Source organism: Parabacteroides sp. D25, from assembly GCF_000307475.1.
Lineage (GTDB): Bacteria > Bacteroidota > Bacteroidia > Bacteroidales > Tannerellaceae > Parabacteroides > Parabacteroides distasonis.
This window is the reverse complement of sequence record NZ_JH976500.1, coordinates 115344-173014: the sequence shown is the minus strand read 5'-3', so window position 1 is coordinate 173014 and position 57671 is coordinate 115344. Positions and strand designations below refer to the sequence as shown.

Annotated in this window: 49 protein-coding genes and 4 pseudogenes (2 of these 53 cut by a window edge); 26 read left to right on the top strand and 27 right to left on the bottom strand. The window is 43.8% G+C overall.

Annotated features, from left to right (window positions below; all coding sequences use genetic code 11):
* Positions 1 to 2253 carry the 3' portion of a family 20 glycosylhydrolase gene (locus tag HMPREF0999_RS00670; protein WP_009274897.1) on the top strand. 60 nt of this gene lie to the left of the window's left edge, so only the last 2253 of its 2313 coding nucleotides appear in the window; its start codon lies off the left edge, out of view; its stop codon occupies positions 2251 to 2253.
* A 12-nt stretch (positions 2254 to 2265) separates the two neighbouring features.
* Positions 2266 to 2493, top strand: coding sequence for a hypothetical protein (locus HMPREF0999_RS00665; protein WP_008781188.1), 228 nt, complete (start codon positions 2266 to 2268; stop codon positions 2491 to 2493).
* Between the two features lie 205 nt (positions 2494 to 2698).
* On the opposite strand, the gene HMPREF0999_RS00660 is transcribed toward HMPREF0999_RS00665, so the two are convergent.
* From HMPREF0999_RS00660 to HMPREF0999_RS00645, 4 genes are all read right to left on the bottom strand, one after another.
* Positions 2699 to 3157 (bottom strand): lipocalin family protein, encoded by a 459-nt coding sequence (locus tag HMPREF0999_RS00660; RefSeq protein ID WP_009274896.1) that lies wholly within the window; start codon positions 3155 to 3157, stop codon positions 2699 to 2701.
* A 43-nt stretch (positions 3158 to 3200) separates the two neighbouring features.
* Complete coding sequence (locus HMPREF0999_RS00655) at positions 3201 to 3653, bottom strand: outer membrane beta-barrel protein (protein WP_009274895.1); 453 nt, start codon at positions 3651 to 3653, stop codon at positions 3201 to 3203.
* A gap of 237 nt (positions 3654 to 3890) precedes the next feature.
* Complete coding sequence (locus tag HMPREF0999_RS00650) at positions 3891 to 4658, bottom strand: helix-turn-helix domain-containing protein (RefSeq protein WP_009274894.1); 768 nt, start codon at positions 4656 to 4658, stop codon at positions 3891 to 3893.
* Between the two features lie 84 nt (positions 4659 to 4742).
* Positions 4743 to 5051, bottom strand: a complete 309-nt coding sequence (locus HMPREF0999_RS00645; protein ID WP_010184983.1) for a hypothetical protein — start codon at positions 5049 to 5051, stop codon at positions 4743 to 4745.
* A 236-nt stretch (positions 5052 to 5287) separates the two neighbouring features.
* Between HMPREF0999_RS00645 and HMPREF0999_RS00640 the strand changes: the two genes are divergently transcribed.
* The 7 genes from HMPREF0999_RS00640 to HMPREF0999_RS00610 all read left to right on the top strand — a co-directional run bounded on the left by HMPREF0999_RS00640 (position 5288) and on the right by HMPREF0999_RS00610 (position 12633).
* A complete protein-coding gene (locus HMPREF0999_RS00640) occupies positions 5288 to 6163 on the top strand; it encodes a helix-turn-helix transcriptional regulator (protein WP_009274893.1) in 876 nt (291 codons plus the stop codon).
* A gap of 118 nt (positions 6164 to 6281) precedes the next feature.
* Positions 6282 to 7397, top strand: a complete 1116-nt coding sequence (locus HMPREF0999_RS00635) for a tyrosine-type recombinase/integrase (RefSeq protein WP_009274892.1) — start codon at positions 6282 to 6284, stop codon at positions 7395 to 7397.
* 168 nt (positions 7398 to 7565) lie between these two features.
* Positions 7566 to 8357, top strand: a complete 792-nt coding sequence (locus tag HMPREF0999_RS00630) for a transposase (RefSeq protein WP_009274891.1) — start codon at positions 7566 to 7568, stop codon at positions 8355 to 8357.
* Between the two features lie 72 nt (positions 8358 to 8429).
* The gene (locus HMPREF0999_RS00625; RefSeq protein WP_009274890.1) at positions 8430 to 8804 is read left to right on the top strand and encodes a helix-turn-helix domain-containing protein; all 375 of its coding nucleotides are present in this window, start codon (positions 8430 to 8432) and stop codon (positions 8802 to 8804) included.
* Positions 8805 to 8808: 4 nt separating this feature from the next.
* Positions 8809 to 9879, top strand: coding sequence for an AAA family ATPase (locus HMPREF0999_RS00620; RefSeq protein WP_009274889.1), 1071 nt, complete (start codon positions 8809 to 8811; stop codon positions 9877 to 9879).
* Between the two features lie 444 nt (positions 9880 to 10323).
* Positions 10324 to 11841, top strand: coding sequence for a phage integrase SAM-like domain-containing protein (locus tag HMPREF0999_RS00615; RefSeq protein ID WP_009274888.1), 1518 nt, complete (start codon positions 10324 to 10326; stop codon positions 11839 to 11841).
* A 21-nt stretch (positions 11842 to 11862) separates the two neighbouring features.
* A complete protein-coding gene (locus HMPREF0999_RS00610) occupies positions 11863 to 12633 on the top strand; it encodes a hypothetical protein (protein ID WP_009274887.1) in 771 nt (256 codons plus the stop codon).
* 59 nt (positions 12634 to 12692) lie between these two features.
* Here HMPREF0999_RS00610 and HMPREF0999_RS00605 read toward each other — a convergent pair whose 3' ends face one another.
* On the bottom strand, positions 12693 to 12971 hold the full coding sequence (locus tag HMPREF0999_RS00605; RefSeq protein WP_009274886.1) for a Txe/YoeB family addiction module toxin: 279 nt from the start codon (positions 12969 to 12971) through the stop codon (positions 12693 to 12695).
* Positions 12968 to 13228: a hypothetical protein gene (locus tag HMPREF0999_RS00600; RefSeq protein WP_009274885.1), complete on the bottom strand. Its 261-nt coding sequence runs from the start codon at positions 13226 to 13228 to the stop codon at positions 12968 to 12970. The genes HMPREF0999_RS00605 and HMPREF0999_RS00600 overlap by 4 nt, the downstream gene beginning before the upstream one ends.
* Before the next feature lie 314 nt (positions 13229 to 13542).
* Here HMPREF0999_RS00600 and HMPREF0999_RS00595 point away from each other — a divergent pair, with 314 nt between their 5' ends.
* The 4 genes from HMPREF0999_RS00595 to HMPREF0999_RS00580 all read left to right on the top strand — a co-directional run bounded on the left by HMPREF0999_RS00595 (position 13543) and on the right by HMPREF0999_RS00580 (position 16811).
* Positions 13543 to 13836: a hypothetical protein gene (locus tag HMPREF0999_RS00595; RefSeq protein WP_009274884.1), complete on the top strand. Its 294-nt coding sequence runs from the start codon at positions 13543 to 13545 to the stop codon at positions 13834 to 13836.
* Entirely contained in the window at positions 13833 to 14180 is a 348-nt protein-coding gene (locus HMPREF0999_RS00590) for a hypothetical protein (protein ID WP_009274883.1), read from the top strand. The genes HMPREF0999_RS00595 and HMPREF0999_RS00590 overlap by 4 nt, the downstream gene beginning before the upstream one ends.
* Positions 14181 to 14213: 33 nt before the next feature.
* A complete protein-coding gene (locus HMPREF0999_RS00585; protein WP_009274882.1) occupies positions 14214 to 14939 on the top strand; it encodes a hypothetical protein in 726 nt (241 codons plus the stop codon).
* Positions 14940 to 15281: 342 nt separating this feature from the next.
* Positions 15282 to 16811 carry a hypothetical protein gene (locus tag HMPREF0999_RS00580; RefSeq protein ID WP_009274881.1) on the top strand — a complete coding sequence of 510 codons (1530 nt, stop codon included), beginning with the start codon at positions 15282 to 15284 and terminating at the stop codon, positions 16809 to 16811.
* On the opposite strand, the gene HMPREF0999_RS00575 is transcribed toward HMPREF0999_RS00580, so the two are convergent.
* The 12 genes from HMPREF0999_RS00575 to HMPREF0999_RS00520 form a co-directional block, all read right to left on the bottom strand.
* Positions 16800 to 17342 carry a methylated-DNA--[protein]-cysteine S-methyltransferase gene (locus HMPREF0999_RS00575; protein WP_009274880.1) on the bottom strand — a complete coding sequence of 181 codons (543 nt, stop codon included), beginning with the start codon at positions 17340 to 17342 and terminating at the stop codon, positions 16800 to 16802. The two genes, HMPREF0999_RS00580 and HMPREF0999_RS00575, sit on opposite strands and share 12 nt — an antisense overlap.
* Positions 17339 to 18007: a DNA-3-methyladenine glycosylase family protein gene (locus HMPREF0999_RS00570; RefSeq protein ID WP_009274879.1), complete on the bottom strand. Its 669-nt coding sequence runs from the start codon at positions 18005 to 18007 to the stop codon at positions 17339 to 17341. Before HMPREF0999_RS00570 ends, HMPREF0999_RS00575 begins: the two co-directional genes overlap by 4 nt.
* A 1-nt stretch (position 18008) precedes the next feature.
* Complete coding sequence (locus tag HMPREF0999_RS21630) at positions 18009 to 18821, bottom strand: cache domain-containing protein (protein WP_121956475.1); 813 nt, start codon at positions 18819 to 18821, stop codon at positions 18009 to 18011.
* Between the two features lie 82 nt (positions 18822 to 18903).
* Positions 18904 to 19581 (bottom strand): FadR/GntR family transcriptional regulator, encoded by a 678-nt coding sequence (locus HMPREF0999_RS00560; RefSeq protein ID WP_009274877.1) that lies wholly within the window; start codon positions 19579 to 19581, stop codon positions 18904 to 18906.
* Between the two features lie 942 nt (positions 19582 to 20523).
* Positions 20524 to 23232 (bottom strand): AAA domain-containing protein, encoded by a 2709-nt coding sequence (locus HMPREF0999_RS00555; RefSeq protein WP_009274875.1) that lies wholly within the window; start codon positions 23230 to 23232, stop codon positions 20524 to 20526.
* Between the two features lie 56 nt (positions 23233 to 23288).
* The gene (locus tag HMPREF0999_RS00550) at positions 23289 to 23993 is read right to left on the bottom strand and encodes a hypothetical protein (RefSeq protein ID WP_010184998.1); all 705 of its coding nucleotides are present in this window, start codon (positions 23991 to 23993) and stop codon (positions 23289 to 23291) included.
* On the bottom strand, positions 23990 to 24907 hold the full coding sequence (locus HMPREF0999_RS00545) for a toll/interleukin-1 receptor domain-containing protein (protein WP_009274873.1): 918 nt from the start codon (positions 24905 to 24907) through the stop codon (positions 23990 to 23992). The genes HMPREF0999_RS00550 and HMPREF0999_RS00545 overlap by 4 nt, the downstream gene beginning before the upstream one ends.
* 67 nt (positions 24908 to 24974) lie before the next feature.
* Positions 24975 to 25889, bottom strand: a complete 915-nt coding sequence (locus tag HMPREF0999_RS00540; RefSeq protein ID WP_009274872.1) for a hypothetical protein — start codon at positions 25887 to 25889, stop codon at positions 24975 to 24977.
* Between the two features lie 4 nt (positions 25890 to 25893).
* Complete coding sequence (locus HMPREF0999_RS00535; RefSeq protein ID WP_009274871.1) at positions 25894 to 29295, bottom strand: Eco57I restriction-modification methylase domain-containing protein; 3402 nt, start codon at positions 29293 to 29295, stop codon at positions 25894 to 25896.
* A 13-nt stretch (positions 29296 to 29308) separates the two neighbouring features.
* Positions 29309 to 32557: an SNF2-related protein gene (locus HMPREF0999_RS00530; RefSeq protein WP_009274870.1), complete on the bottom strand. Its 3249-nt coding sequence runs from the start codon at positions 32555 to 32557 to the stop codon at positions 29309 to 29311.
* A 17-nt stretch (positions 32558 to 32574) separates the two neighbouring features.
* Positions 32575 to 34119, bottom strand: coding sequence for an RNA-binding domain-containing protein (locus HMPREF0999_RS00525; RefSeq protein ID WP_009274869.1), 1545 nt, complete (start codon positions 34117 to 34119; stop codon positions 32575 to 32577).
* A 1-nt stretch (position 34120) separates the two neighbouring features.
* Complete coding sequence (locus HMPREF0999_RS00520; RefSeq protein ID WP_009274868.1) at positions 34121 to 34345, bottom strand: helix-turn-helix transcriptional regulator; 225 nt, start codon at positions 34343 to 34345, stop codon at positions 34121 to 34123.
* A gap of 688 nt (positions 34346 to 35033) precedes the next feature.
* Between HMPREF0999_RS00520 and HMPREF0999_RS00515 the strand changes: the two genes are divergently transcribed.
* Entirely contained in the window at positions 35034 to 35612 is a 579-nt protein-coding gene (locus tag HMPREF0999_RS00515; protein ID WP_009274867.1) for a metallophosphoesterase, read from the top strand.
* 1 nt (position 35613) lies between these two features.
* On the top strand, positions 35614 to 36381 hold the full coding sequence (locus HMPREF0999_RS00510; protein ID WP_010185003.1) for a metallophosphoesterase: 768 nt from the start codon (positions 35614 to 35616) through the stop codon (positions 36379 to 36381).
* 867 nt (positions 36382 to 37248) lie between these two features.
* Here HMPREF0999_RS00510 and HMPREF0999_RS00505 read toward each other — a convergent pair.
* Positions 37249 to 37641, bottom strand: coding sequence for a Fur family transcriptional regulator (locus HMPREF0999_RS00505; protein WP_009274865.1), 393 nt, complete (start codon positions 37639 to 37641; stop codon positions 37249 to 37251).
* 110 nt (positions 37642 to 37751) lie between these two features.
* Positions 37752 to 38036, bottom strand: coding sequence for a hypothetical protein (locus tag HMPREF0999_RS22825; RefSeq protein ID WP_154395895.1), 285 nt, complete (start codon positions 38034 to 38036; stop codon positions 37752 to 37754).
* A gap of 228 nt (positions 38037 to 38264) precedes the next feature.
* Here HMPREF0999_RS22825 and HMPREF0999_RS00495 point away from each other — a divergent pair, with 228 nt between their 5' ends.
* From HMPREF0999_RS00495 to HMPREF0999_RS00475, 5 genes and pseudogenes are all read left to right on the top strand, one after another.
* Positions 38265 to 40406: a TonB-dependent receptor gene (locus HMPREF0999_RS00495; RefSeq protein ID WP_009274863.1), complete on the top strand. Its 2142-nt coding sequence runs from the start codon at positions 38265 to 38267 to the stop codon at positions 40404 to 40406.
* 76 nt (positions 40407 to 40482) lie between these two features.
* Positions 40483 to 41598, top strand: coding sequence for a DUF4625 domain-containing protein (locus HMPREF0999_RS00490; protein WP_008779566.1), 1116 nt, complete (start codon positions 40483 to 40485; stop codon positions 41596 to 41598).
* Between the two features lie 22 nt (positions 41599 to 41620).
* The gene (locus HMPREF0999_RS00485; protein WP_009274861.1) at positions 41621 to 42103 is read left to right on the top strand and encodes a DUF4625 domain-containing protein; all 483 of its coding nucleotides are present in this window, start codon (positions 41621 to 41623) and stop codon (positions 42101 to 42103) included.
* 53 nt (positions 42104 to 42156) lie between these two features.
* Positions 42157 to 44475 (top strand): annotated as a pseudogene (locus HMPREF0999_RS00480) (TonB-dependent receptor).
* A 130-nt stretch (positions 44476 to 44605) separates the two neighbouring features.
* Positions 44606 to 45013, top strand: coding sequence for a hypothetical protein (locus tag HMPREF0999_RS00475; RefSeq protein ID WP_010185011.1), 408 nt, complete (start codon positions 44606 to 44608; stop codon positions 45011 to 45013).
* 564 nt (positions 45014 to 45577) lie between these two features.
* Here the strand turns inward: HMPREF0999_RS00475 and HMPREF0999_RS00470 are convergent.
* Complete coding sequence (locus HMPREF0999_RS00470) at positions 45578 to 46534, bottom strand: tyrosine-type recombinase/integrase (RefSeq protein ID WP_009274855.1); 957 nt, start codon at positions 46532 to 46534, stop codon at positions 45578 to 45580.
* Positions 46535 to 46936: 402 nt separating this feature from the next.
* On the opposite strand from HMPREF0999_RS00470, the pseudogene HMPREF0999_RS22575 reads away from it, so the two are divergent.
* A pseudogene (locus HMPREF0999_RS22575) lies at positions 46937 to 47510 on the top strand (SusC/RagA family protein); the annotation flags it as partial.
* Positions 47511 to 47921: 411 nt separating this feature from the next.
* On the opposite strand, the pseudogene HMPREF0999_RS23285 reads toward HMPREF0999_RS22575, so the two are convergent.
* Positions 47922 to 48947, bottom strand: a pseudogene (locus HMPREF0999_RS23285) (DUF4372 domain-containing protein).
* 132 nt (positions 48948 to 49079) lie between these two features.
* On the opposite strand from HMPREF0999_RS23285, the gene HMPREF0999_RS00455 reads away from it, so the two are divergent.
* The 4 genes from HMPREF0999_RS00455 to HMPREF0999_RS00440 all read left to right on the top strand — a co-directional run bounded on the left by HMPREF0999_RS00455 (position 49080) and on the right by HMPREF0999_RS00440 (position 53956).
* Positions 49080 to 49997: a DMT family transporter gene (locus tag HMPREF0999_RS00455; protein WP_029257237.1), complete on the top strand. Its 918-nt coding sequence runs from the start codon at positions 49080 to 49082 to the stop codon at positions 49995 to 49997.
* Positions 49998 to 50454: 457 nt separating this feature from the next.
* Positions 50455 to 51021 (top strand): 6-pyruvoyl trahydropterin synthase family protein, encoded by a 567-nt coding sequence (locus tag HMPREF0999_RS00450; RefSeq protein ID WP_009274851.1) that lies wholly within the window; start codon positions 50455 to 50457, stop codon positions 51019 to 51021.
* A gap of 238 nt (positions 51022 to 51259) precedes the next feature.
* Entirely contained in the window at positions 51260 to 51994 is a 735-nt protein-coding gene (locus HMPREF0999_RS00445; protein ID WP_226766746.1) for a YczE/YyaS/YitT family protein, read from the top strand.
* 558 nt (positions 51995 to 52552) lie between these two features.
* The gene (locus HMPREF0999_RS00440) at positions 52553 to 53956 is read left to right on the top strand and encodes an MFS transporter (protein WP_009274850.1); all 1404 of its coding nucleotides are present in this window, start codon (positions 52553 to 52555) and stop codon (positions 53954 to 53956) included.
* A gap of 117 nt (positions 53957 to 54073) precedes the next feature.
* On the opposite strand, the gene HMPREF0999_RS00435 is transcribed toward HMPREF0999_RS00440, so the two are convergent.
* The gene (locus HMPREF0999_RS00435) at positions 54074 to 54340 is read right to left on the bottom strand and encodes a hypothetical protein (protein ID WP_009274849.1); all 267 of its coding nucleotides are present in this window, start codon (positions 54338 to 54340) and stop codon (positions 54074 to 54076) included.
* A 135-nt stretch (positions 54341 to 54475) separates the two neighbouring features.
* Here HMPREF0999_RS00435 and HMPREF0999_RS23110 point away from each other — a divergent pair, with 135 nt between their 5' ends.
* Positions 54476 to 54607 carry a hypothetical protein gene (locus HMPREF0999_RS23110; RefSeq protein ID WP_010185023.1) on the top strand — a complete coding sequence of 44 codons (132 nt, stop codon included), beginning with the start codon at positions 54476 to 54478 and terminating at the stop codon, positions 54605 to 54607.
* Positions 54608 to 54784: 177 nt separating this feature from the next.
* Here HMPREF0999_RS23110 and HMPREF0999_RS21625 read toward each other — a convergent pair.
* The 4 genes and pseudogenes from HMPREF0999_RS21625 to HMPREF0999_RS00420 all read right to left on the bottom strand — a co-directional run.
* A pseudogene (locus HMPREF0999_RS21625) lies at positions 54785 to 54967 on the bottom strand (6-carboxytetrahydropterin synthase); the annotation flags it as partial.
* A gap of 295 nt (positions 54968 to 55262) precedes the next feature.
* Positions 55263 to 55934, bottom strand: a complete 672-nt coding sequence (locus HMPREF0999_RS00430; RefSeq protein ID WP_009274847.1) for a hypothetical protein — start codon at positions 55932 to 55934, stop codon at positions 55263 to 55265.
* Entirely contained in the window at positions 55931 to 56794 is an 864-nt protein-coding gene (locus HMPREF0999_RS00425) for a helix-turn-helix domain-containing protein (protein ID WP_008779554.1), read from the bottom strand. Before HMPREF0999_RS00425 ends, HMPREF0999_RS00430 begins: the two co-directional genes overlap by 4 nt.
* Positions 56795 to 56850: 56 nt before the next feature.
* On the bottom strand, positions 56851 to 57671 hold the 3' end of the coding sequence (locus tag HMPREF0999_RS00420) for a hypothetical protein (protein WP_009274845.1). Its footprint extends 2764 nt past the window's final position; 821 of the gene's 3585 nt are visible here — the last part of the coding sequence; the start codon falls outside the window, past its right edge; it ends in the stop codon at positions 56851 to 56853.

The following is a 57671-nucleotide window of genomic DNA, read 5'->3' as shown; positions in this document are numbered from 1 at the left end:
TGCAATAAAAAAGAAGCCACCGCGACATGCAACTATGAGGTAGTACCTCTGCCGAAGTCGATCACTCCAGCTAAAGAGGCCCCTTTTATATTGAGCACATCCACCCATATCGGATATCCGGAAGAAAACAAGAAGCTGAGACAAACGGCGGTTTTTCTTTCCGGATATATCCGCAAAATGACAGGCATCGAAACAGAAGTAACAGCAGATACGGGTTCTTCCAATAGCATTCGCCTCGTATTAGATCGTACTGCCGCATCTTCACCGGAAGGCTACCGGCTAAAAGTCGGCAAGAGAGACATTACCATCACGGGGAGTTCGGAAGCCGGTATATTTTATGGTATACAGACACTTCGAAAATCACTCCCCGTGACGGGACAAAAGGAGATAAGTTTTCCGGCCGTACAGATTTTAGACGAGCCGGAATACCGCTACCGGGGAATGCATCTCGACGTAGGCCGTCATTTCTTCTCGACTGATTTCATCAAGAAATACATTGATATTATTGCTCTCCATAACCTGAATACCTTCCATTGGCACCTGACTGATGACCAGGGATGGCGTATCGAAATTAAAAAATACCCGAAGTTGACCGAAATTGGCTCCAAACGGAAAGAGTCGTTACTGAATGACGGTCCCGGGAAATTCGACGGAAAACCATACGGTGGTTTTTATACGCAGGAGGAAGTAAAGGACATCATCGAATATGCGGCAGAACGTTATATCACCGTTATTCCGGAGATTGATCTGCCGGGACACATCACCTCCGCGCTTGCTGCCTATCCGGATCTAGGATGCACAGGAGGCCCCTACGAAGTGGCTACTACGTATGGTGTCCATAAGGAGGTATTATGTGTCGGCAATGAGCAATCGCTTCGTTTTGCGAAAGATGTGTTATCGGAAATTATTGAGCTTTTCCCTTCCCATTACATTCATGTAGGAGGCGACGAATGTCCACGTGACCGCTGGCAACAATGCCCGAAATGCCAGGCATTGATCCACAATAACGGATGGAAAGATACGAAAGAACATAAAGCGGAAGACAAACTCCAGAGTTATTTTATGACAGAAGTGGAGAGGTTCGTCAACAGCAAAGGACGTCAGATTATCGGCTGGGATGAAATATTGGAAGGAGGGTTGGCTCCCAATGCGACCGTCATGTCATGGAGAGGTACGGAAAATGGTATCAAAGCGGCTGAAATGCAACATGATGTCATTATGACTCCAGCGGGTATCACTTATTTCAGTGGCCGCCAGTTATTGGAACTGGGTGGTAACCGGGGGGTTCGCCGTGTCTATGATTTCAAAATCTGTCCGGATACATTATCGGAAGCTGCCGCCAAGCATATCATCGGTGTACAGGCCTGTCTATGGTCGGAGCGAATTGATACCCCGGAACGGGCTGAGTACCTAATCCTTCCACGTCTGGCCGCGTTAAGCGAATTAGGCTGGGCTGATCCTGAACAACACGATTTCGACGCTTTTATGGATCGTTTGTATCGTTTGATAACTGTATATGACAAATCTCATTATACTTATTCGGAACATGTTTTTCAAATAACCGAGAACTTCCGGACAGACACGTTGCAAGATGCGCTTGAGATTTCCCTTTCCACTATCGGTAACCGCCCGATCTACTATACGACAGACGGAAGTCAACCGGATACAGCTTCCCTGATCTATACGGAACCATTGATAATACGGGAAGACACCAAACTGAAAGCCGTTATTGTTACGACTGAGGATACCAGTAGTGTATTTGAGGAACATATCCATGTAAACAAAGCAACTTTCAAACCTTCCTGGCTGGCCAATGCACCACATGAGAACTATACTTTCAACGGGGTAAGCACGCTGACTGACGGATTACAGGGTAATCAGAACTATAACACCGGCCGCTGGCTCGGCTTCCTGAAAGATATGGATCTGACCATCGACCTACAAAAGTCGACACCTGTCTCTTCGGTATCGCTGACTGTCAACGTCTCAAAAGGAGCAGCCGTAATGGATGCCACCGGGCTGGAAGTATGGTGTTCTGAAGATGGAAAAGAGTACCGAAAACTTGCTTCAGCCTCTTATCCGGTTTTAGACAAGGAAGATAAAGACGGTATTTACCCGCATACGCTTTCTTTCTCTGTGGTGGAAACCCGTTATGTACGGATCATTGCTAGAGTTACACCGAAATTGCCAGCCTGGCATATGTGGCCCGGCAATCCCGCATTTTTATTTGTGGATGAAGTTTGTGTAAAATAGAATAGAACGGTTATGAAGGATAGAAACAAACGCCCTCTCTTCCAATATCTGGAAGGATTCGGGGGTGTGGAGCTTATACAAACAAAAAATGAGGAAGGTACCGAATATGCGGCGTGGGTACGAAACCGAGGGAATATAGGAGGTACCGTATGGCTGGGGTTCGTCCATCCGGAAAATTGGAAGGAGTTTGAGGATGCTTTCGACAAAATGATGGATAAATATATTGTCAAACGACAGTAAGTTTTGATTTGTATTCCGATCCCTCATGTTCCTACGCTGGATAGCCCAGCTACCGACTAAAAAAAGCGACCCTACCCTCACGGGAAAAGTCGCTTTATCTAACTAAAGTCTTAATCTAAAAAAATCATATTACAAAGGTAGATATATTTCTAGGGGCTATCCCAACTTTGTAGGACAGCCCCGCTTAAAGAAAGTATATCCCGTATTACAATCTTGCATATGTCATCTCGCTCTTGAGGTGGATCATGTCTCCCATATCCTCAAATTCCTCCTCGTAATATATGACAAGTTTGGAAGAGCTTAATTCCTTGACAGTGATACTCATGGGAGTCTCGCTATCTATCGTGACCGTAAGTCCTTTTCCGTCATCGCTCAGTACCCATTTGCCATTGTCTGTCTGGTTTTCTGACGGCCACTGGCAGGAACAGCTGCCATCCGCCTTGAACGTGAGAATCTCCTCACGAGCCTCCGCCGGATATTCTTCCGTATCGGTTTCCCCGTTTATGTCCGTCATGTCTTTAATCAGGACCCATTGGCCGACCAACATTTCCTTGGCGGTCTGGCCTCCGTTTTTTTCATCGTCATCATCACAGGATATCATGGAAACAGACATAAAAAACGTTACCATAAGCAACGTCATCAAGGACAGTACACTTTTTTTCATCTTTTAACCGTAAACTTTTGTTATATTCTTATTCGTATCATTCTTAAAACCGGTACATGGCACTTGCCATCGGTACAAATTGCCCTCCGTCAACGATCTGGTATTTGGCTTCCACACCGACAGCCCAATTGCTGCCCAGGTTCAGTTGGCCGCCAATACCCAAGTTGGCACCAAATTTCCCATCGGAATTGCTGATGGACGCCCCGGCAACGTCCGTGGACCCCTTCAGATGCAAATAAGTGAGACCGACCAGGGGATAAAATTTAAAAATCTCGTTACGGAAGACGTTCCAATGAAAATCCGCGTTGATATCCCAACATTTTAACTTCCCTTCCACGCCGATCGCTCCAAATTCCCCAAGGTCGACAGTCTCCTTGAAATAGTGGTTGAAGCTGGCGGCGACTGTGAAAGCGTCCGTAATGTCGTAGTGCGCTTTTGCACCGAGGAACGGCTTGGACATGTCAGTGCCGTAACCGATGTTGATACCGCCCCCCATTTCGTCTCCTAGGCGGATCCTGAGATCAATGCCATGCAGAACATGGCGGCCATTAAAAATTTTTTCATCATGTGTTTATGTTTTTTAAATTTTCACACGGCAAAATTATTTCCAATGACTGATTTTTCAAACACGGGTCTTGCCTGCCTAGGCAAATGGGACGCTTCTTTTGGGAAATGAGACATTTTCAGGTGGAAATGGGACATTTTCCAAGTCCTATGACACACGGGAGACGCCTTATTTCTCCATGTATCTTGACGGGGACTCGCCGAAACGTTTGGTGAAATTGCGATAGAAGGTAGAACGTGAGGTGAAACCACATTCGAATATCAGTTCCTTCACATACTTGCCGGGACGGTTCTCGGCCTGCCGTTTGAAATATTCCAGACGGAGGTCACAGAGATTCGTGAAACCGGCGACCTTTATCGTTTCCGAGAGAATGGCTTCCCTCTCGTCCATATCCCTTGCCAGATCCTTCAGGCTGTAGTCCTTGTCGGTAAAAAGATTATCCCTTTTCAACGTTTTCTCTATCCGGTTAAAAAGGTAATGGAGGCGCGTCCCCGCATTTTCAGTCGGCAGCGGTCCATTGGCGGCCTCTTCCCGGGCACGGTACTTCCCGCCATGGGACGAGAAAGGATTCTCATCGAGCAGGTATTCAACGGAGAACACCAGGGAGAAGACGACGGCCGTTATACCGAACAAGTTAAATATGAATTCATTGACGCTCAATGAGAAAAGGATGTAAATGATAAGAAAAAGAAACATGAACCCCAAAAACAGGTACATCCTCCGGTTTATCTTGCGGCCGGTTTTAGGGCTGATTACCGGATATACGGCCGGAAAAAGCGGTGTCACGACCGTCATGAAGAAAATACCGCAACGCAGCCGGATATCGGTATTCCCAAAATTGGAGAGGATCTGGGACAATGAGGTTACAGGCGTGAAATGCCCGTTGAACCCACTGTAACAGATTCCTACCGTAGTGACTACAATAGGAAGCAGCATAAAGGACAGGACCTTGAATGCGGACAGATACCCCGGCCTGAGGGAAGCGACGGGAAACAGGCATACTATACTTGCCGGGATGTATCATTTTAGCATTTTCTCCATATTCAGAAGGTCGGAGAAACGGTATGCCGGAGTTTCCGATACGATTGTCAGCCAACCAGCGTTCTCCCAAAGAAAAACCAGACCGATACAGAATGATATGGCACCCCAGTACCGCTTTTGAAAATTGTCCTTTGCCCGGAGAGAGATAATGCCTCCTATGACAAGGACCAGCACGTCAAACACAATCTCAATCGGAAAATGATATAGCGCAATTAACTGCAACGAATTAGAACTAACTACAATGAAGCCGCTGATTTCCAGCGGCTTTTTTGTTTTCCAAAAATCCAACTATAAACAGTCAGATATAGTTGTCCACCATATTTTTCTACCGTATTTCTACCGCGAAACATTTTCAGGATTTGCCCCGATGTCACGATGACGCAGTAGTTTACGTGTGTTGACAATGGTTTACGTGAGTAGACAAAAAGGGAAATAAAAACGCAGCCTTTATTATTGGTCGCAAAGGCTGAAATTACCCGAACAACGAAAGTTCATGTTTAACGAAAATATGGAGGACAAACAAAATGGAAGTAAAAAGAATCTGCCAGTGGTGCGGCAAGCCTTTCATGGCAAAAAAGACTACCACAAATTATTGCAGCCCGCAATGCTCCAAAAGAGGCTATAAACACCGGATGAAGGAGCGCAGAATGGAACTTAGGGAAATCCAGGAAATGCTTGAGTTAAAGAGAAAGCTGGAAAGCCAGGAATACTTCACTTTTTCTCAAGCCGCCAAACTGATGGGGGTTTCTCGCCAGTATGTATATAAGCTGGTAAAGGAAGACAAACTTCGTGCATCCCGGCTAAGTTCGAGAATGTCACTCATCCGCAGAGGCGACATTGAACTGATGCTGAAAACCAAACCTTACGAAAGCATCAAGCCAAAGGATGATGTCGATATAACCGAATATTATACAGCCGAACAAATTGCGGAGAAGTACAAGGTAAATACCAAATGGGTATGGACATATACCAGAGAACATGATGTTCCTAAAGTCAGAGTCCGCCAATTCAACTACTACAGCAAGAAGCATATCGATGCGGCATTTGCCAAGTACAGGACGGATGATGCCCTGACCGAATGGTACACTCCCGAAGAAATCGAGAAGAAGTACGGAATGACACGTGTTGCCATCCGCTCGCATGTCTATCGCAGCAACATCCCCTCGAAGAAAGAGCACGGCCAGATATTCTACTCCAAACTTCACTTCGACCTGTCAAAACAGACTGCTGAAGATGACTCGTCTGAATACTACACAGTACAGAAAGCCATGAAGAAATACAATCTCACCCGGGATTCTGTTTACGGCATCCTGCAATTCCACGAAATCAAACGGGAAAAGAAAGGCAGGTTCGTGCGCTTTCTGAAGGTGGAATTCGACCACATCATGGGTGCTAGGTAACGCATCTGTGCGCACAGATATACAGACCGGAAAATGATTTTATGCTGAATGCGGTCTGCATAAAGCCATTGTGCAACTTAGCCGCAAAATTTAATGTCAACTAAAAATATTCGAAACTATGTCAGAATGCAAAACAGTTACATTGAGGACGCGCCCTTTGAAGAAAGGTATGCTGTCGTTCTATCTTGATTATTATCCGGGCTACCGGGATCAGGAAACAATGAAGACCATCCGCCATGAAGGATTGAACATTTACATCTATGCCAACCCCAAGAATCAGCGTGAATGCGACTTCAACGCTGCTATGTCTGAAAAGGCCGAAGCAATCCGGTGCCGGAGGTTTGAAGCCATCGTAAATGAGCGGTATGATTTCTTCGACAAGCGCAAGTACAAAGCGGACTTTCTAGAGTATCACCGGAAGCAGCTCCGTAAGCATGACCAGAAATGGGGATTTGTCTATCAGCACTTCTACAACTTCGTTCACGGCAAATGTACTTTCGAAGAAATAGATGTGGACCAGTGCAACAAGTTCCGGGAATACCTGCTTAGTGCCAAGCAACTCCGGCGTGACGGACAGATATCAAAAAACTCCGCTTCCGGCTACTGGTCCACTTTCCGGGGATTCCTGAAGATTCTGTATCGCAACAGGATGATAAAGACTAATGTCAATGACTTTCTGGAAAAAATCGAACCGGAAGATGTTGCCAAGGAATACCTGAGTGTGGAAGAACTGTATTGTCTGGCTGAAACTCCGTGCAAGATACCTGTTCTAAAGACTGCCTCCCTCTTTTCGTGCCTGACCAGTTTGCGGCTCAGCGATATACTTTCCCTTTGCTGGGAGGAAATCGTTGACTTTGCAGCTGGAGGAAAATGCGTCCATACCATCACCCAGAAGACCAAGACCGAGGACATCATCCCGATAAGCGATGAAGCCTTGGAACTGATCGGGTACTGTCCCGAGAAAAAAGGTCTTGTGTTCAAAGGCCTGAAGCGGAGCTGGACGCAGCAGCCTATGAAGGAATGGATCCGTTCCGCAGGAATTACCAAAAACATAACTTTCCACTCATACCGCAGGACATATGCGACCCTTCAGGCTGCAGCGGGTACTGATATCCGTACTATCCAAAGCAACATGGCGCACAAGAGCATCACTACCACCCAACGCTATATGAAAGTAGTCGACAGCAACAAGCGTGAGGCGACCACCAAAATCACATTGACAAGAAAGGGCTGACCTGATTGATTCATGCCTGTTTTATCGGTTAGAGTATGATTTTTCGCTGAAAATCATACTCTAACCATATTTTTTCTTAATTCCCGACTGATTTTCCGTCATTATTTACAACTGTCTGAAACCGGACATCTATTTTTGTCCTATCATAATTCCAAACAATAACAGTTTATGGCAGATAACAACCGAATATCCATCAAAAAGACAAGCCAGGTTCTTGCGATTACGTGTGTCGCCTATACGACAGTGGCAACAATATTGTACAACAATTATCAGATTGACCTGATCGACTATTCCACTCCGGTCATATTAGGAACCGTAGCAACCATCATGTCATGCGCTGCACTGCAACGCCTGTTCTGTTCTCTACTCTCCAAAAGCTATCTTTCTTTTGGCTGCAAGGAGTTATCCTCAAGAGGAACTGTCCCTTCCGAAGCAAATCCTGATACCAAGGAAGAATTGCCTCCAACTGATAATGCAACCAGTGAAAAACACATCGAGAGTCCATATCTTAAGGAATATGAAGCACGCATAGAAGAATTGCGGCGCAATGAAATGGAGAAGAAGACCGCTATTGTGCATGCGATACATGAATACACCACACACGAAATGTCACAGTTCTTATCCATAGATGATCTTGAAACTCTCCATGAGAACATAGAATCTCTGGCATACGGACAAGCGGAACTATATAAACCGGTTCGTTCCAAGCCCGATAATCAAATCAAGTCCCCCTCGCTAAGACATTATGCATGGAATATCGGGGAGAGACTTGATATCCCTTTAATCGACAGGGCAAAGTTCATAAAAACAATATTCCCGCATGAACTGGAAAATGCGACAATCGAATATCTTTGTAAAAATCTTCGTGACTCAGTTCCCGCCATAATTGCCATAGATGTCCCGGAGAACGGAGACTATCATTTCAGTTGCATGCAAACTTCAGTAGATAGCGATAATTAGTTTCTGCAGATTATAATCTGCATAATATCATTATGTTGGTTTGCAGCATGTTTAACATTTAAATATTAGAACATGCTAAACGAAAAACTGACATTCAATGACCTGCCGGAAGTGGTAGGCAAACTTTGCGAAAGAATCGAGAGTCTCGAAAATGCGCTGAAAGACAATCTTGCAAAACAGACTCCAGCCAAAGAAAACCTGCATGTCCCCATGACCGTCGAGGAAGTATGCAGTTACCTTGGAATATCCAAGTCATCCTTCTATTACAAGGCCAAACACGGAGGGATACCTGTCATCAAGCAGGGGAAGCATCTGTTCGTATACCGCGACGAACTGGACAAATGGCTGGAGACCGGAAGAAAAAGCCAGGTGCCTCTGAGCTTCGAGGAGGAACACGAGCAAATGCTTGCTGCGACAAGACATAAGGCCAAACCAAGAGAAATGTAGGAATATGGAAAAGACGAGCTGTAATATTCCTACTCCGGAGGAATTGAGAAACTACATAAAAGAATCTGTCATAAGCGTGACCGGGACATACGAACAGTCCGCTTCCGTGCTTATGGTGGATGATTCCACAATCGGGACTCTGGGAAACTTCAGTGCATCCATTGGAAAGGCCAAAAGCAAGAAGACCTTCAATGTCTCCGCCATCGCTGCGGCCGCCCTGAAGAATGGCACAGTGCTGCATTACCGTGCCTGCTTCCCGGAGGGGAAAAGGAAGATTCTCTATGTTGACACGGAACAGGGCAAGAACCATTGCCAGATTGTTCTGAATAGAATCCTGAAACTGGCAGGTCTGCCGAAAGACTGTGATGCAGACAACCTGACGATGCTGGCACTCCGGAAATATTCGCCCGAAGTACGACTGGCTATAACGGAAGAGGCAATCGGCATGATACCTGATTTAGGTCTGGTCATCATAGATGGCATCCGGGACTTCATCCATGACATCAATTCACCCGGTGAATCCACCGATGTGATATCCAAATTCATGCAATGGACCGATGACCGGCAGATACATATCCATACCGTCCTGCATCAGAACAAGAATGACGAACACGCGCGTGGGCATGTCGGCACGGAACTGAACAACAAGGCGGAAACAGTCATGCAGATAGAGCCAGACAAAGATGACAAGTCCATAAGTGTGGTGGGAGTCATACACAGCCGTGACCGTGAGTTTGAACCGTTTGCCTTCCAGGTAAACGATGATTCCCTACCTGAACCGGTGGAGTCATATCAGCCCCAGAAAAGGCAACCAGGACGCCCGCCTAAGGAACCGTTCGACCCGTACAGGGAAATACCTGAGGATTCGCACCGTTCCGCATTAAACGCCGCTTTTGAGGACGGAAACATCAGCGGCTATAACGGCTACCTTGAGAAGCTGAAAGATGGCTACGGACGGCTAGGGATAAAATTGGGGTACAACAAGACGGTGGAATTGGCAAAGTTCCTATGCAACAAGCGGATGGTCGTAAAAGAAGGGAAAGAATACAAATTCAACAGAGATTTCCATTATTGAACCCCTATACCATCAAATCCCGGTGTGACATTTTTCTGTGACATTTCCCGGCTTTACTTTAATGCAGGGGTGTAGATATGGGAATAAAGCAAAGCTATGGCAGGTTTCATCATACAGGTGCAATCTGCCATGCTCCCTTTTGTATGTACACTGGAAATCGGACATCCTCTGCATTATTTGAAGTGAGGCTATCATCCATGCCGGGCTTGCCCATCTGCCAGTAGTAAACCCTATGGGGGAGCCTAATACCCCATTTAGTGAAAACAAGAGCAAAACAAGAGAAACAAAGTCAAATAAAAGCAAATGAAAACATTGATTATTAGATATTTAATGAAATACGGCGTTTCGATAAAATTTCATAATTTCTCATTGGTGTGACATTTTTCTGTGACATTTTTCGGAGGATTTTTCTACCTTTGTGCCATAACCATTCAATAGTCAGTTATGGCAAAGGCAACATTATCACTCTCGAAGAAAGCAAACCCGCAGGGCGAGCACCCAATATTGGTACGGCTGGACATCACACGCACCAACCGCCCGCAGTTCAAATCCACTGTCACCGTCCTGCCGGAATATTTCGCCGACGGCGAAATCAAGATACCCATGCGTGGGAAACTCAATGCGGCGTTCCGTGACGAACTGCTGAAAAAGAAGACGGACATAGAGGCGTTCATCGCTTCCTTGACCGCCATTTCTATGGCTCTGCCGGAAGAAGCCCGTACCCGTAAGGACATCCTCGAAGTGTACGAGGTTGTCAAGTCTGTAAACCCCGCCGAGATAAGCCGCACGACCATCATCGCCAAGAAAAAGGAGCAGACCGCCGCCAACGCCGAACTCGTCCGGCAGTTACAGGAGGCGCGCCGCCCCGGAGTGCTGGACTTTGTGCGCAAGCGGCTGGAGGGCATGAAGAACGGCACGATAAAGCGCAAGGGCAACAACTACACGAAACAGACGCTTCACGCTTATACGGGCTTTGCCAATATCCTCGAGACATTCATAAAACAACACCCTTTCGACTGGGAAGACATCAACGAGCGGTTGATTGACGAGTTTGTCCTCTACATGGAGAACTACGGCTACATGAAGAAGACCATCAACAAAAACCTCGCTGTCTTCTCCGCCATGCTCAATACCGCTTTCAAGGAGGGCTTCCGCTTCAAGACATCGGTGCTCGACCATTTCCCGAAACTCCACGTGACACGGGAGGACAAGGTGGTGGAAATCTACCTGACGGAAGAAGAACTGCAAGCCCTTTATGAAATGCCTTTAAGCGGAAAGGAAGACAAAGCCCGTGACGTGTTCCTCGTGGGCTGTTACACAAGCCAGCGTTTTTCCGACTATTCCCGTATCACGGAGCGCAACATCAGCTTCCACGACGGCGTGGGCATCATCACGCTGACACAGCAGAAGACAGGCACGGAGGTTTCCATCCCCATACTCAATGACAACCTTATCCGCATTTTCGAGAAATACGACTACAATCTGCCGTACATCCACAACAACGACCTGAACGAAATTATCAAGGTCGTTCTGAAAAAGCTCTCCGAATCCGTGCCGAGTTTGAGGCAGGAAATGGCGACAAAAATCACGCTCATAAGCCAAAGGATGGAAGAACAGAACAGGGTAGCGTTCAAACGCAACGAGTATGGAGATATACTCGTACCGAGATACCGCCTCGCCACCACCCATACAGCACGGAGGACGGGCATCACCCTCATGTACTTGAGCAAGATGCTCGACAGCCACGAGATGATGTCGATAAGCGGGCACAAGACCGAAAGCGTTTTCAACGATTACATCAAGATAAGCGGTATCGAACTGGCCACCAGCATAGCAAAAAAAGTGGCGAAAGCCAAACAGGAAGCAGAGGTCAAATCGGTACTGTTGGAACAGTTCGGGCAAATGTCGGCTGAACAGCTTGCCGGACTTCTCGAACTGGCAAAGACCGGTACTGCCGGATAACCGTTATAACCATAGGGGCTTATGAAAGAAAACATCGAAGATATAAGTGCGGATATTGAACTGCAATACGGACAACCGAACATGGAGCGTAACATCGCCTATGTCCTTTCACTTGTCGAGGCGCATGCCACGGAGGACGGGAGACTGGATGATGATATTCCCGTTCCGTCCATCGAAGCGGCGGCAAAGACCATCCTGCTGCTGATTGACCGCCCCGAACTGTCTTGGGAAACGATCTGCCGGGAACAGCGTGTGAAACACGTCATGGAATACCTTTTTATCCGGGCACGTAACCACCCCGACGAGGTGCACAGGTTTGTCGATAGGCTGCTCAAACAATATGTGCCGAAAATGCCGTCGCAAATGGTACGCATCTACCTAAATGCGTGGAAACATATTGCCGGACAATCCCGGCCGACAAAGTTCACCGATGAAATACTCTACCCGGAACATGCGGAGAAAATTCTCGACACGCTGCATTTTTTGCTTCAGGGCAAGGTAGGGCGTGGTGCTGCACTTGTCATGGTATGCGCAAGGGACGAGGGATTGGTACGGGACATAGCCCATGCGAAAATCGTTACCGAGTTCTGCCATGTGACGAAGACCGCCTACAACAACTACCTGCACGAGCGTTTCCCCGACAGGGAGAAGAACCGCATCGTCGGAACGCTCCGTACCAAGATTGGCTACACGAAAGAGGAAGACGGACGCATTGTTTTCCTGCCCGACAAACCGAGCTACAAAAGTGTGTTCCTGCAACTGTGGCGCATGATGAAATCGCTGGCTGAATAATTTTCCTTTTCCCTCTTTTTCGGTTGTTATAACCGGGCAGGGGGATAAGGTGCGGGAGGTCATTTGTCGTCGTAATGCCCCTCTACGGTCAAGACCAACACGGTAACTTTCTCCTCGTATATATCATAAATCAGGCGGTCGTTTTTTGATATTCTTCTGGAATATGTTATCGAATCTCCTGATTTAAGTGGTTCGGGGTGTCCCGTCCCTGTCCTCGGATGCTCCATCAACTCATTAAGCAGCTTGACGAGCTTCTTGTATTGCACGGGATTGGATTTCTTGTATTTCGATACAGTCTTTGTCGCTATTTGGGTAAATTCTATCTTATACAAGCTCATAGCGTTTCCAAGAATTTATTAAGTTCTTCCTTTGTAGTACAGGTCGTGACATTGCCCTCCCTATATTGCCTGCGACCCTCTTCGAGCCTCTCTTCAAGCTCCGGGGAAAGGACAAAATCCTCTTCGTAAACGGGGGTCAGCATATAGGAGACCTTTCCCCTGCGCCTGATTACCACCTGCTCCCCATTGTCGGCGAGTGCAAACATGGATGCCTGCTTCTCCCGAAATTCTCTTGATGTAATCTGAATGACTGCCATAACTTTTATAATTTACATTGTGTACCAAAATTGGTACACAAATATAATGCCTTTTCCCGAAACCGCCAAACTTTTTGCCAAAAATCAGTCTTACGAGTGCGTTTCCCCTCTCATGTATTGTTAATTCCGTTCACAAAAATGTCTTCCGGTGTCCGGCAAGCAATGACAACCCAAAATATTCCGCATTCGTTTCAAAGCGTTCTAACTTCGCACCACGAATCCGTGGCAGACCTCACTGCCACGGTGCAGTCCGGGCAGGTGCGAGGCAAATGTTTTGCCGTGAGGGTCGCCGAAAGAACTGCCTTGTCAAAGAAATGACTTCTACACATGATTTGGAATCAAGACAACCCGACACGATAGTCATCACTTCGGTCGATACATTGAAAACCGCTTTCCTGCAGTGGACGGAGGAACAGGAACGACAACGCCGTGCAGCCGAAAAGGAGGCCATGCTCGACGAGGAAACCGTCCTGCACCGCCTCGGCAAGAGCCGGGCCACGCTCTGGCGATGGAACATCTCCGGCTATCTCACCCGTTACAAGGTCGGCGGCAAGAACTGCTACAAACTTTCCGACATAGAACGAATAGAGGGAGGACACAAAAGATGAACGTGGAACAACTGACAGCGAGTATCGCACAGCGTGACCCGCTCTTGGCAAACGCAGTCAGCCAAATGGTCGGCTATATTCAGGACAAATGGGCAGCACCATACCCAACCAAAAAGCAGACGGAGACAGTCAATGCCTACTTGCATTCCGTCCATGCGGACGGTGACGGCACGATGAACGAGACGAACATCGCACACCGCAAAATTGCCTCGCAGGAGATAACCATTAACGCAATCCGTGTGCTTGACCATGAACAACTCGACCACTTGCAGGACGTGCTGAACCACATAGCGGAAGACAGAGAGTTTTACATGCCTGAGCGGGAATATGGCTTGGGCAGGTAGCAGACCATTGTAACATCATAATATCATTAGACTATGTACAAGGATAAACAGACGATACATTACTGCACTATTCTTTCAGCCGGGCAGTGGGATTTTCTTTTGGAAGGCAAATTTTCCGCTTTAAGGCAAAAATGCCTGCATCGGCTGATGTCCGATGCGGTGCGGACAAAGACCACTTATAAAATCAAGGGTATTGAAATAGTCTTGGGGGTGGGACAGGTCGCAGCTTCCGACGTGGAACTGGCGGAATACTTGGGCTGCAACCGTAAAACTATCGGCAAACTCATTGACAGCTTTAACAGCCTCGGTATGCTGACCACCCGAGCCAACAACCGAACTTCCATACATACCCTGCATTTTCTGACAGGCTGGTATGTCGGGGGTGTCCTCGTGACCAATCCCCATTATGTCAGACCTTCGGCAACCGACAAAGGACAGACGGGCGATGTGCGGACACCTCTTTCCGTTGATTTGTCATTGGAAGATAGCCAGTGTTCTGTGCCTGACGATAGCCAAAGCGAAACGACAAGTGCGGACAGCATGAGAAGCGGGGAAACCGCTCTTTCTTCTTCCCTTTACTCGCCTATGGCTTCCGGCTGTCAAACTGGCAAGTCGTGCGACAAGGACAAAGCCGACCAATCCTCTATCATAAACAGAGGGGATAGAAGACCGGACGACAACGGGGAAGGAAGCCCCAAAGAGGCGCAGGACGGCACGATTGGCGATGAGGATAGCCCGAGCATAGGGAAGAGAAATTGAAAGGTGCAAAACGCCGAATTTCAAACGAGCCTCGGTTGGCGTGGAGTGAGTGACCGTGCTTGCACCGGTATAGCCCACTATAACTTCTCCGCTGCGCTCCGAAGTTGTGGGCTCTCCCGAGGGGCTGGGCGTTGCCCCGTCCCACTTAGGACGCTGCCCTAAGAACCCGGCAAGGGCGGTCTGCCCTGTGCAACCCGACCAAAGAGTGACCCTCTCTTTGGAAACTCCGCTTAGAGGTTTTCACCCCTAAGAACCCCAAGCAGGAAGTGACCCTCTCCCTGCACCCACCGATTAAGGCGAAGCCCTAATAACCCATTGTGAAACTAAAAAACAAGCGAACTTATGGCACAGAAAACATCTATCAACATAAAGCCTTGTAATGTTGGAAGCAGCAGTCCGCATAACAGGCGGTCAGCGGAATATCTCGCCAATATCCACAAGGAGAAGCTCTACATCCGCACCGACCTCATGGCTAAAAATGAAGCGTGGGTAGCACCTGAACTTGGCGATACGTCATTGGCTGACCGCTACAAGCAGATAGCCGCAATGGTCAAGGAGAAGACAGGCCGGGCAATGCAGACCAAAGACCGAGAACGGGTGAACAAAAAGACAGGCAAGGTGACCATTGTGCGTGGCAGCACCCCACTCAAAGAGGGCGTGGTCGTAATCAAGGAAGACACCACGATGAAGCAGTTGCAGAATTTCTGCGAGGTGTGTAAGCAGCGTTGGGGTATCACAGCATTGCAGATATTCATTCACAGGGACGAGGGGCACTACATCAATCCCGGAGACACTGCCACATGGAAGCCCAACCTGCACGCCCACATCGTATGGGACTGGATGAACCACGACACCGGGAAATCCTGCAAATTGGACGAGAAAGCCATGAGCGAAATGCAGACACTATTAGCCGAGTGTTTGGAAATGGAAAGGGGCACTTCAAAGAAGCTGACGGGTAAGGAGCATCTGGAGCGGAACGACTATATCCTTGCCAAGCAGAAGCAGGAAGCCGAGCAAGTCAAAGCAGAAAGGGAAGCCGCCCTCGCAGCCAAAAAGAAAGCCGAAGCGGAAAGGCTCACCATTGAGGGAGAGAACAAGGAAAAAGAGCAGTACGGTCTTTCACTCGACAACGAGATTGCCGACAAGGAAAAGCAACTCAAAGACGAGCGCAAGGCGAAAATGGACAGCATTTTGGATAGTGTCGGCAGCATTGTAGGAGTTGGCAAATCCGCAGCCGTTGAAAAGGAAAACGCCAAGCTGAAAGCCGAGAACGAGCGCATCAGAAAAGCCTTTCCCAATGCCGTAAAAAACAAGGTGGAGGAACTGACAAAAGTATTAGCCTCGGAAAAACAGGAAGCCGAAACCGAGCGTGACAGGGCGTTGGCACTGAATCGCTCGCTTACTATGGAACGGGATAAGGCAGTAAGGCAGCTTCAGGAACAGAAGGACGGCGAGCGGCAGCGCATCAGCCAAGCGGTACTTGAAGCCACTGAGGAAAAAGACAAGACTATCCGCTTGCTGCAAGGTGCGTTAAAAAACAGCAAAAGGATTTTGAACCTCATAGCCGACATGCTGTATCATGCGAGCGAGGTATTCAAACGGGCTGTCATGGCGATTATCCATTTCGGAACGGAGCGGCACAAGTCAATCTTTGCCCCGTCCGAAGCCGCCGACATTAAAAGCGTCATGCAGGAATACGGCGAAACGCCCGAACAACAAAAATCAATCGGCGAATGGCTGTGCGACTATGCGGAAAGCCGACAGTCTTTTGACGAAACAAAACATCGGCAAACCCGAAACGAGGTTGCCGATGTAGCGTATGGGGCGTATGACTGGAAAATTCGGAAAGAGAGCGATAGCCTACAAAGATAGTGGGTGACATTTGAAAAAATAGAAGCCCTCCAATTCGAGCATTTTGCGTTTCGCTTCAAGCCCGCCGCCATAGCCTGTCAAAGAACGGTTGCTGCCAATGACACGATGACAGGGTACAAAGATTGACATCGCATTTGCGCCGTTGGCATTGGCAACAGCACGGACAGCCTTCGGCATTCCGATTCGCCGGGCCATTTCACCGTAGGAAACCGTCGTTCCGAAAGGGATGTTCAGCAATTCGTTCCAAACCGTTTTCTGGAAATCCGTACCCACGAACAACAGCGGCACATCGAACATTTTGCGCCTTCCTATAAAGTACTCGTCAAGTTGAAGTATGGCTTTTTCGATCACATCCGATGTCCCCTCCTCGAACTCCGCATACAATATCCGCTTCAACCGTCTATCCACATGCTCATGATGTTTTTCTACCTGCCAGTCACACAGGCAGAGTTTATCTCTGAATGAGCCAAGCAACAGCACGCCACAAGGGGATAAGTACGGTTTGACTATGATTTTATTTTTAACTTTCATCGTTTTTTTCGTTTGTTACTTGCTTTTTCTTGGGGTGCATAATCTTTCAGACCTTCCACTGCTCCGGCAGACACCGCCCAAAGGTAGATACACGCCACGCTGCCATACGGTGAATAGCGGCGGCGGTATTTCTCAAACAGCTTGCGGGTGATTTTGCGGTGGTGGTACAGCATCCGCAACCCTCTCTGCATAGCCAAATCCCCGAAACTAAGAATATCGGGGCGTTGCAGGGAGTGGAGCATCATCATTTCCGCAGTCCATATTCCGATGCCGTCCAAAGCCGACAGCCGATTACAGACTTCCGCATCAGCCATGCCGTGCAACTCCTTGATGTCAAACTCTCCACTGATGATTTTACGTGCCGCACTTTGGATGTAATCTGCTTTCCTGAACGTAATCCCGAAGCGTTGCAGTTCTTCCCGTGGAATGGAGGCGATTGCTGCCGGGGTTATCGTTCCGAAGTGGGTGAGCAACTTTTGCCAAATCGTTTCATGTGCCCTTGTTGAAATCTGCTGCCCGACAATGGAATGAACAAGCGCAGCGAAAAGGTCGGGAATGACCCGCCTTTTCACCATGCCAACCTTGTCTATGACTTCCGCCAGTCGTTTATCTTTGCTTTTCAGGTAAGACAGTTCCTTTTCTCCGTATTGGAAATACTTTTCCATGTCATTTTACATTCAGAAAAGCGTTGGAATCTTTCGGGGCTTGTTCCCGTTTGTTCATTGTATATTCACGGATAACCGCTGCCACTGAAATCTTATATTTCTCGAAAAGCGTGTCATGTCCTTTCTTTTGGCTGTTGCGGTGATTGATTTGATTACGCCAACCTGCCGCCGCTTCTTCGCTTTCCCATACTGAAAGGCTTAACAGCTTGCCCTCTTCATTCAGGCTTGCGAAGCGTTCCACGCTGATGAACCCCGGCATTTTCGCCAGTTCGGATTTCAGTGCAGCACCCAGACTAAGATATTCCTCCTTCCCTTCTTTTTTTGGGGTTACTTCAAACAATACGGCTACTTTGGAAGATTTGGGCCCGGCGGTCTTAGCGGTCAGCCCGTTCAACTCCTCAAGGCTCATCGTTTCGTTGTACATGCCCGCGCATACCGTATAACGCATTCCGGGAATAGGATATATGTAAGAAATTTTGCGTACCCTTTCTGTTGTTCCCGGCTTGGGCCATACGAACTCTATCCAGCCGCCACCCTGCAAGGCGACTTCACAAAGGCGGATTCCGTAATGGTCTTTATTCCAGTCCAGATGTTCACGGATATTTCCGCCGGTCCTTTCAGGGAAACGGGGATTTGAAACTACAAGGCTTTTCTCCACGTCGATGATGAAAATATAATCGTCTCCCGTGTTGAACTCCGATACAGGGTCGCTTAGGATCTTCAGCCCTGCCTCTCCTTGTTGTTTTAGAATTTCTGCCGCCTTGTGTACGTTCTCTATGACCTGCTGCGGCGTTACGTTTTCTTTTGTTTCCATATTACTGTTGCTTTTACAAAATACATTTAGACTTCCGACAGTCAGGACGACTGTCAATAATAACGCTTTCATTTTCATGATTTTATTTTCCAATATTGAGATTACTCCAGAAGCGGGAGCCCAAGTCTGCCGCTGCTTCTCTGGCATCGGAAGCAATACTTTCCGCTACTTTCTCATGCAAAGGCTGGGATTCGATAAAATGAGCCGTATCTTCATATATATGCCTGTAACTGTCTAACAGGCGTGTCGCAACCGAGCTGTAAAGCTCGAAAAGAATTTCATTATGGGCTGCTTTAGCTACTGAAACATGGAACTTTATGTCTGCTTCAATACACTCTGCCAATGTTCCGGCTTCTGCCGCAGCTTTGCGTGCCGCAAGATATTCCATCATTTCTTCCACATCCTGCGCAGTATGGCGTTGCGCAGCCCTTTCTGCGATGGCAGATTCCAAAATGTTCCTTACTTCATACAATTCTTTTATATCCGCACGTTTCAGGCGTTGTTCCAAAGGTTCTTGGGATAATGACGGGGTTGTGATAAAAGTCCCTTTCCCTTGCTGTACTTTCAGATACCCCATGTTCTCCAGTTTCTTCACCGCCTCACGGATAGAAGAACGTCCCACGCCGAATTCCTTCATGAGTTCGGCTTCTATCGGAAGTTTGTCCCCTTCTTTCAGTTCACCGTCGATGATTTGTTTCTGCACCTGTTCCGCCACCTCATCTGCCAAAGACCGCCTTTGAATGATTGTTCTTTTTTCCATTGCTATTATATTATTTATATTATCATATCATGATATCATCTGATGATTATGCAAAGATATGGCTTTCGTGTTTTACGTGCAAGTTTTTTTGCTTGATTTTAGCCGGGCATATTGGCCTTACAAGAAATATTGTGACATTATAGTGACATATTTAGAATTTTACTTATCTGTAAATGTTCAAAATACAATATTTATATATTTGATTAATAATAAATTATAAAATAAAATCAATCAGCTATATATTAGTAACCTAATACCCCACTCGCCTTTCGGCGGCGGGATGAGTGCCACTTAAAACAGCAAGCTGAGCACGGGAAAATGTCTGTCGGGATTGGACAGGATACGGAAGATTATATCTCTCATGTAGCCGACTATGACACCTGCATTTTACGCATAATTCCGCAAAAGAACAGGTCTGGACTTTAATCCAGTTATTATTTCGAGGGACTTCTGCTTTAGGAGCAAAAGTGCATCAAAGATACACTAGTGTCATCTAAACGAAAAATCGTCGCCAAAACATACAAAATTATTCGGCAGAACATTATACATTCCCAAGCCGTGTCTGTTAGATATGATTCTGATTTTGTCTCCCCTTTTTTCGAACATAGTTCACCTGGCTATAGTCAAACTCGCTACGGAACCAAACTGTGAATGTCCAATGCGCATACCACATCTACTTCTACTAAGATTGGCTCATGTTATGACAGACTTCTATCATGGGTTTTGGTAAACAAGGTTTCTGCGACTGGATAATCCCTGCAATAAATGCATTTTGAGAACCCGGCAAACACTGAAGCGACATCTGGCAGAGTTAGTTAATGCATCTGCACAATATGTTCAAATCAACATTGTTTGAAATTCATCCCAGTACTTTGCTAAAACTGGCAGCAGCGTATTAGGAACAGATGAAAAGTCTGATTAAATCTGGACAATTTTATATTTTTAAGACTTTGCCTGAAGTATTTTCATTACCGTTTTCTCATTCACCGTATCCGCTGTAGAAATACGATGCGGACACAATCCAAACTTCGTAAGTATTCGGTCTTTGAGGGCATCACGCGATTGCTGGGATTCGCTTTCTTTATGGAAATGCCAACCGTCAACTTCTATTGCTTGAAGCGGACGCTTGGTGAGAGAGTTGTAAATCAAGAAGTCTACGTGTGAGAAAGGACTTTCGGCAAAAGTTTTTTCCTGTTCATCCAACACGCCCCAGTCTGCAATTAATCTTGACAGGGGATAGTGGCACAAAACTTCTGTGTTTGCCAATTCCAAATGAGCTATACCTTTGAGCAACATATTATACACAAGATGTTCAGACAGGTATCCGGATGCAACCGGATGAGCCTGCTCGTATGCCAAACGTTCTGCCGTATATTGCTTGTACAACAAATCAAAAACAGAATGGAGCTTGCTCTCCTTCACTTCAAAATTGTTGTACTGGATGTAGGCAATGAGTTGGGCTATGTTTGTGTCCTGCGGCATATCGTTGCCATTGGTCACTATGCACAAATGGGTTTTGGCTCGTGAGATGGCCACATTGAGCAGGTTGGGGTCATCGGAGAACTCTGTCGGAGCGTTATCAACCATGCTCATGATGATTGTGTCACACTCACGTCCCTGATACTTATGCACCGTGCTGGCAATGTCTGACCCAATGACTTTATTGATTTCCTCTGCTTGTGAGCGATAAGGAGTGATGATGCCCACAGTGCCCATATCCGCATATTCTGGCATCACTTCTTGGGTTATCACGTCAATCTCACGCTGGTTGAAATGCCCACGGGCATGATTCCCTTTGATTGTCCGCACCACCTGTAACACCTTGTCCTCGCCTTTGTCTGTCGTCATGGACACCAGTTCACCGTCATAGAATTTTTGATTGCAGAACTCGATTATTTTCGGATGGCAACGATAATGCTCACGGAGCAGCGTAACCGGCGCGTCCTTGAACACCTCCACACAAGATTGCAAGAAACTGTGTGTGGCGGCATTGTACTTGTCATCCACGTTGTATGTAGACAGGATAGCGTCCAATGCCTGAGCTTCTTCCCTGCTGACCACGTTAGGAAGCTGTTTGTCATCACCCACGATTACGGCATTCATGGCACAAGACAACGCCAACGCACCTGTCTTTATGTCCACCTGTGATGCCTCGTCCATAATCACATAGTCAAAAACCATATCCTTGCTGATGCAACTTTTGGCGGAATAGGTAGTGCTGAGCACGACCGGATATTCTTTCAAAAACTCCTCGGTTTTCGGCTTAATGTCTTTGGTGGTGAATCGTATCCTCTCTGAGGCTCGATAGCGTTTTGCCATCTTACTTTTCAACACCAAGAGAGATGCGGAACGCAATTCTGCCGTACACCGTTTGATGTCGATGGATTGCAGCGTTGTGACAATAGCATCCAACTCTTGCTCTATTTCAGTCTTACGGGAAAAATAATAGGCAGATTCCAAACCCGTAACCACATCCGACGGCTTGCCTCCGAGAAACGAGAATATCCTCATACCCAATAAAAAAGTCCACTTCAGCCGAAACCAGATGTCAGCTTTGGGGCTGTTCTCTATCTTCAGTTGATAAAGATTGAGCAGTTTCATCAGTTTGGAAGAACGTTTGTCGTTCAGCCACTCATTGTCGGAAGATTCCAGTTGAAGCATGTCATTATACTTCGTTTCTTTCAGCAATGCGTCGTATTCTGCCTTCAACTGGGCTTGGCGTGTCTGGGCATCAAATCCTTGGGTCACGGTATGAAGCGAGTTTTGTGCTTGTTGTCTAGCAGGCTCTTCTTTTATCGCCCAACCGCTCATATCCGGATAATCGGGTTGATTGGCGATGAAAGCCTCTTTGTTCTGCACACTGCCCAGTTTCGCCACGATAAAGTCAAGACTTTCCTCTGCAAGTTTTTCCGCCACATTCTCAACGGCTGAATTATTGTTCGACACCACCAACACAGTTTTGTCTGCCAGCAACAGATTGGCAATGATGTTCAGAATGGTCTGTGTCTTGCCTGTACCCGGAGGACCTTGGATGATGCTTGTCTGATGCATCAATGCAGCTTCCACGGCAGCCTTTTGGCTTGCATTGCAACCGAAAGGAAAAAATACCTGTTTAGGCTCACGATAGACTGCCAACTTCGTCTTGTCGCCAAGATATTGTGCCAAAGGCACGTTGCCGCGCTTCAAGTCCACCAAGTCATACTGTTTGGACAAAATATTCTCGTCATCTTCGGTGGTCAGACCCGTTTCTGCGGCCAATTTCCGCAGATAATCCCAGGTGGAACCTCCATTTTTATCAAGTGGTGTACGGGTTACATACACATCATTTTCGTCAAAGTTTTCAGAATAACCGTTGGCATAAGTCACTCGGTAAAAAGTATGCCGGCCATCGGTGAAGCGAAGCAACTCGCTTACATCTGTTATATGCTTATTCCTGACATACAGTCCCTTTTCACCCATATCTATCGCTTCCGGATGCGTGAGATAAAGCAGTCTGGAGTGATTATAATTAAACACACGGGGCGAGGACAAGAACCGCACCATCCAAAGGCCGTTTTTGTTCTCGCTTATCGAAGCGACTTGTTCGGTGATGAACATTCGCTTGTCATCGCGTCGCTCCAAATCTACAATCATACACTGCTTTGCGTCCATACTATCACGGATTTATTTGTTGCCAACTGCGCCAAAATCGGCCAGCATACCTGAACCTAATCCTTTAATATGACCTTTATACCAAGATGCAAGACCTCGGAAACTTTTTCTATGAAAGCCTTTTTCATTGGATTGTTGCTGTGAGTTATTAGCAGCCATCCTCCACCCAAATCCCGCTGGCTTCGGCCATATTTGGCATCCCTTCGATTTGAAATCACTGGAACTTTACAAAACTTCAAGTTATACTCTTCTACCACTTGGCGCACTTTTGCAACCCCGATTTTCTGCACGACCGCAACCAGCGTTTCTGCGGCAGTCTTTTCAGAGATGACAGTTCCATCCGGAAATTCCACAGACAGATCTCTTGCCGGACCTCGCTCTATCTTTCCCTCTGAACTTGAGAGGTGATTCCGATGAGTTACCTCCGGATCAAGCACCATTTCCTTGGCATCGGTTAATTCCGCTGCAAAATTACGCTTACGGCTCAAATGAACGCTCAATGGTTGTCCGGGCACATAATCCACTACCAACACCAACTCCCGCTTTACGGGCTGCAATGCTGGCTCAATGGTCTTGCTCAACACCGGAAGAATTTCTTTCTTGATGATGTTTTCTTCCAATTCATTGGCCTTCTTTTCAAGGTTCTCATCTACTGGAAGCCCTTCTTTGCGAAGGGTTTCCATGGCTTCGTATAGTTTGCTTAATCTGGACATATTTAAATTATTAACATAGTGTATAATCTTTATGAGTACTAATCTCATTCACTCTCTATTTCCTTATATATTTTGTATTCAAATTCTAACAAATGGTTTATGTCTTCATCTCTTCTCACCACTCTTGTAACTCTAAGTGCAGCAAATTTATGATTGCGATTCTCCAACAGCACAATTTCCCCAACGTTAACAGACTTAGCCCGTGAACTAAAATCAAAATTAATAAACTCGTTAGGAGACGGAAATTCAGTATAATTAGGATTATATCCCAATCTATATATGTAATCTCTATAACAATGAATAGAATTATGCCCACATTCACTCCAATGAGTAACAAATATATAATCACCTTCCCCTATAGTATATGAACCACTATTCCTCTTATAGTCAAAGGATGCTTTCCCTTCAAAAACAGGGTTTTGGAATTCTATTTGTTCTATACTAAGTTTTGTTGTAATCTGGTCTGATATTATTGATGAAATAAACGGATTACTCCCAAGTGGCGGCTTTTTCTTTATATCCTCATCATAAATACGTTCTAGAAGTTCTTGATAGTTATCATAATACTGACCATTATCAAAATCTACATACTTTAATCCTGAAAGAAATGTTGGAAGTTTACGTACTTGGAAATTTCTTTTGATTACTGGAATAATAAATCGTTTATCATCATTATCCATCATTTCTGCTGCTAAGATTCGTTTTTCATATCCGGCCCCTCCTATTCCGCCATTAGCTTTCTCTATATATTTGTCACTACACACGCACAATACAAAATGAGATGTTGTAAGCCCTTGCTCCATAAAGAATGACAAATCGTTACCTAACCTAGCATCCCATTGATCCAGTATTGCATCAATTCCATGATGTCGTAAATCAGATGCGAGTTTTAACACCCAATTTTTATGTTCTTCATTATCCCAGGCATAGGATATAAATGCTTTCTTAATCTCTGATTCCATGTTTAGTAATTATTCGATTATAATTGATATCATCCAAGATTGCTAATCTCAAAATTTTAAGACATAACTATTTTATTAAATTACTTATATCATAATCAAACTCTTGTAATTTCAGCGCACTATCAATGACGAAATCAATACAAAATCGACAATCACTCGCTCGCAAATTGAATCTGCTTTCATAGTAGTCTTTTGGCATTGAACGATATTCACGACCACCATTGCCCCAATAAACATTTGTTTCTGGAGTAATGTATTCAAAAAAGGCATATTTTCGGTAATCAATACCAAGAGCAGTAATTTTCAATATCTCACGTATCCGATTAGTTGTTTCCGTAACATCACGAAACCATCGTTCGCCAAATTTTTCATCATGTCCAATAAGTTTTTGATACTCGCTACCTATTTTTCTGCCTACATCAGTTATGCTATTTATATGATACTTTCCTCTTTTACTATCTTCATAAGATGATAACAATTCCATAAATGCTATTTTAGCATTCACCATACAATTGTAGAGATCATTTTTTACAAGATATTCTTCTGCCGCATCAATGTATGTTTTTACTTCGTTATATGAAATTAAAGATGATACAGATACTGATGAAAAATCCAGCCCAAATTGTATTTTCGTATTCTGACTTAAAAAATCAGCCATAGTTATACGACTTATTTCAACATCACTCTTAGAAGGGAATAATCCTTTATGTTTTATGTTAACACGCCTTTCCTTAAGAATGCGCATTGATTCCTTAAGTGTTAATTCTGGAATTTTGTTCCAGTAATCCATAAATACATTTTCTCCTTTCATTCCTTTATTTTCCGCAACCAAAAGAAGAAACATCTCCGCACAATCATGAAATGACAGAATCGAAAAGCCTGCAACCATATCAACTTGCATTGACTGTTGCGCGCCGAGATTGTACAAGTACTTAATAATTGCCAATCTCCTGATAATTATTTCTTTATCAAGATTACTCATATATTTATGATTCGTATTGTTCCCGTGTTATAGATGTTTGAGGATCGACTATTAACACTTCATCGTAAGTAAGATTATAAAGATGATAAATTAACAAGTCAATTTGTTGTTCTAATGCAGTTATGTCTGTGTCCACTGCTAAACGTTTAGCATTGAATATAGAACTGACTAAATTATCTATTTCCAAAAAATTTATATTCACTGGTACACACATACATGAGAGATAAGGTGCTGTAAATGGCAAATAATTACCAGACATTCTCAATCCCTCGAAATAGCACTCATATATATAATTAAATAATTTACTATGTATCCATCCCATTAACTTTAAAGGACTAACTTTTATGCTATGCAGACAATTGGTATTGATTGATGCATATTCACCTTTCTCGTCAAAAAAGCCTTCAAGACGGAGTGACATTTTTGCAATTATAATTTTGGGACTATTATAAAGATTATATCGATTTATCCCTAATATTTTTGCATTATTGGGTAGCATTGGGTATAAATACTGTTCTCCTTTGTCAGTCAAAGTGCGAGCTCCCCAAAAGTTACAATACGGATCTATCGTTCCTGTATTGATAAGTTTGAGTCCTATTTTTTCATCATTATATAATGAATTGTGAAACTCGTCTGCTTCAGAAGCAGTAGATGTTGCATTGATCTTACAAACATCTAAAATTGATTTACTTTTAAGAAGAATTTTTTTGGTTAATTTATACTTGGTGCTAAGTATGAACCCCCAATTGTTTTCTGGTAATTCAGATAGTTGCGAAGAATTGAATTTATGCTCAATTTTATATTTGTCAATAGCTATAAACTCATAAGTTTTAGTATCAGAAGATTTGCGAATAATACTAACAACTGGATATGTATCAGCATCAAAAACACTATCCCTTGAAACGTCTAACACAGTTGTTATTTTTGCATTAGTCATCAAGTAAGCACGTAACGTTTTGCCGTAATTGGCTGAAAGATATTTGTTAGGAGTTATAAAAGATAATGTACCACCATCACATAATAAGTTTAGGCCTTTTTCAAAGAAATAAACATACATATCTACCGTACCTTTTGAAGTTTGGAAAAGACTTTTTAAGTACTTGTAATTTGTATTACCGAGCGATTTTTTCAAATCTATAGCACTTATATACGGCGGATTACCAATCACAATATCGAATCCTTCTTTTACGTTAAACATCCATTCAGGATCGAAATATGGTGAAGAGGCATTTTGGTTGAACATGTCCCAAGCAGCCAATTGCTGAGCTTCAGCATTACCCACAGCACCACAATCTTCCAACATATTAGCTATTTTCAGACGCAAATCGTTTACAATCTGCCGATATTTACGCTTGGTGCGTACAGTCTTTGCCCCGAAGATTTTGTGCTTGGCAATCTTCAATTCACTTTCTTTTGCCTTTATCTCCGCACTATCAAACAAAGATGCATCTTTCTTATCCAATCCTATCAACGTATTGGCTGCCACAAATTTCGCTTCAAGGTTCGGGAGCGGACGAATGCCAAAGTTTTCAACAGGATTATCATTGGATTTCTGGTCAACGACCAATGAAATAAAGAAGCGCAACTTACTAATCTGAATGGCGATAGGCTGTATATCGACACCGTAAATGCAATTTTCAATCAAATAGAGTTTACGGGCATAATCTGGGCGGTTGACACTTTCATCAAAACTACGCTCGATGTCCGCAATGATTTCCCGGCGTTCATCAGAAGATGCCGTGCGATAGGCATCCGATGTTTCATCAATAGCCTTATTGAGCATCATCTCCTTCCATTGCGTATTATCGGGGTCAATACGGCTAAGAATATGCACCATCTGTTGCAGCATACCCATAGGGAAAGCTCCAGAACCACAGGCCGGGTCAAGAACTTTGCAGTTATAGAGCGATTGCATGATTTGTTTTCGCTGCTCTTCGGTAAAGTTAACAACCTCGTCTGTATATTGCATCAATTGACGGTATTGAGTTTCAAGGTCATCACCCACGGTGCGTTTGAGGTGAGCAACCAGACTTTCGTCCACCATATATTGCACAATCTCCCGAGGGGTATAGAACGAGCCGGTCTGTTTTCTGGCTGTAGTCTGCGTCTCTGGATTGTAGGATGCAAGCAGGTTTTCGAACACTTTGCCCAACAATTCCGGGTCAAGTGATACCTCCTTGTCGAATGGTGTATTTTCCTCTACGGTAAAATTGTAACGTTTCAGTATATCAATTATTCCTCGGGCTGAAACTTTCTTCTTTTTCTTGTCTCCGTACCATTCCGACAGGTCTATATTCTTGCCGACCTCCTCGCCAAAGAAAAGATAATCAGGAACTATCAACGCTTTCTTCACTGCTTCTCGGTCACTAAAGCCATCATAATACAAATCCTTGTCTTTCTCATCCAAACAATCGAACAGTCCTCCGTTCAAGAACGGAACCGTCTTGTTCGCTAAATCGACAAACAACTGCGGGTTCTTAAAATAGTACTCATAGCGCATCAGCTTGTTGTTATCATAATCCCCACGGCCTTTTCTGAAATGCCTCTCTGAAAGCTCTTTACTTCCTTCCGGCGTAATAGGACTATTGAGCATGGCAAAGAAGAGATTCTGTAAGATGGCTTTGTAATACTTGCTTTCATCGGATTTATAAAACAAATCAACTTTTGCATGCGGATTAAAGCTCGCTATCAGATTGTCTGCAATATATTTTTCGTCAAAAAACTCGTCAGGCACAAGGTGGCGTTGCTTCAGGAACCAAACAAAAATCAAGCGGGTAATCAGGCGGATGGCACTCTCATTGTTAAACTTATCATCATCCGTCTTGTCGTTAAGGTCATTGGGGAAACGTATGATTTTAATGGCCCAAGCATACCAATCGCTCAACTCCTGATAGAATTCCTTTGTAAGCACCTCGACAGAGAAACGACTGCGCAAATCTTCTGCATTGACAACACGGCCTTTTTCATTCAGGTACTTGTTGGGGGTGTAATAGGCAATGCCTTTCCCGAGGAAATAACTATACCGGCGTGGGTTGCTATAATTCCGTGTGATACGAGCCGAGTCATCTTTCACTTCGAGCGTAATCTCAATAAGCGAAAAGCGATAGTTATCGTTATTATCTTCAGGAACAAAGATTACCAAGGCCCTGTCTTCCATTTCGTCGGCCAACATGCGGAACGCTTCTTTTGAAAGCGAAATACGGGCATCATTCTTTGAATTGTGTTTTACCTCGTACACCACCAGGTCAAGAGTATCTGACGAACCCAATTTTATAGCTTGGGTAGTATATTTCATTTTGGTTCTAAACTCCACGGGGGTTGTAGATGACATAAAATCCTCAGGTAAAAAACTGTTTTGTAGAAAGTTGACAAACTCCTGTCGATTATATATTCTGTTAAATTCCATTTTGAGTCTTTTTTTATTGTAATTCTTCACTTAAAATCAATGTCTCTTCACCTTCATCCACCTTGTTTTGGCTATTAATCATACGTGCCAAGTATTCAGAGGAGATTCTCAACGGCAATTTTGCGGCATCTTTGGGAACTAATTGATTGATAAATCTTATCTCATATCCCGACAATGCATCAGCCTTAATGACCTGAACCAAATCAGACAAATAATCCTTAGGCAGTAACTGATTTTTCATCAAGACTTTTACTTTGGCCAAGGCATTTATCAACTCTTTCTCATTTCGCTCTGTTACATCGCTGCTGAATAAAGAGGCTTTCACCTTTTGATACACAGCATCGAAATCACGAGTGAAATCAACAGGTTGTTCACTTTTATCTGCATCAAAAAGCGAAATCGCCTCTTCGGCTGGAATCATTACCGGACTATTTATCGTATCTCCTATCTTAAATACAAAATCGTCTCCTTTACGCCCGAACATCAATACTCCTTTTCTTGGCTTCTTCATATTACGTGCAGTCCTTGCACGATGTGGAAGCTCCATAGCCTGGTCATACGCATCGGTACCTTTCAGGCTGTTTAGCAATTTACGATAAGGAGTATCCCACGATGCTTCCTCACTACGGGCGAATTCCTTACGGTAACGTTCCTTAAAATAGGCTTGCAAATCTTCTTCCTTGGTAAGAGCCTTTGTATCCTCTCCCATAATGGCGTGAATCATGGCCATCTTAAGCGTAGAAATTTCCTTTGTCCTGGTCTCGGCTTCACCTACGTCTGTCGGAAAATAATTATAAATGTATAGTTTATCAAACACCTTTTTGTTGATACGATTAATACGACCTATACGCTGAATGACACGAGTCGGGTTATAAGGTATATCGTAATTGAAAATCGCTCCGGCACGATGCAAGTTATATCCCTCGGATATGGCATCTGTCGCCACCAATATGTGATAATCGTTCCGTTGCAAGATGGGTTTTAGTCCCGCATCGAAATTGGCGCGAATACAGTCTTTATTGGCCGAAGTGGCATCCGCCGAAGTATATTTCATCACAGGAAGTCCGGCATTCGCAAGAGCTTCGCCCAGGTAATTCACCGTATCAGCAAATTCTGAGAATACAACCAACTTTCTGTTCGGCTCATTCTTCATCTGTTTGCGAACAATGTCAATAAACGAATCCAGCTTAGGGTCAGATTTCACCATATTGTCTTTGCCAAACCACTGCACACGCAAATTCTTCAACAACTGGATATCAGCCTCAACATCGGTCACGAAATCATCCTTCACATATTTCATGTCTATCTCAAAGAATCCTCGATCTTCATATTTCTCGAAAAGTTCCTCAATCTCTTCCGTTCCATCCCCTCCCGACTCATAAAAAGCCTCGACATCCGGCAGATTTCCTTTCTTAAATACCGGAATCTTATGGCGCTTCTCTATCCAACGAAGCAAATGCTCTGAGGATTGGATCATATATCCCAATGATGCCTGAAATGCCGCAACCGAACTCTCAAAACGAGCGACCAATAAATGGCGCATGAAGCTCGATATGTTTGTCTGTCGGCCAAGCAGAAGATTGAACTTGACACCGGTCTTATCTTCAAGTTCCTTTGCCAATTTGTCTTTCAGTTCTTCGCGTATATAAAGGACAGGTGAATAGCGGGCTGCCTTAAAACGATAAACCGAGTCACTGCCTCCTTCTGATTTACTAATTCTGTCAAGAGTAGAAAGGTACAACTCTTTCAGCCCACTCAAATCATATTCCAATTCTTCTGGATCATCCGGTAATACCAGCTGAATATTCTGTTGCTTTAAATTATTGGCATATTCCGGTATATCCTGCAAATCCAACCGCGAACGACGTATGACCAAAGGACTTATAATTGAGCGGATTTTTTTTGCTATGTCATCAACCTCTGCCTTAATCTCATCATCGGTTATCTTTTCAGCCTTTTGTTTCTCACGCAAAGTCTTATACCTGCTCATTAAATCCTTAAATGATGCCCCTAGATTTTCAACGGTTTTAAGCGTAGAACAAGACGGTATCTGGAACAACTTGATCATCGCATAAATGTCCGCCGGTTGATTGTTAAAAGGGGTAGCCGTAAGCAATAACACTTTATTTCCTGAACAAAGATTATGTAACAAGGCATAATCCTGTGTATATTCGTTGCGGAAACGATGAGCCTCGTCTATAATTATCAGGAACTGTTCCCCCTCTTTGGACAACTCTTGATAATATAAAACTGCATCCTCAATTTTCCCCGCACTGAAAACGGTAGCGGTAAATCCGAATTCATCACGATAACCTTCCCACTGCTTATACAAATGCGGAGGACACACAATTATAGTCCGTAATCTCAAATTACGTGCAATGGTAGAAGCTATCACACTTTTGCCTAATCCGACGACATCGGCTATGATAGCTCCATTGTGATTATTCAACGCATTCAGAGCCATTTGTACGGCATCAGTCTGATACCTTAAATTTGAATACTTCCCTTCGGTTATATCATACGGAGTCAATATATTATTGGATGTAGGGATATTGAAGTATTCTTTAAGGACTCTGATATACATTAGATAAGGTGAGTAAATTTTATCGTACCAGATACGAGTCATCACTTTATTATTCCAATCATCCAGAATGTCCTTGCTCACAATCACTACAGAAGTCTCCCACAGCTCATCGAAGAGTCTTTTACCCTCGTCATAATCTTGTTTGTCATTGAAGCGGGCATTCAACTCCAGGCGTCCTTTCAACCCTTGATAGGACAGATTACTTGATCCTGTAATTAAGACACCTGGTAACTCTCCACCCTCATTCACTAAATCGTTATAGGCGAACAAATACATCTTAGAGTGACAAGGTTCAAGTGTTTTACGTATTTCAAGTGTGCCATCCAGAACTTTCCCATAAAACATTTTGAATTGTTCTTGTTTTTCAGCCGTATCCAAAAAATCAGACTCATTAATCAATTTTACAAGCTGTTCATAATATTCTTCTTTTACAGCACCCCGCGAGATTAATCTTTTTCGAATAGCCTCAACCTCACAAATATGACCGGATATTTGTAAATCGACATCCAATCCTACCAATATCCTTATTTGTTTGTTCTTCAGATTATCCGATAACTGTACATAACCGGAAAAATAGAAATAGCCAACCAATATGTCAACCGCATTTGTCTTAGGCAATATGCCATTGATGATGTCTGATAAGAATTTTTCTTTATTTGTAATAAAACTGCTGCTCATAATGTCATGATATAAGGTTATTTCAACGCATCCAAATATGCCAGACCTTTTTCAGTCAATACATACCCCCCTGTCTTTAGCGAGCCTTGGTACTCTATTAAACGCAAAGGATCAGAAGACAGTTGTTTTATGATACGCTCTAATGTTGCCTTTGAAATATCCATCAGTTCCAATAATGCTTTTCTCTTTATATACGGAGACTTGGAGATTTCCAATAAAACAGACAAAGCATTTTTATTTATAGCCTCATTTATAGCCTCATTTATAGCCTCATTTAATGGCTCGCGCGCATTTTCAAACCCCTCCCTGCAAGGAATCTCAATCAAAAAATAGGTTCTGTCCTCATCCGTTTCAATCCTAGCAGGCTCTGAACCGTTCCTTCGTAACTCATCCTGTATCGTAGGAATACCCGTTGCACGACCTTCTGACAACTGAAGTTCTTTCAGGTAGTCACCCAAACGACGATTGCGGTAGCGGCGTGACTTCAGATGTTCGGCTTTATGAATGGCATCCAGACTGATTGAACGGTCCGGTCCTGCATAACTGAGGATGGAAATCTTTTTCGGTTCGATGGTTATCTCTACCGGTTCTTGCTCCTGATAATCTCTATGATAAAGTGCATTAACAACCGCTTCCTCAATGGCCTGATAAGGGTAGTTGAAGAATGTGATTGATTCCGCCTTGTCTTTAGGTTTGATAATTCGCTTTTTGATTACATTCGTCCGGATATAGTCCAAAGTCTGTTTGATCATTTCCGGAACAGGCCCTACTATCTTGGGAACTTCTATCATGTTGTTTGGATTCTCAATGCACCCTTCCGGGAATATGACAATGTCCACCTGTGTTGTAGGAAAGAATTTCGCCGGATTCTTGCTGAACATCATCGCCGCCACATTTTTAAGTGTTTGATGCTCGGTCGGCCCAGTCAACAAGTCCATCTGACCCAATATTTCTACAAATGGTTTGCTTTCAAAGTCATTTGCCAAACGACTGCCTACTGTCTGAAGATAATCCAATACCAACGCCGGAGAGATATCCGAAATCTCAATCCGCTCATTTCCTCTTTCATCAAAAGGCGTTCTATTAGCCATCTCCCTGAGTTCGTCAAGCACCTCGCCTTTTGCCTCAATGGTACTTGTTCCGCTGCGGATATACCATTTGCTTGGAGATTGTTTTGCCGTAACTCGCTCTCTTACATTATACGGGCGGTTAACCCCGGCAGGAGCCCATATCACAAGAACACTCTTCCCATCAACTTCTTGCACATCAATACGAGGCATATAGTAAGGTTCTATCTTGTTATTGTACCCAACCATGTCCTTCTGTATATCGTTCAATGCCTCAATAGGCACACCTGTAACCGGTCTTTTGGCAATTCCTGTCCGTTCCTCTTCCTCTATCCCCACCACGATATATCCACCGCCAATGTTGTCAAAATCATTGGCAAAAGCACAGATTGTCCGATAGATTTTATCAGGATTCCATCCTTTCTTAAACTCAATGCGGTTGGATTCTATCTTGCGCTTGTTAAGCAAGTCTTCTATGTTAATTGGTATTGCCATGCTATTGGAGATAGGTTGAATTATTTTTCTTTTCTACATAAAGCAACTCCCTCACATCCACATTCAGGACTTCAGCGATGCGAAACAATGTTTCGAGATCTGGCTGCGATGTGTTTGTACACCAACGAGACACAGAACAAGTATTTTTACCAATCTGCTCGGACAGCCATTTTGCCGTCCTGTTTTGTTCAACAAGTACTACCTTTATTCTATTTAGTTGCTTCATACAGAAAAGACTTATAGTTTGATGCAAATGTACAAAATTTGATTGCAAAAACACATATAAATGCAGGAGTTTTTTCCGAAGTATTTTGATTTATAACACAACAGCTAAATTTTGAAGATTAAAGTATGTTGAATATGTTTTTCTACGCAAAATATTGCTTTTTATATGACCGTGATTTTTAGCGAAAGCTCGTTAGGATAACAAAGAGGATTACACTTTCCACCAAATCTTTTTCGCCATTTTGTCAATATCCACCGAATTTTCCACTCGCAGACTGATATTTGAGTGATGTTTCATGAAAAGCGATATGAGAATAGAATTTATTTGCTAATTTTGCATCGGTTTAGAGACAATACAAACACGAACAATGCGTAGATACAGAATGGACATATTATCGATAGCAACAGCAATTCAGAGCAATAAACGCACTGAATTTGTGTCGTGTGTCCATGTTTCACGCATTGAACCTCGTATTACAAATACTTTCCAACGAACATAACAAGTACAATATTGTACTTTGAATGAGAATATAAGCCGAATAGTTGGAGAGTCTTTATAAACTTTCCAACTATTTTGTTTTATGCCCATTTGTGACAGTCGCCTTTGTGATACTCTTCTGTCATTTCCGTCTGATGGGCTATTGGCAACCAAATTATTAACATGCAGTGATGCACATAAATTGAGAGAAATGAATTTTAAATTTGATGGCAACAAGGTGTTCTTTACATCTGACACCCATTTTTATCATGGGAATATCATCCGTTTCTGCAACAGACCATTCAAGGATGTAGATATGATGAATGAAACCATTATATCCAACTGGAATAATACAGTCGGACAAGATGATATTGTTTTTCACTTGGGAGATTTTTGTCTTGGAGGTTCTGCAGAGTGGACAAAAATGCTTGACCGATTGAATGGCAGGATATATCTGATTATGGGCAACCACGATTTGAAGAATATACGCCAAGGTTACATTGACAAGTTTGAGCATGTTGCAATGCAGACGCATATAGAGGTAGGCAAACAGAAGATTTATTTGAACCATTACCCTTTTCTATGCTTTGATGGTGGATATAAAGATGTGTGGCAACTGTTCGGACATGTTCACACGAGAAAGAACAATACGGGAATTGATGCAGCCCGGCTTCAATACCTCTACCCGACACAGTACGATGTCGGGGTTGACAACAATAACTTTACACCGGTATCATTTGAACAAGTCAAGAGAATAATAACCAAACAAATTGAGAAAGGAGGACAGTAGAATGAAGATACAATATATGAGCGACCTACATTTGGAATTCTGTGATAACAGCAGGTGGATGAAACATAATGAATTGCCGGTAACAGGCGATATTTTGGTACTTGCCGGAGATATATTCTATTTGAAAAACAAGATTGCACCTCTAAGTAATTTCTGGAAATGGGCTTCAGCGAATTATCGTCAGGTGCTCATTGTACCCGGGAACCATGAGTATTACAATTATTGTGATGTAATGGATAATGGATTGCAATGGAATTGGATGTTCAAGAACAATATAGGATATTATCAAAATCAGGTAGTGAGGATTGATGGCACCGACTTTATCATGAGTACTTTATGGTCTCAAATTTCTCCTTCCGACGAATATTTTGTATGGAAGGGTATGAATGATTTCCGGCAGATAATGTATAATGGCAAACTGCTCCAAACAGAGGAGTTTAACCAAATGCATAACTTTTGTTTGGATTTCATAAAGCGAAGTCTGGCAGAAAGCACAGCAGAACACATTGTAGTGGTAACACATCATCTTCCCACATTGGAGGTTGTTGCTCCTCACCATAGAGGTTCTGTGCTGAACAGTGCATTTGCTACTGATTTGAGCAAACTCATAGCAGGCAGTCGTATTGATGCGTGGATTTACGGGCATTCACACACAAATATTGATGCTGAAATTAACGGGACAAAAGTCATTTGCAATCAGATGGGATATGTATTTGACAACGAACATATCAGCAATGGTTTTAATCCGGGCAAGTGCTTAATCTTGTGACAAGCAGATTCATCTAACACGCTCTAAGGCCTCAATGTATCATATAGTTAATAGAAAAGCACCTATTTCAATATTATATGATACGTTGGGGCTTAATATTTTCAGTTAGTCACACGAAAAAAATCTTGCTTGTCAAAGGAAAGTTACCTTTACTTTATCCTTGTACTCATATATACGCCTAATAAAGTAAAGTCAGAACAAAGGGAAGAAAAGAGATGGCTTCGCCAAGCAGACCAACCGATTTACCTAAGTCCACACACGACACAACCTATTTTTCTTTTGGCTGCAAAAATATTCGTGACTGCATCTTGTTTTTAGTTGACTTCAGTTGGTGAAATTACCACTTATTTCGTATCTTCGCACCAGATAGAAAACAGGTGGACTTCGGACGGGGAAACGGCAGTTTTCCCGTTGGTTCCGATTCAAGAGAAAAGAATGGCAAAAAGGGCGGTTTTGGGCCTGAAAAACAAGTGAAAAATGGCTTTTCTACCGTTTAAACGCCAATTCTTTTGTTTTCAAGCAGTTCGATATGCTCAATCGGGAAAATGATATATCGCAATTAATTGTAACGAATTAGAACCAACTATAATGAAGCCGCTGATTTTCAGTGGATTTTTATTTGTCTAAAATCCGGCTATATGCAGTCGGATATAGTTGTCCGCCATATTTTTCTACCGTATTTCTACTGCGAAACTTTTTCGGGATTTGCCCCGATGTTACGATGACGCAGTAGTTGACGTGTGTTGACAATGGTTTACGTGTGTTGACACAAAAGAGGAGAAATAAAGAGATTTGAACTCAAAATATATTAGGAAAATATGGAAGTAAGAAAGCATACAAGGACTGTAAAAAATCGCTATTCTCACATCATTTGCACTTCCCGCATACCCCCTTTATCAGCACCTCGCATTCTTCCTGCTCGAAACCTGCCGGCAAGACGTATTCCTGTAACGGAATCTCCTTGAAGCAAGTCACCGCATGGCACATCTTGCAATAAAAATGGATATGACTATGGCTTTGCGCTGTATTCAATGCGTATTTCACCGTCGTGCTGTCGATGGTAATGCGATGAATCACACCCTTTTCCAACAGTGTTTGTATTGTTCGGTAAAATGTAATCCGGTCATACATATCTCCCATTTCGACCTCGATGTCGCTTTCCGTCAGGGGAATTTGCTTGTCCAACAAGATGTTGATAATTGATATGCGCTGGGCGCTTTTCTTAAGCCCTTTCTCTCTTAATATATCTATTGCACTCATCTGTCCTAATTTGATTGAGATTGCAAAGATACCTAATTATCTGCAAGACAAAAGCACGTGATACCGACAATTAGGTATTTTGATGTGTTTTAAACAGATGAAACAAAGTGTTAATATGAAACATTGTTGCTTTTATGATAAAATGCAGTATATTTACGGCGATTTTCAATAAACAAGTAAAAATGAGAGTAAAGGCAAAAAGCAGAATCGTAGTAGCATGGCTGTTGTTCATGACGCTCATGCCCCTCTTTGTGGTGAAGGCTGTCCATCATCACGGAGAAAGTGAGACTGTTGTTTGCCAATCTTCTGACGGGGAGCACTCCCACAATCCTTGCGACCAATGCCCCGTCTGCCAGTTCGCTCTTTCTCCGTTTGCCCAGGCTGAAGCCTTTCATGCCGAGATAATCGTTTCGGTTTCCGATTACAAATCCGTTTATCGGGTACAGAGCATAAGCTGGCGGCTTATTCGCTCGCATCACCTGTGCGCTCCTCCCGTTTTGTCCGCACTGTTATAATAAGTGATGTGGTAGAAAGTGCCCTTTGCTTATGAATAATCCGCATATGCCCTGTCCGGATGCCGGGTGAGGCATATCCTATTCCCACAAATAATCTGAAAGATATTGATGAAAAAGATCGTTACAATCCTTGTGACATTCTTGTTCGTCGTCCACACTCATGCCCAACGGCAAGACACCGTTCCGGACATGACAAGGGATGGTGCGACATTGAATGAAGTGGTCATCATGGGCAATAACAGCCGCAAAGACATGCTGATGAAATCTTCGCAGAGCCTGGTGCGCATCGACAAATCGGAGATAGTATCCTCGCTCTCGGGTAGCCTGATGCAGAGCCTTAGCTCTATACCGGGAGTAAAAGCGATAAACATCGGCTCCAGCCAGTCCAAACCCGCCATACGTGGATTGGGGTTCAATCGTATGGCGGTGACCGAGAACGGCATCAAGCACGAGGGACAGCAGTGGGGCGAAGAGCACGGGCTGGAGATAGACCAGTTTGCGGTAGACTGTGTGGAGATTATCAAAGGTCCCGCTGCGCTGCTTTATGGTTCGGATGCCATCGGGGGAGTTATCAACCTGTATAGCGATATCCCGCCGGCGAAGCCCTTCGAGGGTAAGACCGAACTGTTTATGCGTAGTGTCAATGAATCGTTAGGGCTTTCGGTCCGGGTGGCGGGAAAGAACAATTGGTTTTATTACAAAGCGAACCTGACGCTGGTGGATTACGCAGACTATAAAGTTCCCACCGACAGCATCCAGTATTATTCCTATTACATCCGGCTGAAAGAACAACGGCTGCGCAACACGGCAGGCAAAGAACGCGACGGAAGCCTCCTGTGCGGTTATGCAGGCGAGCGTTTCTCTACCTCCTTCCGCATCTCCGACACCTATGTGCGAAGCGGATTCTTTGCCAATGCGCACGGGCTGGAAGTACGCCTCTCGGATATAGACTACGACCGCTCCCGGTGCGACATCGACCTGCCCCGTCACGACGTCAACCATCTGAAGGTGACAAACCATTCGGCATGGCGCACCGGAGCGGTCCGCTGGGAAAGCAACCTCTCTTATCAGAACAATCTACGCCGGGAACACTCCGAACCGGTGTCGCACGGCTATATGCCCATGCCTCCCGGCACGCTGGAGCGGAAGTACATCAAGAACACCTATACGGCAAGCCTGGGCATGAAGGCGCTGATAGCTGAACGGCACAGTTTGAACGCAGGGCTGAATGTAGAGCATCAGCATAACCGGCGTAGCGGATGGGGATTCATTATTCCGGACTTTGAAACCACCTCGTGGGGAGGATATGCCTTCGACCGTTACTTTCTGTCCGACGACCTAATTCTGAACGCTGGCATCCGTATCAACAGGGTCGTAACTCGCATCCACAGTTATCACGACTGGTACAAGACGCCGGTTGCCGGAAGCGATTCCGTCTATCGGGAGCGGTCGGAACGGCTTCGGAGGTCTTTCAACAGCTTCACCTGGTCTCTGGGCGTCAACTACTCCGCTGGAGCATGGATATGGAAAGCGAACATCGGGAAAAGCTTCCGCGTGCCCATCCCGAAAGAGCTGGGCGCCGACGGGGTAAATTACCACATCTTCCGTTATGAAAAGGGAGAAGCCGGTTTGTCGCCCGAAGAATCCTACCAGTTCGATGCAGGAATCTACTGGCACAACGAAGCGCTCGATATCCGGCTGGACTCCTACGTGAACTATTTCCCCAACTACATCTACCTGAACCCCACTTCGGCCTACACCGAGGGCTTGCAGACGTATTATTACACGCAAAGCCGGGTGATCCGCTACGGGGTCGAGGCGGACATCCGTTACCGCTTCCTTCGCCGTCTGGAAGCCGTGGTGAAAGGGGAATACCTCTATGCGGAGCAACTCTCCGGCAACAAGAAAGGATACACCCTGCCCTTCTCGCCACCCTGGAGTGCGGATGTGGAGTTGAAGTACACCTTCGGCTCCGGGGAGGACGGTGAGACGGGGTTTATCTCCGCCGCCTACCGCACAGTGGGCAACCAGCATGAGATTGTCCCACCCGAAAAGTCTACTGCCGGATATAGCATACTGAACCTGTCGGCAGGAAAAGTCTTTGCATGGAAAGAGTGCCGCCTGCGGCTGAACTTGCAGGCACTGAACCTGCTGGGCAAGAAATATTACGACCATACCAGTTATTACCGGCAGATAGACGTGCCGGAGCCGGGACGTAATTTCTCTCTGCTGATAGGATTTGATTTTTAAATAATAATTCATTAACAAATAATGGAAAGGCATGCGAGTACATCCAAGTGCCTTCCCTCTAAAAACAAAGAAGATTATGAAAAAGAGTTTATTCATGGCAGCTGTGTTGCTGCTGAGTTTGTGCATGTTTACCTTCTCCGCCTGCGATGACAATGAAGAAGATAAAAACGTAGGAAAACCGGTTGTCGCCTTGAACGAAGTGGGCGAAGAGAACAGTAAGACCGCCATTGCCGGAAGCGACCTTCACCTGGAGGGCGAGATTACAGCCGAGAACAGGATAAAGCGTATCGACATCGAAATCCATCAGGAAGAGGGCGGCGAGTTCCGCATCGAAAAGTCGTTTACCGAAGGAAAGTACATCGGAGTGAAGAACACCACTTTCCACGAGCACATCGACATCCCTGCCGAAGCGCCTGCCGGAGCCTATCATCTGCATTTCACCGTAACCGACCAGCTGGGGCAAACGGAGATGGCGCAATCGGAACTGGCTGTGAAAGCTGCCGCTGCACATATCACGGTAGAAGACTTAAAGTTCGGAGCGTCGCATGATTTCTCGGAGAACAAGATTAGTTATGTAGGCACCAAGCCGATGGTATCCGCCCATATCAAAGCAGAAAACGGAATTGAAAAAATCGCTGTCTTTATCCACAATGAAGAAGGCACTCGGGCCTTTGAACTGGATACCACCTACACCTTCAACGGTGAAAAGGAATGGGGTACGGAAGGCCAGCATAAACACATTGTAATTCCGGATGATGCCCCTGCAGGAGATTACCACATGCACTTCAATGTATACGACAAGAATGGAGAAGTATCGGAAAACCCACTGGAGGGTGTCCAATTCAAGAAAAGCAATGTGGAATTGCAGGGGGTTGAAATAGGAACCGGCCGCTCGGCTACCGCTTCTGACATCCTGACTAAATTCACTGTCAAGGCGCAGGATGATTTGTATTCTATCCGCCTGCGTATTTATAAGGAATCTGCTCCGAGTGAATATTTCTTTAACAGTACGCTCGCCGATGAATTCTCCAAAGGAGGATTGAAAGAATATACATTCAACAAGAAACTGGAAACCAAAGACGATAAAGGCCGGTATGCAACGGCAGGCGAATATATTCTTGAACTCCGTGTGGAATATGCCCAAGGGGCGAACAAGATTTTCAAGGAAGAATTCACCCTTGCAGAAAAGTAGAATCCGAAAATACATAAGTATCATGTCAAGAAACAACTATTGGTTGGCGTGCGGCCTGTTCTGCCTCCTCCTTGCCGCTTGCAGCGAGGAGGACGGGGACGGGAAAGACCTGGACAAGCCGCTCATCGAATCCGGCGACAGCGCATCGCCGCTCAACTGCCAGGTATATCGGACAGGAGAAGAAATTCCTTTCCGGTATACTTTTACGGATAACGATGCATTGGGTAGCTACAACATCGAGATACACAATAATTTCGACCACCACAGCCACAGCACCGAAGCAGGAGACTGTCCGTTGGACGAAAAGAAACTCCCCGTGCATCCCTGGGTGTACAATCAGGATTTTCCCATACCCGGAAATTCCCCGCTATACGATGCCCATGTGAATATCCCCATTCCTGCGGACATCGACCCGGGTGACTACCACTTCATGATAAGAGTGACTGACCGCTCGGGCTGGCAGCAATTGAAAGCTGTCAACATAAAGATTTCAGATAACAAATAATTAAATAATGAAGAATGATGAAACATTTATCGCTTTATAAAGTATGGACCCTCATGAGGGTCCTTGCACTGCAACTGGCCTTTGCCAGCCTTGCGTCAGCTGATAACCAGTCTCCGAGAGACACGGATGCCAACGTCTATGGACACGTAAAAGACAAAGCTACTGGGTGAACATCTCCCTTACATCAACCTTTGGGTGAAAGGCACCACCATTGGCACCACCACCGACGCAACTGGGCATTATTTCCTGAAGAACCTCCCCGTGGGTACACTTACCATCGAAGTGAAATACATCGGCTATCTCACGCTGCACAAAGAAATAACCGTGCAGAAGAACTCCACGCAGGAAGTGAACTTCGAGCTGGAGGCGGACAACATCGCCCTCGACGAAGTGGTAGTCTCTGCCAACCGCACTGCGACCATGCGGTGGAAGCCCCCAGTCTTGTTAACGTGATGGATACGAAACTGTTCGAATCCACCCACGCCACCTGCCTAGCACAAGGGCTGAGCTTCCAGCCGGGTGTCCGCGTGGAGGACAACTGCCAGAACTGTGGCTTCACCCAGGTGCGTATCAATGGATTGGATGGGCATTATTCGCAGATATTGATGGACTCGCGTCCCATCTTCTCAGCACTGACAGGTATGTACGGCTTGGAACAAATCCCGGCTAACATGATAGAACGTGTAGAGGTGGTACGCAGAGGTGGATCGGCCCTGTTCGGCGCATCCGCCATCGGGGGAACCATCAATATCATTACCAAGGAACCCACCCGTAACTCCGCCGAGCTTGCCCATTCGCTGATGTCTATTGGTGGAAGCTGTTCTTTCGAGAACAACACGACGTTGAATGCCTCCTTGGTAACGGAAGACAACAAAGCGGGATTCTACGTCTACGGACAGAACCGCTATCGCTCGGGCTACGATAACGATGGCGACGGATATACCGAACTCCCCAACCTGCGCAATCAGACCATCGGCGTTCGCTCCTTTCTCCGCCTTAATCCTTATTCCAAGCTGACCTTGCAGTATCATGGTATCAATGAGTTCCGACGTGGAGGAAATCTCCTAAAACTTCCCGCTCACGAGGCTAATATCGCCGAACAAATCGAACATAACATCAACGGCGGTGGCCTGAGCTACGATTATTTCTCTCCCGACGAGAAAAACCACCTCAATGTCTACTTCTCCTTTCAAAACACGGCAAGGAAAAGTTACTATGGCGGCACCGGAGAAGGCATTACCGAGGAGGATAAGGAGAATGCGGAAAAAGCCTACGGCACCACCAGTGACCTTACTCTGGTAGGTGGCGCACTCTTTCGGCAAGCTACTCTTCATGCCGTCTGACCTCACCCTCGGTGCCGAATACAACTACGATGGCCTGGAAGATGAAGTGATAGGTTACGAAAGATATATGAAACAGAAAGTGCGCATAGCTGGCACCTATCTGCAAAACGAATGGAAGAACGAACGGTGGAGCCTCCTCGTTGGAGGGCGCCTGGACAAGCATAACTTGGTAGACCATGTCATCTTTTCGCCCCGAGCCAACTTGCGTTTCAATCCTAACCGTAGCATCAACCTGCGTGCCAGCTATGCCGGAGGCTTCCGTGCCCCGCAAGCTTTCGACGAAGACTTACACGTCAGCCTGGTGGGCGGCGAACGGTTAGTGACACGCCTGGCAGACAATCTGAAGGAAGAGCGTTCGAACAGTTTCAGCGTTTCCGCTGACCTGTATCATACCTTCGGGAATGTGCAGACAAATCTTTTGATAGAAGGCTTCTATACGGATTTAAACGATGTCTTCTCTACCCGCAAACTAGCGCAGCCGGATGCTCAAGGAAATGAGGTGCAGGAACGTTACAACGCATACGGTGCCAAAGTATACGGGCTAAACATCGAAGGCAAGGCGGCCTATGCCTCCTGGCTGGAGCTGCAAGCCGGAGTGACTTTACAGAAAAGTCGCTACGACCAATCGGTGGAATGGGATGAGGACGCTCCGAAAGAGAAAAAGATGTTGCGTACGCCCGATTTGTATGGCTTTTCACGGCAACCATCCATCCGCTGAAACGTTTGTCTGCTTCTTTTTCCGGAACTTATACAGGCAGTATGCTTGTGGGGCGTGCCGGTATAGAAAATGGTCTGGGTATACGTGAACCGGTGGCTCTCAATACTCCCGAATTCTTCACGTTAAACTTGAAAGTAGCGTATGATATTCCTGTCTATAAGTCCATCACCCTGCAGGTGAATGCTGGGGTGCAAAACCTCACGAACGCTTATCAAGATGACTTCGACAAAGGCTGGAACCGCGATTCAGGGTACATCTACGGACCGTCGCTTCCGAGAAGTTATTTCGTAGGGGCTAAAATCAGTTATTGATCAGCTACAATGGTTATTATTTAAGCAAAATCCTTGATACCAATAGTGAAGCTGAAATAAAAGACCCGGAAATTACTTGTAGTGAGAATTCTAACAATTATAAATATAATCTTGAATACTCTGTAATATCATGATGAAAAAATGTTTATGTTTGATTATATATACTATTGCCTTTTTGTCCTGTACAAGTAAAGACGGGGATTGGGAGCCAATGGAATGGGAGGTAGATACTTCAGCATATCTTAAAAAGGATCACATAGCAGTTCCGGAAAGTGGAGGAACTTATACGTTGTTCTGTAATAATTATGCTACTTTTTGGTTATCATCTGTGTTTGAGGACGGTGTGCAAATTGAAACGGACAGTACTGTTGGAAGTGCTGCAAAAGGCATGTGGAGTTCTATTGAAATACGCAAAAATGCAATGATAGTTGTTATTTCTCCCAATGACGGCAATCTAAGTAGGTGTCTGTCTGTTACTCCTACTGCGGGGGATGTTTTTTCTTCTTTTATCTTTAATCAAAAAGAAAAAGAAAATTGATATCTTACTAGTCTTTGCCAAATAGAGTTTGGTTTATACTTTTATCTATATATCCAAAACAAACTAAATCTGTTTGCATTGACTGCATGATAAATATGCTGGCGAAAAGAGAAAAAAGACAGTATTCTTCTTTTCGCCAGTTTTGCTTTTATGGTTAGAGGGCTTTTGTTACCTTTACACATAAAGCCCACCACAAAGCGATTTCTTCGTTTTTTGTTACTATTTTGTTACCCACTGTTAGTAACAGGTGGAATTTTAGTTTGATAATCAGAGTTATATAATGTTATTTATAATAATGACAGTATGAAATCAACGGAATATATTAAAATGGGATAAATACCTCATAATACCATTTTTTTATTAGTATTAGTCAACATTACCCGACATAAAAATGAATGCGAAAATCCTCCTATCCGCAATTGTTTTTTTTCATGACCCATAACTTCGTCACTTTAATCATACATTCTCACCGTTTCCACTCTCTCACATAGAAAGTGGAAAATATGAAGGCAAATATAGAAATTTTTCATAAATAATGTGTCATAAATAAAAAATATAAACTTGTCATCCAACAATCTCGGCTATTTGATTATTGACGTCATCGAGTACGGAACGATCCAGATCCTTCAGATAGATACGGGTCGTCTCCTCCGACATATGCCCTAGGCATTCTCCTATAATATGGACCGGAATACCGTGCTCTTTGGCTATAGTGGCCCATGAGTGCCGTGCAGCATGAAGTCGTAATGGAGTTGACAATCCAAGAGAGCAAGAGATTTTCTTTAAGGCATAACGAATCTTGTGATAGGCATTTTTATATCCTGCATACGGTTCTTGCTCTTCTGTAAATAAAGGAAAGACATATTCTCCCACGGTATTCTCGTATTTGGTCAGAATCCGAATGATTTGCCGGTTCATCCCAACTCGCATCAACTGCCCGGTCTTATGGCGTCGGTAACAAATTTCATCCGGGAAAAGATCTGCTTTCTTCAGCAGTGCAATATCAACGAATGACATTCCACGAGTATAAAAACTGAACATGAAGATATCCCGTGCAAGAGATACCGTACTTCCCTCCTCCAGTTCCAGTCTGGATACTTTTTTGATTACATCCGTTTCCAGACACCGTTTGACGGTTTTCTCTGTTTTAAAGTGTACCTCACGAAACGGGGAAGGCTGTTCCAACCCCATCTCCTGACAACCTTTCCGATAGAGAGCTTTGATGTTATGCAGATAAAAACAGATAGTATTCTCACATACTCCCGAAGCGAGCAGTTGTTTGTGATACATGGTTATCACCTGGGGTGAGAGTTTGTTGAATGGAAAATCCCTGCTGCCTAAAAATTTTTTCATCGAACTTAGGCTGGAATTGTATGCGCGTGCCGTTCCCTCATGCCCACTTTGGCGAAGCTCCCTTATTTTATCGGAAATATAGGAATAAAAGCCTGTGCCATGTGTCAGTAAGTCATAAGTCTTGAATACATCCTCTATCTCGTAAACACATAATTTCTTTTCTGTCATAGAAACAGACTTTAACAATGTTCTTGAGATCCCCTCACATTTACTATTAATTCTTCTGATGAGTTCCGGGTCGCTTTTCCCATCGTTAATGATGCGCCCGATGGTCGGGTCGAACAGGCTTTCCGCAACGCTGAAGCCCTGTATAAACAACTTTTTTCTTTCTTTTGTGAAGCACCTGTACGACCAAGGGGAATCTGCCGTTTCGAGTACTTCTTCCTTTTACTAATACTGTTTTAACTGTTGCCATAAGTCTTAAAATATTAAATGTTATCTCCTAACCTTACCTGCTTTCAGCAAGAAGGCTACAAACTTATATACATCAATGGAATTAAACTAGGAAAGTTTATTCATCCTGTCGGGATCATTGGAAAGATGATAAGTTACAGTCTGTAAAAGGATCTATTGTCTTCTCCTGAAAAAGAAGCCAGTTCTGGGATGCTAGAGGAAGTGGTGGTTACCGATATGGTTGCTACAAACAAACGGTTATTTACTGGTGCGGCAGATAAACTCTCCGCTTCGGATGTCAAAATCGATGGTATGGCCGACATAAGCAGGGGGCTGGAGGGACGTTCCGCTGGTGTGTCCATCCAGAATATTTCGGGCGCCTTTGGTGCAGCACCCAAAAAACGTGTGCATAGCAGGACTGAATCCCGACGACATAGAAAGCTTCCAGATTCTGAAAGACGGATCCGCCACATCCATTTATAGAGCTAAAGCCATGGTCAGAGTATTTGTGATCACGACCAAGAAAGGCAAGCAGGGAAACAGCAGTTTTTCCTACACCGGTGAATTCACAACCCGGTTGAAACCCAATTACCAGACTTTCAACATCATGGACTCCTAGGACCAGATGGGCATCTATCAGAAACTTTAGGTAAAAGGATGGCTGAATTTTGCATCCATATACAGGGCCAGCAACAGTGGAGCCTATGGAAAGCTGTACCAGCTTGCCCTCTTCTACAATCCTGTGACAGGGTAGTTCGAGCTTCTCAACACTCCGGAATAGGTTATGTATATCTCAAGTCTATTAAAACAGACAATATCTACTATAGTTGAGACAATGTATGAAAATACCTGACCCCATCTGTGTTTACCTTTCATTATTTTCTTATTTTTGCACCGCTTTAACGTGAATATGTTAAAGTCGGATTGCTTTTCTTTACATTCGGCAAACTATATGGCAGTATATATTATATACTTTTGGGCCTTATGCCTTGAACTGGTGTGGATTGAAAAAGCCTGTTGTCATACAGACTGGTATGGATGGAAGTCTGTTCCAAGGAGCCGGGATATTCGTCCGGAATGTATCAATTTGTCTGTAAGCAAAAAAGTATGTACATCAGAATTAAATATGCTTGAACATTATTGTCCACTAAAAAGCGGACAGTTAAAAATTAAATAAACTTGGTTTACTAAAACCGCATCGTTCTTTGTCATTATTGAAATGAGTTTTGTCAAAGAGGTCTCTAAGTTTGGTTTTATCTGTTAGTGATATGCTCAGGGTCTGAAGAATCTCATAAGTGGTTTACAATTTCCATATCATGCTGAATAATTGCTACAAGGCAATAGGCAATGACTGCATAGTATATTTGTGTTCTTACGGTATTCTCTGTGTTACCCCAGAATCTCTTTATTTTCATATGTTACTTAAGCCATTTAAAGAAAAGTTCAATCCGCCACTTGTTTTTTATAATGTTCTGCAATTTGTAGCGGAGATAAATCTATAGCATTGGTAAGGAATGTAAACTTACGTTTTTGTTCTTCATCCCAAAAACAAACCTTTCGTCTGTGAGTAGGATAGTCCTTGGTACTTTTATAAATACTGAGTTCGCCAATTGCATCAGAGAGTATATTTCTGGGTAAACGGCGTTTCCAATTTATAGCTTTGCTATCATGAACCGAAACTGTAGTCATATGGAAAAATGCAGGTATTTGAGTTTCTATATCATATAGTGTATGTATTTTAATACCTCCTTTTTTCTTACGGAATTTTGCCCACCAAAATACAACCAAACACAAGTCAATGATTGTAGAATCGAAAGCATAAACATTACCACTGAGATTAAAGATACTAGTTTAGAGTTTTTTTTGTGCCTGTTACAACCATGTAATAAGCAAGAGATTCAAAAATACGGTAGTCTCTATTTTGATTCGCTTTGGATAAATTGCTCCTGGTTACATTTTTCCCAAGATCTAAATGGTATGTTTTCCCTTGATGGGCTTCCAATGCAATAATAAGGTTGCGTAGACTTCCTCTGTTTGAGAGTTGCCCGAACATCAAAGCTAGTAGTTGATTTCAGCATGTGAAGTGCTTCACGTATTTGTCTCCACCATACTTAGCAACGATGCGATTAAATTTACTTCGGTCAAGGAATGATACCAACTGTGAGAAAACGTATTGATCTTGATGCATCTGCTATCATATTTAGTATGATGCAAATCTACAGTTTCAAATCCGTTCTCTCGGAAGACCTCTATAACAAATTATATTTCAAGTATTTCAAATAACTATTGCGTTTTTTTAGTGGACCCTAATGATATTTTAATTGCAATGAAACATATATTTTATCATCTGACCGCTGTTATGGTCGTCGTGGTATGGGGAATGACTTTTATTTCCACCAAGGTTCTAATAGTTCATGGTCTGTCTCCCCAGGAGATTTTCCTCTTCCGTTTTTTGCTGGCTTATGTTGCTGTGTGTCCTATCTCCTCCCATAGTTTTTTTGCCCGTAATCTGAAAGATGAGCTATGCCTGGCGGGTGGCGGAGTATTGGGTGGTTCCCTGTTCTTCTTTTTACAGAACATGGCACTGGGGCTGACACAGGCGTCAAATGTTTCTTTCATCATATGTACGGCCCCGCTATTGACAGCTGTTCTGACCGTATTGTCCGTTCGGACGGAAAAGGTCTCAAGAGGTTTCATATACGGATCTATTGTCGCTCTGTTGGGTGTGGGCTTGCTGATATTCAACGGAAGTTTCATTCTCCGGATATCACCTTTGGGTGATTTACTGACTCTTCTGGCTTCCCTGTCATGGGCGTTTTACAGCCTTGTCATTCGGAGTCTCACCCGGAAATATTCTCCGGCTTTCATCACCAGAAAAATATTTTTCTATGGCATAATAACAATTCTGCCCACTTTCCTTTTTCTGCCTTCATTGACAAAGCCTGCTGTATTGCTGGACAGTGAAGTGTGGAGCAATCTCCTTTTTTTAGGTGTCATAGCTTCGTCTGCCTGTTATCTGTTGTGGAATATTGTCGTAAAACAACTGGGGACGATACAGGCATCCAACTATCTTTATCTGAATCCTCTTGCCACAACGGTTGGGGCGACTATATTCCTACATGAGGAGGTGACCCCAGTCGCGATAGGCGGAATCGTCTTGGTTCTCTCGGGTGTATATCTGGCTACCAGAAACTCCCGTCCTCAAAACAGTACTGCTATAAAAAAGCAAGCGGATTGAGTTCTGTTTATTTTATTATTACTATAATCATATGCAGACCACACTTGGTGATAAATTTGAGATTCAAACAATGTTTTTCGTTTTCTTCCCATCAAGAAAACACTCCTTTTTACTTATTCCTGAATGAAACAATAGATAATCATAGATTTGAATAGATTGGCTATAATCTGTTAAATTTTAAATAAGAAACTAAAATGTATAATTTATGTCGTAATAAACCAAATATAGTCCCATTTGGAATATGGAGTAATAATCACGATTTCCGAACTTTGCATATAACTATTAAATAGATAACAAAGATTATTCCATGGAGATATTAAGATTCTTGGTTTCTAAAAGCTGATAGATCAAATGCAGATAGGACCTGGTTCTTTTGGTTTGGAATAGTCTGACATAGAAGTTTATTATAACAATATTCATTGCTTTTGTCGCAGTGAAAATAATAACCAATATTAATATGAGAAGTATTACGACATTCGAATTGCAATATGCACATCGGTTCTATGGCTTCCAGGGTGAAGCGCAGTATCTCCATGGGCACACAGGCGTGTTGACCATTGAAGTGGAGGACACAATCAACGAGGGCGTGAACATGGTTTACCCCTGCAACGAGATCCAAAAAGTGGCATGGGAAGTATTAAAAAATTTCGACCATGCCTTGGTACTCCGCAAGGATGACCCGTTATTACCTGTCATACTTGACGTATATGAGAAACAAGGTATTAAAAACGGTCATCCGCAAAACAAGATGAAAGGCGAAGCCTTCAAGACAGAACTGGCTACGGCTTATCCCGAAGCCCGCTTGGTGGTAACCAAAGAGACCATGACCGTGGAGGGCATGATTAAAATCGTGTATGACTTGTTAAAAGACAAGTTGAACATTGCGAAAATCACGTTCACCAGTGGTGTGAATGCTGGATCTGCCGAATTTTCGACCAAGCATAACATAGAGCGTTGTCCGTTATGTGGTGTGGCGCTGAATAATGAGGAAGGTGTATGTCCTAAATGCGGATACAGGAAATAAATCATATCCGGTAACACAGTCCAATGATGTTGGACTGTGTTGCTTGTTTTTCTTGCTATATTCATGAATATAAAATAAAGACATGGTGAGATTATAAAATAGAGCAGGATGTCATATAGTAATAGATAATGGATGTCAGAAGGTTTTATAGTTGTCAATATTTTGTTATATCTAAATCGAGGAATTTTATAAATTTCTTATAATCAACGATATTATGCAGTCAAATTTTATTTTTTTCATGAAAGAAAGAATCATCTCGTTTTCATGGCAACATTTATTGCTCATCGTGTCTTTGTTCATAATGGCATGTGGAGTAGCACTCTGTGTACGGTCAAACTTTGGCAGTAGTGTGATTGCTACCATCCCGTTTGTTATGACACTCGCGGGAGAAGCTGGCATGGCTCCTCAATTTACGATTGGAGAATATACATACATAATGAACATTCTTTTCATCGGGCTTCAGGTTCTCATCCTCCGCCGAGGTTTCCCACGGATGCAATTTTTTCAATTCATTATTGGCTTTGTATTCGGTTTCCTATTAGATGTTAATATGTGGCTTACATCAATCATAGTATGTAATACCATATTATGGAAAGTGGCGGTACAATTAATGGGGTGCGTGCTGCTTGCCGTAGGCATCTCTTTAGAGATACGATGCGGCTCAGTCACTATGCCAGGTGAGGGGATTGTAGTAGCAGTTGGCAAAGCTACCGATATTCCATTTGCCAAAGCTAAAATCATGGTTGATATCTCTCTGGTTGTTATAGCAGTAGCTTGGGGGTATTTCTACTTTGGTACATGGCAATGGCAGGTAGTTGGTGCAGGTACTCTTATATCCATGATTATTGTAGGAATTATGGTGAAATTATTCGACAAGCATCTTGAATGGTTCAGTCGATTACTCTACTATCGTCCCGGATTCCGCCGATATATTTATGGTCTGGCCCGGTGCATTTGCGATAAGATTCGGTGATATTTTGATCGGACGTTAATATTTTAGTAGAAAACTTATAGTTGTGGCCAAAAGAGTTATTTGACGGCACAGCATTGCAGACTGCCGAAAGTTGCACGGTTGCTAATTCGCTATCGCTGTTACGCAAATATTCCCCAAAATATTTATTTCTCAGAGGCTTGTATTAGACTATTGAAAATCTAAAATAACAATTTAATTATAAGCGTCTTTTCGAAAAACATAGTAGTTCTCTGAATTTATTGAATTTCAATTTGTCGCAAACGTTTTGATGGTGCGCTGATTTGAAATTATCTTTGTGATCATACTCAGGCAGTTATGTATAAAGACAAATATGTTTTTACCTGATCAGTCAAGTTTCTTGGCAGCGCACAAGTACAGACACATTGTAGATAAGTATGACGGCTACAGGTATATTGAAAGTTATACCTTTTGGAATCAGCCGCTTATAATGATATCCTTTTTTTTAAAATGTCAAAGAGCTAAATGATTCGAGTGGGCCGAACTTATTTAAGTTTTAACTCTATCCATTTTTAGTTGATAGTAATGAATTATGACTATATGATACTGCAAAATCACACCATACCTGTAAATGAGAACGACGGTTTACCGTTATCCAAGCGTTATTGGGCTATCTTAGCCACTGCCCTAGGAGTTGGAATATCTGTGATAGACGTTACAATCGCCAATGTGGCTTTACCGACCATCGCCTGCGACCTGGGAACTTCGCCGTCCGCAACGATCTGGATAGTAAATGCTTATCAAATAGCGATTACCATTTCTCTCCTCTCTTTCTCTTCATTGGGAGACATTTACGGTTACCGGAGGATTTACTTATCAGGCGTTTTGCTATTCAGCATCACCTCAGGAATCTGTACTTGTGCCGACTCGTTTTGGATGCTGACAGCCGCCCGTATTTTACAAGGATTCGGAGCGGCCGCAATCACTAGCGTGAATACGGCGCTACTCCAGATCATCTATCCCAAACGTTTTCTTGGTCGCGGAATGGGCATCAATGCCCTTGTCATTGCCATATCGACTGCTGCCGGACCGACAATCGCTTCGATTATTCTCTCTTTGGGTTCATGGCATTGTTTTTTTGCCATCAACATCCCAATAGGAATTGCCGCACTCGTAATCGGACTGATATACCTGCCTGACAATCCGGTAAAATTAACCGGACGCCGTTTCGACAAGTTCAGTTGTCTGATGAATGCAGTCACCTTTGGTTTACTTATATTCTCATTAGAGGGTATTACCCATAAAGAAAACACCACGTTGATCATAGTCGGGGTATTTGCGTTGTTGACAATCGGTTATTTCTTTGTACGCCGCCAGTTACGCCAACAATTTCCTTTATTACCAGTTGACCTGATGCGTATCCCCATTTTCTCCATGTCTATCGGCACATCCATCTGTTCCTTCACCGGACAAATGCTAGCCATGATCTCCCTCCCCTTTTTCCTCCAAGGAACTCTGGGACATAGCGATGTGACAACCGGATTACTCCTTACTCCCTGGCCGATAGCGACAATGATTATGGCTCCGCTTGCCGGACGATTGGTAGAACGTATCCACGCCGGAATACTGGGAGGTATCGGCATGGTAATATTTGCTACAGGACTTTTCCTGCTCGCAGTACTCCCTTCCAACCCTACTAATGTGGATATTATATGGCGGCTGTTCATTTGTGGATCCGGTTTCGGATTATTCCAGACACCCAACAACAGTACTATCATCTCCTCCGCTCCATCCAACCGTAGTGGAGGAGCGAGCGGTATGTTGGGCACAGCCCGTCTACTGGGGCAAACACTGGGAGCGACACAAGTTGCCATGATATTCTATTTAGTTCCAACCAACAGTTCGCAAACATGTCTGTATTCAGCAACTGGTTTTGCTGTTGTTGCCGCAATAGTCAGTTGCCTGAGAATTTCACAACCACGTCCATTACAAGGATTCAAATAAATTGAATACTTATAGGCATACCCTATATACAACTCTATACTTTATAGGGAAACGAGCGACAGAAAACAACAACTGCAACCATTAGAAACAACAGCTGCTGTCATTACCGATATTTTTTTATATTGTTGCCATAATTATTGACCAATAACACTTTCCTTTCATCTCCATTTCCGAGGGAATGATATCCTGCTCTTTATCGAACTCATCCAGAATCCAATACATCGCTTTTTCATCGGCATAATAAATCATACGTCCTTTATAATTGACCGACTTCTTATGGGAGGACAAAATGATCGCTGTATCGTCACACAACTCTGCCGACTCCTGTTTATATCTCACACGGTTGTCTTTCTTGGAAATAGTGGCAACTGTCCCACGTTTCACCTCCCCGTCTTTTACTTTCAACTAAGCAGAGAAAAACAACCGTCCTATTTTTCCGCACCACTGTGATATGTCCCTTAAATACTGATTTCTGGGTAAAAACACCCATGTTGATTACCGGTAACAGGATGATTTGAAATGAAATCAGCCGAAAGTGGAGTGAACTACACAGTCATGCTGCTGGTTTCCATCTTGGTTGCCTCTTCCGGCGGAAAGAGAACCTTGAACTTGACATTGCTGAATGTTTTCATACTACGGAAGGTGGTTTGACAGTCGGTGCTTTCAGAGACGTAGCAAGGATCATAAGTAGAGGAAAAACTGCGTAAGTCGCTTTGTGCAGTTGGTTGTGGAGTACGGAGTTGGGAACTGTTAAAATAAAGTTTATCATCACTTATACGAGTAATCCCATCATTATAGACATAGAAACAACCAAACATGTTCTTTTTATAATACTTCCCATGCCACTTTTTGGATCTCGTTGCAAGGGTAAACCATGTTCACGCCCTCGTTGATTGTGTCCTCCACTTCAATGGTCAACACGCCTGTGTGCCCATGGAGATACTGCGCTTCACCCTGGAAGCCATAGAACCGATGTGCATATTGCAATTCGAATGTCGTAATACTTCTTATTGTCTTTACTGTTTAAAGATTATACATTGTGTTTATTTAGGATAATTTGGACTTGTCGGTGAAAGATATTTTGCATGAGATCCGTAGGAGAGCGTTTCGACAAATAGCTGTTACCGGGCTTTCTGAATATAGTGTTAAAAAAATATTATATTTTTCTTCTCGTTAGAGATAACAGCAACCGCTTCACAAGTTTTTTGTTTCTGACGCCGGCTTACCCGATACTACGAAAGACAGCGCATTGTCTACCTATAAAATCCAGACAAACTTGTATGTATTGTATATCCGTGTGACATATTTATACAAAAAGATAAGGAAATAAAAAACAAGTGTCTTGATCCTCTAAAATTTTCTTATCCTTTAGCTTTTCATATAATTGTTCAATAGATTTAGTGCCTACGCTAGGCATTTGGTATAAAGCATCAAATCCGTTATATTTAATGAACCTTAAAAGATCTTCTAATTGGTAGATATTATATTTCCTGAGTGCACGTAAAACCCTGAAGTTTATATCCAGTTTACTTAAAGGGGTAATTAATAGATCCACATATTCCGCTGGAATATCCTGCTCTTTCCAAACAATCTTTACATATCTGAAATTTTTTTTTGGAACCTCCTCAGAATGTGTCAAAAGAAATTCATTATTCCGGTATTTGATATACATATGGTCTAACTCTCGTTTTAATTCTGAATAAGGTCTCCACTTCAAATGGATCTGTCGAAGCCCCCTTTTATACATGGATACCAGGTTCTTGGACGAAATGCCTGTTATCTGTGAAACACTTTGGAGATCCCTACCTGAAGATAAGGAACAAAAGACTTCCCGTGCTTGTTTGTCCTCAATCAATTCTGCCATCTCCTTTACAATCTCCTTGTAAACCGGTAAGCATACCACTGGCAATAACTCCATATTATGTACATTTGCCTTCTTATCAAATTCTGTTATTTGAATGTTTTCCGATTTCTTCATTTCTTAATCCATTTATCTCTATTTTTCTTTCTCAACTCGCTGGGGGACATTCCGAACATCCTTTGACAGTATGCCGTGAAATGTGAAGACGTACTGAAATCAAAATATCCGGCTATCTCTTTAAAAGAGAGCTCTGGGTTATTAATCATTTCCTGTATATGTCTCGCTTTTTTCTTCTGTATCCATTGATAGGGGCTTTCCCCAAAACAAGAATGAAACTTTCGGTTAAAAGATCGCTCTGATATATGGTACAAGTCGGCAAGTTCCTTGACCGAATCTGCTTTTCTATAGTTATCCAAGACAAATCTTTCAAATGATTCCCTGATATTGGTTGATGCGGAAAAAAAAGCCGCCAGTTCTTTCTTTGTATAAAAACCTCTCAAGACCAGGAGCAGTTCCTGCTGCTTTAGTAAATGCATATGCCTACAAAGCAGCCTTGCGTTCAGATATAGATTGACGGACTCCAATACATTCATCAAGGGCTTTTTGATCGGAAGTATAACATCATTCGTATCAGTATCATTTTCTTTAATTGATAACGAGCTTAAGAAGAGTTTATCACATGTGCTTATGTGTTTATCCCAAAACAAGAGAATACATCTCGAACCTGTTATGGATTCTATCTGGGCTTTTATACTCTGTGGTATGTACAACATCTGTCCCTGTTCCATCTCCCCCTCATAAAATTCCCCTAAATCGAGATTTACCTGACCTTGAATCATAAAGAGCGCACAGGACGACTTGCTGTTGTCAATCTGGTATACATCATCCTTGTCCAGTTGGTGGCAGGAGAATCCGGTATCTGAATTCATCTGATAATTCGAACAACATAAATGTTCTCTCAAATATAATAGTTTCACTTTCTTCTTTCAAACTGTTTATATACCCGTACAGGCGCTACCTGCACGGGTATTTTCTATTCAGGTAAATATTTTTTATAATCATCTGTTATATCCGGGTCAATGACCGGACGTACGGAGAAGGTCATACAACGCCTGTAAACAGCGCTTGTATTGGAGGCGGCCGCCCAGCCGGCAGGACCTCCAGTGGAATTGAGCAGATAACGGCCCGCATGAGTTTCGCTCCTGGCCTGTGCCACGGCGAAAATGACTTCGTTACCCCCTGTATAGCCGCTTAAGAAGGAGCCGTCATAAATACTTCCGGGCAGAGGTGTCTGTATTCCGGATTTGCTCTCGTAATAATATGCGTATCTCAAAGTCACGGCCTCTTTTTGTGACATGATCCGGAATCCGTAAGGAGAAGGGTCAAATACGGTTTTTCCGCCTACATCCTCCGGATTCCCTGTCAGGGAAGGCTGGTTCCATGGATACAGGAACACCCAGCGATCTTTGAAATTATTAACCATCCCATGCGGGAAACATTCATACAGCCAGAAACTTTGATGAGAGACGATGGCGCTTGGATGTTCAATGCTCTGCTTCATCGTAAGAGCGGCCCCTCTCGCTTGCTGAGCATCTGTTTTTCCATAATCCACATCATTTCCCCTTTGTTCCCAAAGGAAATCAAAAGACTTGCCGTTGCCGTCATAGAAGTTCGTATTGACACGAACATCATGTGCTGGGAACGGGTCTTTCCTGCCCCATTGGTATTGCATACCAAATTCCCTAAACTCGTCAGCGCTATACTGTGAATGAACCTTCTCGTAAGCCCCCAACAGATGCGACATCAATTGAACCGTCTCCGGTCCGTCTCCTCCATATTTACCGACCTCCAATA

What these genes read in the sequence shown, in the direction of transcription:
- HMPREF0999_RS00665 (WP_008781188.1), top strand. Translation starts at nt 2,266, where the DNA reads ATGAAGGATAGAAACAAACGCCCTCTCTTCCAATATCTGGAAGGATTC.
- HMPREF0999_RS00660 (WP_009274896.1), bottom strand. Translation starts at nt 3,157, where the DNA reads ATGAAAAAAAGTGTACTGTCCTTGATGACGTTGCTTATGGTAACGTTT.
- HMPREF0999_RS00655 (WP_009274895.1), bottom strand. Translation starts at nt 3,653, where the DNA reads ATGGGGGGCGGTATCAACATCGGTTACGGCACTGACATGTCCAAGCCG.
- HMPREF0999_RS00650 (WP_009274894.1), bottom strand. Translation starts at nt 4,658, where the DNA reads ATGCTGCTTCCTATTGTAGTCACTACGGTAGGAATCTGTTACAGTGGG.
- HMPREF0999_RS00640 (WP_009274893.1), top strand. Translation starts at nt 5,288, where the DNA reads ATGGAAGTAAAAAGAATCTGCCAGTGGTGCGGCAAGCCTTTCATGGCA.
- HMPREF0999_RS00635 (WP_009274892.1), top strand. Translation starts at nt 6,282, where the DNA reads ATGTCAGAATGCAAAACAGTTACATTGAGGACGCGCCCTTTGAAGAAA.
- HMPREF0999_RS00630 (WP_009274891.1), top strand. Translation starts at nt 7,566, where the DNA reads ATGGCAGATAACAACCGAATATCCATCAAAAAGACAAGCCAGGTTCTT.
- HMPREF0999_RS00625 (WP_009274890.1), top strand. Translation starts at nt 8,430, where the DNA reads ATGCTAAACGAAAAACTGACATTCAATGACCTGCCGGAAGTGGTAGGC.
- HMPREF0999_RS00620 (WP_009274889.1), top strand. Translation starts at nt 8,809, where the DNA reads ATGGAAAAGACGAGCTGTAATATTCCTACTCCGGAGGAATTGAGAAAC.
- HMPREF0999_RS00615 (WP_009274888.1), top strand. Translation starts at nt 10,324, where the DNA reads ATGGCAAAGGCAACATTATCACTCTCGAAGAAAGCAAACCCGCAGGGC.
- HMPREF0999_RS00610 (WP_009274887.1), top strand. Translation starts at nt 11,863, where the DNA reads ATGAAAGAAAACATCGAAGATATAAGTGCGGATATTGAACTGCAATAC.
- HMPREF0999_RS00605 (WP_009274886.1), bottom strand. Translation starts at nt 12,971, where the DNA reads ATGAGCTTGTATAAGATAGAATTTACCCAAATAGCGACAAAGACTGTA.
- HMPREF0999_RS00600 (WP_009274885.1), bottom strand. Translation starts at nt 13,228, where the DNA reads ATGGCAGTCATTCAGATTACATCAAGAGAATTTCGGGAGAAGCAGGCA.
- HMPREF0999_RS00595 (WP_009274884.1), top strand. Translation starts at nt 13,543, where the DNA reads ATGACTTCTACACATGATTTGGAATCAAGACAACCCGACACGATAGTC.
- HMPREF0999_RS00590 (WP_009274883.1), top strand. Translation starts at nt 13,833, where the DNA reads ATGAACGTGGAACAACTGACAGCGAGTATCGCACAGCGTGACCCGCTC.
- HMPREF0999_RS00585 (WP_009274882.1), top strand. Translation starts at nt 14,214, where the DNA reads ATGTACAAGGATAAACAGACGATACATTACTGCACTATTCTTTCAGCC.
- HMPREF0999_RS00580 (WP_009274881.1), top strand. Translation starts at nt 15,282, where the DNA reads ATGGCACAGAAAACATCTATCAACATAAAGCCTTGTAATGTTGGAAGC.
- HMPREF0999_RS00575 (WP_009274880.1), bottom strand. Translation starts at nt 17,342, where the DNA reads ATGAAAGTTAAAAATAAAATCATAGTCAAACCGTACTTATCCCCTTGT.
- HMPREF0999_RS00570 (WP_009274879.1), bottom strand. Translation starts at nt 18,007, where the DNA reads ATGGAAAAGTATTTCCAATACGGAGAAAAGGAACTGTCTTACCTGAAA.
- HMPREF0999_RS21630 (WP_121956475.1), bottom strand. Translation starts at nt 18,821, where the DNA reads ATGGAAACAAAAGAAAACGTAACGCCGCAGCAGGTCATAGAGAACGTA.
- HMPREF0999_RS00560 (WP_009274877.1), bottom strand. Translation starts at nt 19,581, where the DNA reads ATGGAAAAAAGAACAATCATTCAAAGGCGGTCTTTGGCAGATGAGGTG.
- HMPREF0999_RS00555 (WP_009274875.1), bottom strand. Translation starts at nt 23,232, where the DNA reads ATGGACGCAAAGCAGTGTATGATTGTAGATTTGGAGCGACGCGATGAC.
- HMPREF0999_RS00550 (WP_010184998.1), bottom strand. Translation starts at nt 23,993, where the DNA reads ATGAGATTAGTACTCATAAAGATTATACACTATGTTAATAATTTAAAT.
- HMPREF0999_RS00545 (WP_009274873.1), bottom strand. Translation starts at nt 24,907, where the DNA reads ATGGAATCAGAGATTAAGAAAGCATTTATATCCTATGCCTGGGATAAT.
- HMPREF0999_RS00540 (WP_009274872.1), bottom strand. Translation starts at nt 25,889, where the DNA reads ATGAGTAATCTTGATAAAGAAATAATTATCAGGAGATTGGCAATTATT.
- HMPREF0999_RS00535 (WP_009274871.1), bottom strand. Translation starts at nt 29,295, where the DNA reads ATGGAATTTAACAGAATATATAATCGACAGGAGTTTGTCAACTTTCTA.
- HMPREF0999_RS00530 (WP_009274870.1), bottom strand. Translation starts at nt 32,557, where the DNA reads ATGAGCAGCAGTTTTATTACAAATAAAGAAAAATTCTTATCAGACATC.
- HMPREF0999_RS00525 (WP_009274869.1), bottom strand. Translation starts at nt 34,119, where the DNA reads ATGGCAATACCAATTAACATAGAAGACTTGCTTAACAAGCGCAAGATA.
- HMPREF0999_RS00520 (WP_009274868.1), bottom strand. Translation starts at nt 34,345, where the DNA reads ATGAAGCAACTAAATAGAATAAAGGTAGTACTTGTTGAACAAAACAGG.
- HMPREF0999_RS00515 (WP_009274867.1), top strand. Translation starts at nt 35,034, where the DNA reads ATGAATTTTAAATTTGATGGCAACAAGGTGTTCTTTACATCTGACACC.
- HMPREF0999_RS00510 (WP_010185003.1), top strand. Translation starts at nt 35,614, where the DNA reads ATGAAGATACAATATATGAGCGACCTACATTTGGAATTCTGTGATAAC.
- HMPREF0999_RS00505 (WP_009274865.1), bottom strand. Translation starts at nt 37,641, where the DNA reads ATGAGTGCAATAGATATATTAAGAGAGAAAGGGCTTAAGAAAAGCGCC.
- HMPREF0999_RS22825 (WP_154395895.1), bottom strand. Translation starts at nt 38,036, where the DNA reads ATGAAAGGCTTCAGCCTGGGCAAACGGAGAAAGAGCGAACTGGCAGAC.
- HMPREF0999_RS00495 (WP_009274863.1), top strand. Translation starts at nt 38,265, where the DNA reads ATGAAAAAGATCGTTACAATCCTTGTGACATTCTTGTTCGTCGTCCAC.
- HMPREF0999_RS00490 (WP_008779566.1), top strand. Translation starts at nt 40,483, where the DNA reads ATGAAAAAGAGTTTATTCATGGCAGCTGTGTTGCTGCTGAGTTTGTGC.
- HMPREF0999_RS00485 (WP_009274861.1), top strand. Translation starts at nt 41,621, where the DNA reads ATGTCAAGAAACAACTATTGGTTGGCGTGCGGCCTGTTCTGCCTCCTC.
- HMPREF0999_RS00475 (WP_010185011.1), top strand. Translation starts at nt 44,606, where the DNA reads ATGATGAAAAAATGTTTATGTTTGATTATATATACTATTGCCTTTTTG.
- HMPREF0999_RS00470 (WP_009274855.1), bottom strand. Translation starts at nt 46,534, where the DNA reads ATGACAGAAAAGAAATTATGTGTTTACGAGATAGAGGATGTATTCAAG.
- HMPREF0999_RS00450 (WP_009274851.1), top strand. Translation starts at nt 50,455, where the DNA reads ATGAGAAGTATTACGACATTCGAATTGCAATATGCACATCGGTTCTAT.
- HMPREF0999_RS00445 (WP_226766746.1), top strand. Translation starts at nt 51,260, where the DNA reads ATGAAAGAAAGAATCATCTCGTTTTCATGGCAACATTTATTGCTCATC.
- HMPREF0999_RS00440 (WP_009274850.1), top strand. Translation starts at nt 52,553, where the DNA reads ATGATACTGCAAAATCACACCATACCTGTAAATGAGAACGACGGTTTA.
- HMPREF0999_RS23110 (WP_010185023.1), top strand. Translation starts at nt 54,476, where the DNA reads ATGAAATCAGCCGAAAGTGGAGTGAACTACACAGTCATGCTGCTGGTT.
- HMPREF0999_RS00430 (WP_009274847.1), bottom strand. Translation starts at nt 55,934, where the DNA reads ATGAAGAAATCGGAAAACATTCAAATAACAGAATTTGATAAGAAGGCA.